The following is a 57,671-nucleotide window of genomic DNA, read 5'->3' on the forward strand; positions in this document are numbered from 1 at the left end:
GAAAACACTTCTCCGGCATCGGTGAGACGTTCCAACTGATCAATGTTTTCCGCTTCTACCACACGGGCACCGGGAAAGGCCTGCGTCACCGCCTGTTTCAAGGCCATACGAAACAGAGGATGATCGTCGGCGATCAGTACGTTTCCATGTAAGGTCATTGTTATTATGTAACCGTTGGCCGTTTGAGCTAATTGTGGTTGTTGTGCGCGGCAACGTCAAATCATGCCCGGGGCCTCAGGAGCAAGCCGGGGCCTCAGGAGCAAGCCGGGGCCTCAAGAGCAAGAGAGGCACCAGGCAGCAATAAAAAAACCGCCGGCCATGAGGGTTGGCCGACGGCAAGATCATTAACGATTTACTCTGGAATCCACCAACTGCGGTACTACGGCAGGATCGGCAAGAGTCGACACATCGCCTAACTGATCAAACTCGTTGGCCGCAATCTTTCTGAGAATGCGGCGCATGATTTTTCCGGAGCGGGTTTTGGGCAGCCCCGGAGCAAACTGAATCCAGTCCGGTGACGCCACCGGGCCGATTTCCCGGCGCACCCAATTGCGCAATTCCTGTAACAGCTCCTCCGAAGGGTCAATGCCCTCATTCACTGTCACATACACGTAGATACCCTGGCCCTTGATGTCATGGGGGCAACCCACCACCGCCGCTTCCGCCACCTTATGGTGAGCCACCAGAGCACTTTCAATCTCTGCGGTGCCCAGGCGGTGGCCGGACACGTTGATCACATCGTCGACCCGGCCGGTAATCCAGTAATCGCCATCCTCATCGCGGCGGGCACCATCCCCGGTGCAATACTTGCCGGGGAAGGTGGTGAAATAGGTCTGCACAAAGCGTTCATGATCCCCCCACAGGGTACGCATCTGGCCCGGCCAACTGTCGGTAATCACCAGATTGCCTTCGGCGGCCCCGGTCAGCACATGGCCTTCGTTATCCACCAGTTGCGGGCAAATTCCGTAGAAAGGCTGGGTGGCAGCGCCCGGCTTATGCACCGTGCTGCCGGGCAGGGTGGTAATCATCACCCCCCCGGTTTCCGTCTGCCACCAGGTGTCAATCACTTGCGCCTGTCCGGCTCCGATCACGTCGTGATACCACTGCCACGCTGCCGGATTAATGGGTTCGCCGGCGGTGGCCACAATGCGCAGGCTACGTCGACTGGAATGGGCAAAGGGCGCCTCCCCTTTTGCCATGAAGGAACGAATGGCCGTTGGCGCCGTGTATAAGACCGCAACCCCGTGCGCATCGATCACCTGGCCCAAACGGGTTTCATCGGGAAAGTTGGGTAAGCCTTCGCACATCACCACCGTCGCACCGTTCGCCAGGGGCCCGTATACCAGATAGGTATGGCCGGTGATCCAGCCGATGTCGGCGGTACACCAGTACACCTCACCCGGCCGATAATCAAACACCTGCTGATGGGTGAAGGAGGCATACACCATATAGCCGCCGGTGGTGTGCAATACGCCTTTGGGTTTGCCCGTGGAACCGGAGGTGTACAGAATAAACAACGGATCTTCGGCGTTTACTTCCTGCGCCAGGCAAGTATTGGCAGCGGCCCGGGTGGCAGCGGCATAGTCCACATCCCGCTCATCGTTCCACTGCACTTCACCGCCGGTATGACGCACCACCAGCACATGCTCCACCGTGTTAACACTGGGGTGGGCCAATGCCGCATCCACATTGTGCTTCAGGGCAATGGGGCGGCCGCCACGCAGGCCCTCATCGGCGGTCACCACCAGTTTGGCACCGCAATCCTCGATCCGGCCGGCCAGCGCTTCCGGAGAGAAGCCACCGAACACCACGGAGTGTATGGCCCCGAGCCGGGCACAGGCCAGCATGGAAAACACCGCCTCGGGAATCATGGGCATGTAGATCATGACCCGATCCCCCTTACCCACTCCCAAAGCCTTCATGGCATTGGCACTGCGGCACACTTCATCATGCAACTGCTGATAGGTGATGATTCGGGTTGCCCCGGGGGTATCCGGCTCCCAGATGATGGCGGGCTGATCGGCCCGTGAGGCCAGGTGACGGTCAACACAATTGGCACTGGCATTAAGGGTGCCGTCTTCATACCAGCGAATGTGCACATCACCGGGTTGAAACGATACGTCTTTCACCCGGGTAAACGGCTTGATCCAGTCAATGCGCTGCCCTACCGCCTGCCAAAACCCTTCTGCATTCTGCACGCTGCCTGTGTACTGATCCAGATACTGTTGATGAATGGTGCCTTTCGCCTGCTCTGCCGTATTCATACCACACCTCGCTGATTCCATAGGGGCTAGTCTGCGGCGGACCCGCGCCGGCTGGAATTAGACTTTGGTCGAGACTTCGACCTTTGGCTAATACTCCCTGTTACCAAATTGTTACAGTCTTGACCGGGTAGAAGACCAAATAACAAACGGGACAACAGGTGAGACAATGAAATTACTACCCATTAGTGCTGCGCTGGTAGCCGCCGGAATGATCTCTACCCAGGTTATAGCCGACGACGTCAATCAACGAATCGAAAAACTGGAGCGGGAAATCAGTGCCCTGAAATCACAGACCGCTTCCGCCAACAGCAACGTCAGCTCCGGCAGCAGCAGTGTGTCGGTTGGCGGCTACATCAAACTGGATGCTCAGGTATCCGAATACAGCGATGGTCGTGGGCCCACCGGTGCCGGGGAGGATTTTTTGATTGTCTCCACCATTCCCACCGGCGGTGACAGCAGCGACCCCAAAACCCATTTCTCCGCCAAGGAATCCCGCCTCTGGATAAAAGGCCAGACCCAGACCGACGCCGGTTTGGTCAAGGGCCACCTGGAAATGGATTTTCAACTGAGCGGCCAAGGCAACGAGCGGGTCAGCAACTCCTACTCGCCCCGCGTGCGTCACGCCTATTTCAGTTGGAATGAGTGGTTGTTCGGACAAACCTGGTCCACTTTCTTTAACGTCAGCGCACTGCCCGACCTGTTGGATTTTGTCGGTCCGGTGGGCACCATCTTCATTCGCCAGCCACAGATTCGATACAGCAGCGGCCCCTGGCAGTTTGCGGTGGAAAATCCCGAGAGCACATTGTACGCCGGTGGTGCCGCCACCACGTTTGACGACAACGCCATTCCGGACATGATCGCGCGCTATAACTTTGGCAGCGGCAAGGCCAACTACAGCCTGTCGGTCATGGGCCGCGAACTGGCCTATGACGACGGCGACGATGTGGAAAGTGAATACGGCTACGCAGTGAGCCTGGCAGGCAAGATTGCCGTGGGGGATCAGGGTGACGACCTGCGGGTGATGCTGAATGCGGGTAATGCGCTGGGTCGCTATATGGGGCTTAACGCCTTTCGCGCCGGCGCCATTGAGGCGGATGGCGATATTGAGTTAATTGATCAGTGGGGTGTGTTCGTCGCCTATCGCCACCTGTGGGACAAGCAATGGCGATCCAGTTTTTCACTGTCCGCAGCCCAAGCGGACAATCCGGACGCCGCCGGCGGCAATGCAGCGGAAAAATATGAAACCTTCCATGCCAACCTGATCTACAAACCCACGGCGGCACTGGATCTGGGGGGTGAAATCATTATCGGCCAAAAAGAAGTGGAAAGTGGTGACGACGGCTCCATCAACCGTCTGCAGTTTTCCGCCAAATACGGTTTCTAAACGCAACCCATATAGCCATCGACTGCAACCAAAAAACGCGGCTTCGAGCCGCGTTTTTTTGTATCATTTCAACCCCTAGACCGCGTGGGCATGCATAGGCCGGTCATCACACAGCCCGTGCAGCTCATCCATGCATTCCGTACAGGCGCTGGTGGAGGCAATATGCTTCTGCTCCGCCAATACATCCTGCAGAATTTCAAGGCTGGTCAGTGGATTGGCCAATACCACGCGGAACACGATGGTACGGCGACGATCCCAGGCTTCCGGTGTCAGCGTGGTTCTGGATACAAAGGATTTGCCCCGCGCCCGCTGGTTTTTCTGGATGCGCTTGGTGAGGCGGTTCAACACCTCGTGGATTTCATCCACTTGCGCCGGGGTTGCGGTGGCCAGTTTCTGTTTAACAAAGGCCGGTACATAGCGGTAAGTAAGAATATTCAGCTCCGGCTCCGACACCAGCTCGAAATCCGTTTCGACATTGATCATGCTGGCAAACGCGTGGGCTTTCTCAATACCCTGTTCAATCAGAATTTCATAACCGCTGCGGCCGATAATCTTCAAACCGGAATGCAGCAGCATGGCAATCCCGGGGCGGGAACCTTCCAGAGTGTAGGCACCCAGATCCCGTGAGCCTTTACGAATAATATAATCCGCGTGGTGTTCAATGGAGGACACCAGCGAAGGATCCTTGAACACCACCATGCCCGCGCCCATGGGCACGTACATTTGTTTGTGGGCATCAATGGTAACGGAATCCGCCCGTTCGATGCCTTTTAAAATATGAGCGTACTTTTTGGAGAACAGGGTGGGGCCACCCCAGGCAGCATCCACGTGGAAATGACAACCGATCTCTTCGGCGATGTCCGCCATTTCATCCAGCGGGTCCACACTGCCGGTTTCCGAGGTTCCCGCCACCCCTACCATGCCAATGATGGCGACGTTGTCGGCTTTCAATTCATCAATACGGGTACGCAGTTCCTGCAAATCAATTTTGTTGCGGGCATCGGCTTTGATGCTGATCAGAGAGTCACGGCCGATTCCCAACACATCGGCGGCTTTGCCCAATGAATAGTGGCCCCGCTCAGACACCAGAATGGCCGCTCCCTTGTAGCCGTAGTGCTGTAACGCCCCATACAGGCCGGCACGCTGAATACCACGGAAACCGTTCTTCAGATCTTTATCAAAACGGCAATTGCGGGCCACCCACAGGGCGGTGATATTGGCGATGGTGCCACCGGAACAGAACGACCCCAAGGAATAACCCGGCTCGTGCATCCACTTATCATAGAAGCCGTCGTTCTTGTCATAGATAAGACGGTGAATCATGCCCAGCACCTGACGCTCCATGGGGGTAAACGCCTTGGAGGTTTCGATCTTCACCAGATTCTGATTCAGGGCCATCATGATGCGCGACAACGGCAACATGAAATAGGGTAAGGCAGAGGTCATATGGCCGATAAAACTGGGGGACGCGGTGTGCACCGACTGGGCCACCAGTTTGTCCATCAGAAAATCGGCCTGGTCGGATACGAAAATGGGCTTTTCGGGGATTTCCGAATCGGAGAAGTCTTTTTGCAACTCCTCCAGATCTTTTTCAACCGCAACGATGTGTTCCTGCAGGAAGCCTGCAAGATTCTGGGAGAGCTTCTGATCGATGTTACCCAGCGTTGACCCTGGCGCCTCGGGTACCGTAAAAATACGATACATGGCTTCCATACTGGCTTCGGCATATCGCGGTTTATTCGTCATACGGCTGACCTATGTTAAAGGCGAAAAAACCGCCCTCTGTCTCGCTAAATTGAGGGCGATAATTTAACCATAAAGTCACACTTCACGATACCACTTCTACCAAACGCTCGATTGAGCCATCTAAGCCTTTGATTTAGTGGAATATATCCCTTTATATGCCCACTCAACCACGGTGTTTTTGTGGTCATTGGAGCAACCAAAAGAAACATCAATAAAGCAACTTGTTTACCATGTGTCTTTTCTAGCGTAGCAAGAATGACACAGAATATCTGCATCGCCTGGGATTGGTCCAGCCTTGTATCAGTACTCTGATGCCTTTGTGTGGTTGCGCAATGCACTATAAACTACTGTGATACAAACCGTTTTTCGCGCCTAAACCGCGCTTTTGAAGAGTGTCGCTATGAAAAAGTTGCTGGCCCTGTGCCTGATCCTGTTACCCCTGTCTCTGCAGGCCCGCGTTGAGCCCCGCGAGGGCGAAGAAGCCATCACTGCCGAACCCCAGATCACCATTGTCGACGATGTGGACAAGACCCTGAAAATTCACCAGATCAACGGCAAAGTCTATGGTATCAAGGTGATCCCCAAAAACGGCGCCCCCTACAATCTGGTGGACCCCAATGGCGAAGGCCAGTTTATTCGGGATTCTGCCGACCGTATCCTGGTACCGGAGTGGGTGTTGATTTCCTGGTAGATTCCGATGGCCGTGTATACCCCGCTGAGTGAATCCCAGGTGGCGGCGTTTATTGCGCCGTTTGGATTCACTCAGGTGCTGAGTTTAAAAGCCACCGACGCGGGCATTGAAAACACCAACTATTTCGTGACCGCCCTCGACCGGCACCAGCAAACCTGTCGCCTGGTGCTGACGTTATTTGAAATGATGCCGGAATCCGAGTTGCCTTACTTTGTGGCGCTCACCAGCTTCCTGGCCCAGGAAGGCTTACCGGTGCCGGCCCCCTATCGCAACGCTCAGGGCCAGGCCATTTTGCCTCTGCAAAACAAACCGGCCATACTGGTGCCCTGTTTCACCGGCAGCCACCCCGCCACCCCAACCATCGAACAGTGCGGCGCCATTGCCGGGGCCATGGCACGCATGCACCTGGCGTCGCCGCGGTTCAGTGCGCGGCGTGCCAACGATCGCGGTGCCCAATGGCGGGAACAGGCCATCCATACACTGCAACCCTTTTTACATCAGGATCAAAAAACGCTACTGCTGGATCAGGTTGCAGACTGGCGCCTGCATCAGGGCATCATCGACACCTTACCCTGCGGGATCAACCACCACGACCTGTTCCACGACAATGCGTTATTTGAGGGCGACCAGCTCACCGGCATCATCGACTTTTACAACGCCTGCGACGATGTCTTTATTTATGACCTGGCCGTATTGGTGAACGACTGGTGCAGTGACGAACAGGGGCAGCTGATCGCCGAGCGCTATCACGCCGTCATGACAAGCTACACCCAACTCCGGCCACTTTCGGCAGACGAGCAAACGTTGTGGCCACGCATGCTGGCCTACGCGGCCCTGCGGTTTTGGATTTCACGCCTGTTGTCGTGGCATGACACCGACCAGCCCCACAACGTTGCCCAGAAAGATCCGCGCATCATGCAGCGGATGCTGCTGGCACGGCTGCACGCCCTAACGTAAACGGGACAGAGTGGCCGGCGCGAAATAGGATGATTTCGGGCTCACTGAAAAGTCGTACATTTTTTCCTGATTATCCAGCCCTGATGCGTAATAGATTCCCTTTTCCAGATCATAAATCACTTCCACGGTGTACCAGAAGAGTGGCTTCTCGTAATAGTTGATCGGATGACCTTCCGCCAGGCTCATCAGATTGCCTTTGCCATCGTATTGTTCCAGCAACGCAACCTGCCAGCTGTCTTCATCTATGTAAAACACCCGCTTGCCGTAACGGTGCCGAAACCCTTTTTTCAAAGTGGCCTCCACCACCCACACTCGATGCAATTCATAACGCAGCACCTCGGGATTCAAATGGGTAGCGGTCAGCAGCTCATCATATTGCCGTTGATCACTGTGCAAGGCATAGGCGTTATAGGGAACAAACAGCTCCCGCTTACCCTTTAATGTCCAATCAAAACGATCCATGGCGCCACTGAACATATCCGTGTTGTCCACCAGGGCAATGCTGTCACTGATCAGCACCGGTGCATCGTAGGCAATATCGGGTGCTCTGCGCGTTCGACGCTGCCCCGACAAATGAATCCAGGATTTACGCGGCTCCTTCATGGCATTGATAAATTCGTGCACCAACAGTTTGTTTCCGGCCAGCTTGGGGGGTGCGGTGGTGGAACCCAGCAACATTATGGCCAACTCATCCTGGGAACGCTGATCCCGCTGCGGATCGGAGTACATGAATTTGATCAGCGTATCGGTCTTGCGCAGGGTGTATCGACCTTTGCTGTCCACCACTGCCGAGCCGCTGTGGGTTTGTACCGCCTCACCACGGTAACGAAGCTTGTGATTCCACATCACCTCATGGGCGTTGGCGGGAATGGGAAAGGGGGAGCTGGTGGTGGCCTGAATCACCCCTTCGCCCCCTTCCACCAGCTCGGCATGCAACGCATTCTGATACACCGCGTCATACACCCGCTGAGGGTACGTTGCGGTCCGCCGGGTGGGATACACCTTTAATTGAAAATCAGGATAACGTTGCAACATGAGCTGGTGCGCGGCACTCAACTTGCTTTGATGGGCACTCATATTTGCAGCGTTGATCACCAGCCGTGGCTGATCGTCAGCAAACGGATTGGGATGGTGCATACCCGGCTTGATCGGCGGGTACTCGATCTGCCCCGCCTGCCAGGTGGGAATGGTGCCCTCGGCATTGCCCGCCCGCTCAGCGCCCACGGGGGTCAGTGCCTGCTGCAACTGTTGCGCCTGCTCCGCGTTGACTTTAGCCTGGGCATTGCTGACGCTCATCAATATAAGCAGGGTACAGACCATACAACGAATAAAACGGATCATATTATTTCCCTCTTGTTTTAAAGTATTTTTTTAGAATGTGTAACTCAATGACAGTGTGACAAAGTCGCGATCGTGCAATTGGTTGGCACGCTCGTTACCCATAAAGCGGGTGTAATCCAGAGCTACATCAATCGCCGAGGCATGGCTGGCCTTCACCCCCATGCGCAACACCTGAGTGTCCTCCACGAACCCCGCAGAACCGGACGGTGAAGTACCCGCCACATCGTGCTTCCACAACACCGACGGCGTCACACTGAAGCCACCCGGCAAACCGGGGTAATCCGCGCTGGCGCGCAAAACGTAGCCCCAGGCAAATCCATCCGACCAGCGCTTTCGATCACAACAGGGCAAGCCTCGTAACGACGGTATCGGGTCCAGAGCACCCCGGCCTTCTGTGCCCGGTGTCAACAGGCGCAGCTCATCGTATTGCGGATGATCCACAATATAGAGTGCGCCCAGCTCACCGATGACCAACACCTGCGACGCACCCAACCAGTGGCCACCCAGCGTATGAATGGCCAGCAAGGACGCCTTTACCGCGTCCCGCTCAATATAGGTGGGCACATCCGCTCCGGAAAAAGGCGGCATCAATTCAATCTGATAAGGGGGAAAACACAGATCAGTGTTCTGGCAGGCATTGCCCTCATCCGCGTGATCCCGAAAATCACTGGTGGGTTGCTGCGCCAGCCAGCGGTCCAATGCCTCCGGGCCATTCACCACATTGGGAACCAGCCCACTTAATACGGTCAGCAACTGCCCCGCATCCACGTCGCCACCGGCCAGCAAAGACGCCAACGCACCACCATTGGCTTCGTCGTAAAGTAAAATGTTGACCAGATTGCCCACTGCCGAGCCCAAAATTTCATAGATATCCACCGACAACGGCACGTCACGCCGATAGGTGATCTCCCCCGCCAGGGATGTGCCTGTGGGAGCCACCGTGTTGAACGTAAAACCAAACAGCGACAGATTCTCGGGATACTGAAAGTAATAGTTGGCTTGCAGCGATTGCGCCAAGGTGCGATCCGGAATCCCCTCCCGTGCACCAAACACCGGTGACGGATTGTGATAACGCAGATAATAAAATCCCAGCTCAGAATCATTCAGCTCTGGCACATACCAGGATAGCTTGACGCCAAATTCACCGTCATCGGAAGCCGGTTTGTCTGCCGTGCGCGATACACATACCCGCCGTGGATCATCGTCCGCCAGCATGCCGCCGTTGATGCACAGCAGATCACCCCCCGCCCCGATAATGTCCGCGCTGCTGAAGTAACTGCCGGCCGGCGGCAACCGGTTGGGTTCCCACTTGGTTTTGAGATAGGCCTCAACGTTCACGTTCTCCGTTACCCCAAACGACAACCACAAACTCTCGACCGGAATCGACGCCTGTTTTAAATCACCGCCGGACATGGCGAACTGGTTAAAATCCCTCGGGTTTTGCAATATGTTCATGCCGCTGATAAAGCCGCTTTCACCCCAGGATATTACCTGCCGCCCCACCCGCAACGAAACCGGAACATCACCGTAATATAAATTGGCGTAGAAATAGCGATCCAGAAAACGGATGTCCTGCCCCACCAATTCACGCCCCTCGCTGTTAAGGAGCCGGTGAGGCAAGTCATTCTGTTCGATGTAGTGATCGTAGAACAACAGCACCCGTGCAAAAAAACCCGCATCGTCAAAATCCAAGGCAATATCGTGCAACGAGCGCAACTGTTGCGAGAACACACCGGTAGAGAAATTCAAATTCCCATCATCCGTGTTTTCGTTATAAACGCCGGGCCCGGAGGGAAAATACGGCAGCCAGCACGCGTTCAATCCATCCACCGGCAGGCCCTGCTGTTCACACACCTGCGGCTCGGTAATGGCATAGGCTCCAGGGGGATATACCCCCGGTGCAGGTAAACCATCATTGCCCAAATTGCTTTGCAAAGTGGGCTGCAGGAATCGCAACGCAGTAATGGGATTGCCCACCTGCACCAGATTGCCGCTATTGCCGAAGGCAATATTTGCCTCATCAGGTTCCTGTACACGCCAACTGCTGGACAGCGTTACGGTGGAATTAATACCAAAGGTGAAGCCTTCACCCTCCCAGCTCAACGCACAAACCGGAAGTGCCAGTGGCACAATCCACAGCGCCAGGATTATTCTTATTATTGTCATGTTTCCTCTCACCAGTACAACCAACCGCTCCCTGGTTGAAAGATTCCCTGCGCATTGATAGCTAATTTACTTTTAAAGAACGGTGCAGATAGCGGTACGTGGCACTGCTGGCTTCGCGCTCCGTTTGCCGCCAGCCATACACCTTGGGCCGCTGCTTCTCTATGGTGAGCTTCTTCCAAAACAGCCAGTCAAACAGCGCCAGAAAATTATTCATATTGCGTGCCGAGTTTTTACTGCGACTGTGGTGCTGATGATGCTGATTTGGAAAAGTAAATACGTGACACAATGCATACATGGTTTTGGCAATCCATGGATTTTTGTGATTCAACAGATACAAATCGTATTTCCAGTTGGTGTGCACATGAATGCCCCAGATACTCTTGATAGCGGTACCAATGGCCCAGGTTTCCACCAAGCCAAGATAAAGGCAGATAAAACCAAACCAATAATTGGGTAACGCAAACATCCAGCCCCAACCTGCCACCACCACTTGGGTTACGCTCAGTTCGCCCTTCCCGTCTATGCCGCCGTTCATGTGATGCGGCCGGTGGGCGCTCTTATAGTAGGCTTGCAACATAGCCAGCCATTTATTGGCCGGTTTACGCTCATGAGAAAAGTTATGGGCCCATCCGTGTAGAAACTCATCGATCAGAATAAATCCCACTACGGCCAATACCGGGTAGCGATCCTCAATCCAGCCCAACTGACTGCGCTGATCCGGCAACAGCAAACTCATCAGGCCAAAACAACAAAACAACAACAGCGGCCGCTCGATGACCGCCAATACCCCGGAGGACAACGCAAACATCTGCCAATCCTGCTTGGTTTTACGCCCCTCACGATATTTACCGGTTACCCATTCATACAACACCAGCAACATAATGATGGCGACGCTGAGCAAGGTGTAATCCTGTGCCGCAACATTCATAACTCATCCCCGTTTTTGATTTACGGCAAGGTTACGATGCTGAATAATATTAGTGAAATTCAAAAATTGTATGAGCTACATGCATGAAACTTAATTTACGCGCTATTGACCTGAATTTATTGACTATTTTTGATGCCATCATGCAGCACAAACGTATGTCCCAGGCGGCAGAGGCCCTGCACATGACCCAGCCGGCGGTGAGTCATGCCCTGGCCCGGCTGCGCACCACCTTCAATGACGCGTTATTTATCCGCACCCGGGCCGGAATGAAACCAACCCCTAAAGCCCTGCAGTTGGCGGGCCCCATTCGCGATGCCTTACGGCAAATCCAGGAGGCGCTGGAATCCGATGAGCCCTTCGACCCCCTGCAGGCGCAACGTACCTTTACCATCGCTTTTGCCCAATACGGTGAGATGAGCGTGTTCCCGGCGTTGTTGGATCGAATACATCAGGCATCCAGCGCTCTTCGCATCAATTCCATCGGTGAAGCAAATGCTGAAGCATTGGAATTATTGAAAGAGGGCAACATCGACTTTTGCTTTGATATGCAGGCCCCCGACGATGACCGGCTGGAATCCTGCCTGTTCAGTGAGGAAGACTGGGTGATCATCGCGCGCAAGGAAAACCCACGCTACAAGAAACGCATCACCGCCAAGCAGTACTTTGCCGAGAAGCACATTGTGCTGGCGCTGAAAGGCGGTAAAAAGCAGCTGATTCAGCGAACCATGGCCAACCTGGGGGGCGAACGCCGGATATTGGCCGAGGCTCAGCAGTTGATTGCCATTCCCTCGCTGGTAATGCAAACCAATGCCATTGCCACCATACCTGCCAGGCTGGCGGAATACCCCATTTACCAGCACCAACTGCGCGTGCTGAAACTGCCCTTCGACCTGCCTAAAACACCCTTCCACCTGATCTGGCATCGTGCCATGAACCAGGATCAGGGACACCTTTGGCTGCGGGAACAAATTCTGCAATGCCGCTGAGGCTGACTGAATGAGGCCACGACAAGACATCACGAAAGCGCGCATTCACCACAGCTTCATAACGGTCGGCTAACCATGCATAATGAGCACCCCTCTGCCATGAGAAAACATATGACCCATCAAGACACCAACGCCAAAGAACAATGGCTCATCTGTGGCCTGGACGTGCTGGAAGCACAAGGGCATGCCGCGGTGAAAGTGGAACCCATGGCGGCACAACTGAATGTCACCAAAGGCAGCTTTTATTGGCACTTCGAAAACCGACAAACTTTTTTAGATGAACTGTGTGGCTATTGGCTTGAAAAGCAAAAGGCGATTGTGCAAGAGTTTCAGGAATGGCGAACGCTCACACCGCAGGAAGAGCTGAGAAATTTGTTGCAGTTTATTCTAAACAAAGACACAAAACACGATTTATCCATGCGATTGTGGGCACAAGACTTTGCGGCAGCACTCAGTGCGGTCAAAGAAGTAGACAACCTGCGCCTGAACTTTTGTACCCGACTGTTCAAACGCATGGGCTTCAACTCACTGCAAGCAAAAGTCCGCGCACGCATGGTTGTCTACTATCAAATTGGGGATTACACACGCCCCCACAACGATTCTAAACAGGAACGTTCGCGATACCTCGACGAACTTTTTAACCTGCTCACTGCATCATTCGAAAACCCAGTCTAAGAACTGAACGGTTTTCGTCACGCCTTCGTTGTAATACTCCACATAGGGCCCTGATTTTACGAACCCGTGGGGTGCATCCTCAATGACATGTAACCGATGTTGTCCGCCTGCATGCAAAAAGGCATCATGAAACAATCTGTTTTCCGCCACCGGAACGGTTTCATCCTCGGCACCATGAATGGTTAACATGGGTGGATCGTTTGCATCCACATGGTTGATGGGCGACGCCTGATTGTAGCGGCCTGGAACTGTGTTCGGATCACCACCCAACAAAGCCTCGATCGATACTTGTGATGCGGCCACTGCTGCGTGGTTGTAGGCCAAATCCGTCGGGCCGTACCAATTCACAATGGCCTGTGGCTCACTGGATATACCAGCGTACTGCCCGTTCATATCTTCCCATGCTGTGCGGCTCACGCCTATTTGCGTAGCCAAATGTCCGCCAGCCGAACTGCCCAGCACGGCAATACTGTCCGGATCGATGTTCCAATTACCGGCCTGGCCTTGGGCTCTGAAATACCGCACCGCGCATTTAACGTCTTTGATGATATCGGTGTAGTCCGCGCCTACCTGCATCGGATTGTTCGGGTTATCCCGCGTTAGCCGATAATCAATGGTGGCGGCGACGTAACCCGCGCTACGCAGATCCCCCGCCAGATTGGCTAAGCCCCCACGTTGGCCACCACTCCAACTTCCCCCATGAATCATTATCACCAGTGGGCGCTGCTCACCGGCGGGTAATCCATCAGGCCGGGTCAACGTGTACTCTAAGGGAACCTGAACCCCATCCTGCAAAAAATAGCAGTATTCCCCATCCACAACTTCAGCAATCCCCCCCATGGAACAGAAAGCCAAAGCACCTGCAACACTCCACTGAATACTCATCTTGTTCACATTAACACTCCTTTATGGTTGTTAGGTACGCACCATACGGTTGCGTATGGTTGAAAAGTATAATGTAAAAACCAAGAGCGCGTAAGTGCGCAGCAGCACATTGCTACTACGTGAACTGGATTTATAGAGTTGATAGTGGCGGGAGGAAACTCGCCAGGAACCTGCGAAGGCTATCAGTGGGATAATAATGCAGCGTTCTGAGATGGGGTTGCCGTTGGATGCACGTAAGATCTAAAGGTTGGCATTGCTGAAGTCGAGCTCATCTAAACCTTAGCATCCACTTTGAAGTGCAACAACGATGCTACATCGGCTCATCCGCGATGTAGTCCCAGAACTGATCTTCGGTGATGGTGCGAACACCTGTTTTTAGAATCTTGCTCATCTCAGCTGGCGCTATATTCTGTCCCAGTACCACCAGGCTGATCTGTTCATGCCATTCATCGTGGACGACGCCCATCTCTTGCGCCAGTTCTTTCATCTCGTCAATATCCTCTTCCATGTCACCCAGGAACAGGATATCGGCACCATCCAGATCGATATCATCGTCTTCATTATCAGGGTATCGCCAAACCTGCACACCACCGGAGGATGAATCAAACAGGCGCGCGTACAACGCGGTGGCCCCGGCGGACTCCAACGCGCTAACCAGCTCACCGAAGAACGAAAGTGCTACTTCGGAACCAGCTGACGTGGACAGGACCATTTGATCGCCAGCGGCTTCCAGATCCATTCTGCTGGGAAGGTCGTCAGACTTGATACTAAGCATTCGTGGTAATATACAATTCAAACTATCATCAACTATCATTGTTATCTCTTATGAAGATTTTCACTTCAGCCTTGCGTATTTTGCTTTGTAGTGTTTTCCCCGGGGGAACATTGCTATCCACTCGATATTCCGTTTGGGCTTTCTCGATTCCCTTATTCGGGCTTTTGATAGTGATTCTTTTTAGCTTAACACGCTGGGTAACCACACCCTTAGGTTTTATTTCCATGCTGGGGTTTCTGATTGCTTTGCACTTACTCACCTACGGATTAGGATTAGGCATAAAATCAAAATCTAGACCGGCTCGGATTATCGTGTTATTAGTGATTGGTCTTATCGCGCTGAACGGCTCTATCGTGACTACAAGCCATATTTATAAGGAAACGTGGTTTGGTTTTGGTTTTTATCACATACCATCTGTTTCCATGTCCCCCACTTTGATGCCAGGAGATGTGGTGCTGGTTGATAGCTGGGCTTTCAACGCACACCCCGCCAAAAAGGGTGATGTAGTGGTTACACGCAAGGAGCCACAAGGAGTGATTCTAGTGAAGCGGGTTACTCGTGTAAAAGAAGATGGGCAAACTCGATGGATTTATATAGAGGGAGATAATCCTGCACGCAGTCAGGATAGCCGTCAGTTCGGATGGATCGATTCTGCACTAATCATTGGTCAAGTTGATTTCGTCTGGTTTTCATTTAGAAATGGTGAGCGAGCCCTTCAGTCGCTTTGAGTCAGCCCTGCATGCTTGCGAATTAACGAGTAGATTTCTTCAGCTGCATTATGAGGCATAGCCAATATCACAAAGGGATCATCACCAAAAAACGTAACCAGCGTTTTGTCACAATTCTCTTTAGAGAACGCACGCATTTTTGCGGGCAATTGAGCAGGAACCCAGTCACTATCAAATATATCTTCCAATACGAACTGGTAGGTTTCCCCATCTGAACTGACGAGCTCCACCTTGGCAGTCATCCAACCATCATCTGAATCGCAATCGTAAACCTTCCATGAGTTACCTGGAATTTGCTGTAGGTATACGTCGATAAGCTCCCAAAGGTAATTAGCGGGGCCACAACCTTGCTCTGAATATTCCACATGTCCCAACAGTTCGAACGCGTCAAACAGGTGCGCGTGAACAAGGCTTGTGTTACTGGGTTCAGAGTGGTCACTATCTGATATCTGATAACCGTAACGCAAGGCAAATTTATACAAATCTTTATCAAAATCACTCACGCAGACACCCTAAATATATTAGCAATTATTCAGATGCGCTAAGACAGTCATAGCCCTTGCTGATCACGAACTTTTCAAGCTCGTAATACTCAGGGGGCATTGTTGGTTGTTTTAGTCCTTTAAGGAGCTTGTCTAACAAATCGGGGTCAGAGGGAACTAATTCCGTTCTACCATCTTCCTCATCGTACGGAGTCAGTATGTTATTTATGGCCGCAAGAAACGATCTCTGTTGAATATATGCCCCTTTTCGATAGGTTACACCTTCTATTTTAACCTTTGAGCTGGATGGTAATTGCTTCGAAAAGAACACAGGATTACAGTGCGGATACAGGCTTAAAAAATAATCAACCAGGTGTTTGAACCGCTCTCCAGTCTCCCGTTCATTCTCATAAAACAAATAACCTTTTATACCTCTTGATAATACGTTGCATGTTTTAGCTATATTAAATTTTACATGTATTCTGGAGTGCGGTTCTCCAGCCACCAACTCGACAACACGGGTTGGATCGTATTTGGTGCCGTATATCCATTTGAACATATCTAACCAAAGACGATAGTCGCTAGAGAATTGCGAATTGGCGATATAGCAGTTTTCAACAACGCTCATAAGAAAAGCATCCCAGTCACCATTATAGCCGTGGTTACGCATTCGCCATTCCGGATTCTCTGCATTAGCCAGGCTCCAGCGAAGCGATGATTCAATTACTAGTTTAAGATCATCCAGAGATTGAACCGGCGATAAGTATATGAGCGAGGCCATGTGGGGAATAGTTTTGTCTGTGAACGCCTTAATGTCGCCATTCAGAAAATACTCACTATACGCCATCACCTCCTTCTTTGGCGTATTTCCGGTAAAAAACGTGTTTTCTTCATAAACTGCCCACTCGTTTTCTCTTTTTTCTAACCACTCACTTTCTGTTGGAATACTGCTGTATATCGAGCTCATTCTATTATCAGCCACTCTAAAAACTTACTACGCCGCCAGGAATTTCATAATCGTCTAATTCTTCCTGTATAGCCTCTTCCAGCTCATCCTGCAAACTGTTCTTTAAGCTTTGAAGCAACACACTTAAAGCACCCTCCTTAATATGCGAGCCAGGAAACGAATCACCATCCGCCAAATGTGATTTAAATATAGTCGGAACTCTCGACGGAATTCCCTCTGGATCTTTTACCAGCTGTTCTTCAATTAAATCAAGGTCAGCACTTCTTGCAATCAAAGTTTTCGTTCCTTTTTTTCCTTTAGCACGGCTATAGGTTTTGAACTTATGAAATTGCCATAAGTACTCAGACACTTCAATATTCGTAGTCTGCAAACCACCTTGTGGTGCGTCTTCAGTTACGCCAACGCCTTTTGCGATTCGATCCAACACAAACTGGTGATGGGCCGTTTTCCCGCGTTTTTCTGTGCTGTTCTCACCTTTATTACCATCTTTCCTGGGGTTAGTGGCCCAGCGCCATTCCTTAATACTGTACGGCTTATTCGTAGGCGAATCGCCATTTTTCCGTGATTGCCAAGACTTCACTTCATGCCACTCTTCAGCCGAATCAGTTCCTTCAGTTACAATATCCACTCTTCGCCCGTATTTCAGAGCTCTTGTTATATTCAATGGATCGTCTTCTAGATCTTCTTTTCTCTTAAATATATAGACAATTCTCGGCACCTCAATCCCTATAATGGTACTGCCAGTTGCGTGCAGTAGTGCCAAATGCATAAGCTGAAACGCCGCACCTTGCACCTGATTTGCTCTTGGCTTGGTGTCTTCAGAATCTACCGCTGAACTGTACCCTGCCATCAAAATGAGAGTAGTGAGTCGAGCAAGCGCCGTATTTCGATCTGTACCAAGCGCATAGGTACCATTTTCAGGAAACAGCTGTCCATCCAGTATCTGTTGTTCAATGTAGCCAATAATAGCCAACATAGTAATGGGTGGTATTCTTTGTCCGCCAAAGCCAAGCAGAAAATTCTTAACTGTTTCAGGTTTCCCACCTCTTTTCACTACTGTGAAGATGGCTCTAATCATCCCGATATTAAATGCATGTCTAATGAATCGGGCTCTATCGCCAGGAGGCATATTCTTAACTGTCTTGGCGAATACGCCTAATGTTTTCGCTGCAGTCCCTCCGGGCAAGTCATCTAACATTGGTTTTAACTTCTTGAGTGCTGATGCCCACTTTTTACCTATACCCAAAGGCAACTTGGCTCTAGCCTGCATAACTGCATTATTGCTGACAAGAAACTCCTCAAGCCAAGTGCTATTCATCGCATCAATACTGGCGGTATCCGGTAGCTCGGTCTCATCATCCGCCAAAGAGACAAATTCCAGAATATCTAAAAAATCGTCTGTGGAATTAATCATATTGGAAATTTGTCCGATAGCTTCCCGAGACTCCTCATCTGTCGCCATATCGGCCACAATAATCATGAAGGCTACGCCTTGGTAAACCAATCTGAAATCACGCCCCTTGGCTTTCTGGAACATTTTCTTAAAAACACCACCCAGATATTTAACTGCTTTATTATTTCCCAGCTTCAATAATTTAATTGCAAGTTTTGCGGGTGTAGTAACTGCTTTCAGAGGAGCAGCCGGCGGAAACAACGTCAACACGTCCAACAAAGCTACAGAAAACGCGACAATATCCACATCGCGCCCTGAGAGCATATTGCCCACCTGATCCCAGATCACTTGCAAGCTGTCCAAGGCCAAGAAACTGGCAACGATCTCTAGTATATCCATAAAGCCGATGTCGTATGCATAGGCTTCAGGGAACAAAATGGCAACATGGCGAGAGTAATACTGACCACTATTGTAACCATCAAGGCTTTGAGCAGTCGTATCATTCAGGTAACCTTCATCGAATCCTGGGTCGCCCGGCACGATGCCCGCATCAAGCATCGCTGCTGCAATGCGCTCGAAAGCTGCGGTCGACATTAAAGTCAGAACTTGACTTTCCTGCCCTATTGATATTGCAATATTTTGCTTTGATAACTCACTACCAAAGCTCAATAACTCTCCCTTACCTTCAACTACTACTTGAGCTGTGCCCGACTCTGGTAACAACACTGTTCTAGATTCAGAACCATCAGCAAAGGTTATCAATGGAGAGGATGAAAGATTAAACCAACGTAAGGTATTTATCTTCCCATCATAGGCCTGCCCTACTACCAAGCCATAGTTGGACGAAAGGGGATTACCGCCCGCGTCCACAGCATCCTGCAAAGCAATATCACCATACTGGACAACCCCAGTGACAGACGTTGAGTATTCATCTTCTCCAACCTGAAGACGAAGGCTACCTGCGTCCAATGTTACGGCTATCTTTTGCCATTGATTTAGTAAGAAACCAGGATGATTTAATGTGTAGCTGCTGGCATCGTCCATATTTGCCGTCAGGCTTAAGCTACCATCAGTTTGCAGAGCCAAGATTATTCCATTGCCCAGGTTCACCAATTGGCCACCTGGCTGATTAGCTTTCACCTCCAGAGAAAATGATAATCCATCAGCCAATTGCAACCTGGACGCACTCACTACTTTAGCGCGGCTGTGAACGATGATTTCATCTAACTCATTGCGCTGCTGAGAAAATTGAAAACTGAAGCCCGTCCCTCCCAAAGTGTCCTCAACCAAGGTTACGTTCTCTACAACACCTGACGAGAGACCTACCTCGTCGGTTAGAACCCCCTCGTCAACGTTATTCATCCAATAAGCAGCTTGTGTCAAACGGTTAGGCAAAAATGCGTTACCTAATTCAAGGCTGAGCTGCTGATTGGGAGCTCCCATTACCTCAACTTCCCCGGCTACGGCCTTCTCAATATTGAATATGGAGCCGTCCCAGCGGGTATGCGTGAACACCGATGGTGCTGTTGTGTCACCCACCATTTTACCGCGATAGTTATTTATTCTGGGGGTATTATCATTCGGGTATTGAACTTGAACGAGCTGTTCAGTAGGAGCTTGTAACGCCGCCATCGCTTTGACAACGACTTCCGTCTCGTGTGTTGGTGTGAACAAGGTTAATGTCGCAGTACCATCTTCTCCTGTAATGATGCTGGATGCGCTCAATCGCCCTTTTTCAGCCCAAACATCCAGAGGATAATTCGGCTGCGCTGCGCCATCTGCAGTTACCGATATTTGAAACTGTTGTTTACTATCAGTTTCCATCGCTGGCGATAAGCCCGTGATGCTGATATTTACAGGTCTTACATCTATTGCTACAGGAAGCGATGTGGCCCCAATCCTAACTGTAAATTCGCAGGCCTCTGCATAATCCGATCCTTTAAGTGAAAACTGGAATGCACCGTTGGTTGTAACATCCGGACGGCTCGAAACCTCTAAAGAGCCGTCTGTCGTTATGCCTACAGCCGTGCCGTCCGCAACGGTGTTACCCCAAGCGTCTTTTGCAACACCGGACAAAGAGACTTCACCCACGCCACCCACAAATAGCTGATTATCGTCATCTGGTGATACGGTTATAGACGTTGGCACCCCAGGAACAACACGAAAAATCAAAGGCAATCGCTGCGTATCACCTGATGAGTTGTTTGTAAGGACAGCCGTAACTTTGGCTATATCACCTGCCTTGTTGGTTAAAGTCAGTTTATTGTTAAATATGGCGAACTCATCATCTACCTCAACGGACGTCTCGAGTTCACCCTCACCCTCCAGCTCCCATCTGATTGATACCGGGTATTTTGATTCTGGGTCTCGATTAGCGAAGCCCAGAATATGGGCTACTAGATCTACTTCGGGTGTATCAGCTGATATTTCTACGGCTCCGTCTTCTGCCGGTAAGATGTCATTGTCCAGTACGGCATAGAAATCAAGATATTCAAAGGCCCATTCCCACAGAACATTTGCAGCATCGTTGTTACTGTACAATCGCATGCTCAGATAATCTTCTGGATCTAAACCTGCCAACGCCCCCAAGTTTTCAAACGTTATTGTCTGATCACTACCTATTGTAGCCAGCATTTCTTCTTCGCCTAATGCGATGATAAGTTCTCTTTCACCGTCATAGCTAAACGCCGTTAAGGTATCGTTATCGAGGCCATCACTGTTAATATCGCGACTCAGCAGGCTGTATGCAAAGGCCACTAATTCGTCAGTGGACGCTATAACCGGGTTCTCGCTGGTATAGATATCTTCAACATCATCAGCTGTTATTTGCCTTCGAATTTGCTGTTGGGTCAGATCGTAGATACTGAACTGAAATTCAGGGCGATAAAGCCACTCATATATTGGCTCTGGCTTGGGAGTGGTGATGTCTGCATCTTCGCCCTGAGCTTTAACAAATTCACGATATACTTGTTGGGATTCCAGGCTATCGTCCTCGTTATAGACTGGGACCTTGAAGGGGACATATCGATCGGGTCGATATTCCTGCATGCCAGAGTTGGCACCAGTCACATAAAAAGCCTCAAGCTGATCGAACTCAGACTGCCTGGTGAAAGGCTGGCCTGACACATGAATATAAAGATGCTCTCGGTTACTGTTCGGATTTGAAAAACGTATTACGTTGGTATGTTTGCCTGGCTTCACCGGGAACTGTGCAACTGCACTGTCCCCAACCGCTGCATCGTCCAGAATATTCGGTGCAACGATCTTTGCGAAGCGTGCTGTATAGCCGTAATCGCCCAGGGCTTCCGGCAATGCTCTGCCATCGTGATCCAACCATTCTGTATAAACAACGATCGCAGTATCTGTACCCAGCGCAGCACCTTCGAAGCCAACTGTTCGGGCTGATTTCTGACTAGGATCACTATCATCGCGCATATCGTCTGGAAGGTACTGAGTGCCTCTTGTCAGACCTTGCTCAACGGTATAACTGCGCTCCGCCCATATCTTAAGATTGGGAGGGCGCATAATGATATCATCAACATTGTAGTCAATTACCATCGCGTTACGAAGGTAACCATCTTCATCTTCAGTACTGTGAGCTTTCAGTTCTGTAGTGATAGTACCCATATACCCAGTGACACGGTTAATCGCGATAATACGAATACGCTCACCGGGGCGCAGATGATCAGCTTCTCGGTCCCAAAACTTTTCAACGACTCCCGACTGTTGTTGCCAGAAGCGGTAGGCGTTCTGTGGACCAACAGGGTTACCTGTTACTGGATCTACTGGATTTCTACGAAGATAGCTTGCGCTATAGATACCCTCTCGAGGACCGCGCATTTCTAAAGTGTAGAAAAACTCGCCATCGGCCGCGCCTAGGTCATTCTTGATGACACTAGTGGCTTCGGCAGTATTAAGACCTCTGCGCTCTGCGATTAACTCTCCGTTGGATTCACGAAAGACATATAGATCGGTATTACTGAGATCTATTTCTCCCAAAGTTGTGACCAATCCCTTATCATCAAACTCGCTTCCATCTGACAACCGCCAATCCGCTATTCTTAGGAGGTCGGGCTGATCTTCACCAGGTACTCCTTCTTTAGAAGAAAGAAAAACACCTTGATGTGTACAGAGAATTCCATTTTCATCACGTGATACTACGCAAGGATAGTTTTCATCATTCTGCAAAAAGAACTTTTTCTCTGTTTCACCCTCTTCACCATCCTCTACTGGAACTTCTACTACCCTACCCAACAACGTGTTTTCAAACTCTCCATCGCGGTCAAAGTCATAATTACTTTGCACCTGTCTGACGAACCCAGGCACTGTAAGGTCATAACTAGGTGGCGTTGCTGATTTAGAGAAGTTATCCAAAGCCCAAACGCTTTGTATATCTGTTAGTTCAGGAGTAATGTCCACGCCACTGCCATCGGGATTTTCCAGACGCGCACGACCGTTTATAACCATGATGTCGATGGGGAAATCGCGGGGGCGTTTAACTGGCGTAGCGGCGCTCGCTAAAATTCCGATTACTGCCGGGCGAATTAATGGCGGGGCAGTCGCAGCCAATCCATTGCAGAAATCATAATCGATTCGTTGCTGCCAGTAGATTCGGTAACCGGGTAGGCGCGGATTGAAGCGATTGTACTGTAATTCCAGATACGCAGGTGTGGTGTAGCTGAAGGTGAACCCCGGACAAGGCGGCAGGGTGTAATGCATGCTGTACTTGCCGTCTTCACCGGTTTCGGCGCCATCAGTAATTCTCGCAGCCGGTGTGGTGGTAATACGAGCACCTTCTATTGGCCCGTAAATAACATCTGTGGCTTTACGGTAATTGATGGTGGTGGTATCCACGCCATCCAGCGCTTCCTCCCCTGTATCATCCCCTTCCGGACCAAAGAACTTAACCCGAAAGCCTATATTGTTGTCAGTATTGGAAGGAGTAACTATATTAGATACTTCTCCGGTTGCAGGATCTGAACGTATTAAAAGTGACGCATAATCACCGATGGTTGTCCTACGTACGTCAATAGGAAATCGAGCCAGTAGGTGATACTCCCCGTCTGGGATCTGTGTGAGTTCTTTTGAGCGAACCAATACAAACTGTACGTTTTCATAGTCCGGATTGATTGCAACGGGTGAAAATGTTTCTCCATTATAAGTTTCAAAATTTTGCTGTGTGATATAGTCGTAAACCGACATCCAGATGGCATCCGGCATGTCCTCCATGATCTGGGTGTATTGATCATGATAGGCGCGGTATTCCGTCCCACTGAAGGTGAAATCCCCATCCTGCATGCCGCCGATGACGCCGGCTTCGCGGCCGGTTTCATCGTACTCCACCCAGATGGGCATGTTGGTGGAGGGATCCACCACGATGCTGCGGGTATAGACGGCACCGAATTTGTAATAGGGTTCGAAGCCGAACATGGCGTGGGCCTGCACGGCAAACAGCGTGGTGATCACCATCGCAAAGAGGGTGTTCAATCGTGTTAACTTGTTAGAAAGAATCTGTGTACTCATGTTCCCTATTTCCTACTGCCCGCTCGTGCTGTTAACGACGCTGCTCAATTCTGCCCGCATCAGTTCCAGACTGATGTCGCCATTGGCGTATTTGGCCAGGGTTTCCTGCCATTCGTACGGCACCATGCCGTAGCCGATGGCATCCAGGCGCTGGTATTGCAGCTCGCCAACGCTGCGCACCCGGTAATTTTCAATTTGCCCCACACCCACCGGCACGATGAGCTGGCTGCGATCATCCAGCCCCAGCATCACCACGTAGTATCCGTTATCGGGTACGTAGTCGTAGCTGCCCATGATGGCAGGCATGGCAATATCCAGCCCGGTAATGCTACCTTCCACCGCGATGCCGCCGGGCTGAACAAAGTAGAGCCAGTGACCGTAGCCCAGCGGCCCCAATGGATAGGGGAACTGGGAGAAATCGGTAAACTGGACGTGTATGGGGCCGCTGGTGTTCTGATCTGGGAACACCAGGCGGGTGTCGGTAAGATCCATCACCAAATCGCCGCCCAACAGGGTCACTTCACCACCGCCTTGCACCGGAACAAAGTTAATGGTGGGATCCAGTGCCGGCACGGTACGCAGATCCATGGGGTTCATGCGGCCTTCCACCACACTTTCGCGGAAGCTGATGCTGCCGTAACGGGTGTCCTTGAACTCAGGGTTGAATTCCAGGGTGTATTCGCCACTGGGGATGTTGTTTTTGGCGGCATCACCGAAGCCGAAGTGGTAGGCGCCATCCCGGTCGGTTTTGGTGCTGCGATTGAGTTCTTTCAACTTGACGGTGATTCCGGCCAAGGGTTGCCCCAATTGATCCTGTACGCCCCCGGTGATGAAGGTGGGCAAGTCACGCACCTTGAACTGGGCTCGCTCCATTTCGTTGCCGTCATAGGTCACGGTGATAAACACGTTGGCACCATAACCCAATTCACGTTCGGGGTAGAAAGCCATGACGGTGCTGCCCGGCAATGGCGCGATGCTGCCCGCTACCGCTTCGAACGAGCGGTTTACTTCCACCAGTCGGTGCCCTGCCCCGCGCATGCCACTGACGCCGCGCGGATCGCTGTCGATGTAGGTAAAGCCGTTCAGGGTTTCGTTGACGGTGATGGAAACCAAAGCTGGGTCCACCGGCTGATTGAAGTACACGGAAACAAAGCCGTTGGGCTCGATGTCCGTTGCATTGTTGGCGGGTTCTATTTTCTGGATCGCAACCGGTACCTGTTGCGGATCCCGCACCGATACCGACAAACCGGCCGTGCCCACCACTTTATCGGTCAGGTCGCGCACTTCGATGGCGATGTCGTAATCCCCGGCCTGGGCGGGAATGGTGACGGTGCCCGCCAACAGGGTGGAGGAGCCGGACAGGGTTTGCTGATCCAGTATCTCATCGGCGGCGTTGGTGAGTACCGCATAGGTGGTGAGATCGGCAGACAGGCCGGCAATGGCCGCGGCCACCTGCAGGGCAATGGGTTGGCCCTGGTTGATGAATTCACTGCCATCGGCCGGTAACAACGGATCAACGGTGACCGAGCCATCTCTAAGTAGGGTGTATTCCAGGCTGGTACTGTTGCCGGCAGCATCCCGTGCGTTCAACTCCACCGTCAGCGGTGTGCTGACACTGAGGGCCAACGGCAGGGAGAACAGATACTCCCCGGCGGCGGCGCCAGGTTCTACACTCACCGGTTGACCGTTCACGGTAAAGCCTGCGAGGTTGGTTTCGCTGATCACACCGAACAGCTCATAGCGTGAGGCCACCACCCTATTTTCCGTAGGTACCGGTTGCAGGCCGCCGCCCACACTGATCACCGGCGGGGTAATATCCCGATAGTAGATCGCCTGGGCCGCCACGGTTCGGTTTTCGCCGTCGGTGATCGATGCCGTCACCTGGAAGCTTTCCGCGCCGGCCGGGAAGTTGAGAATCTCCTGGAAGCTGCCCGCCTGGGTCTGGCCACCCTGCAGGGACACCAATTCGCCGTTGACCCGGATCTGGGCGGCACCGCTGAAGCTGATGGCTTCCCCAGCCAGGGTAAAGCTGTCACTGTTGAGCATGCTGCCCGGTGCCGGTGACAACAGGCTGATCAACGGGGCATCGGTTTCTGCCACTTCCGGCTCGTAGATCACCACCACGCTGCGTTGCAGGGTCTGTGTGTCCAGTACTGCCTGAACCAGAATGGTGTTGTTGCCTTCCTGCAGTTGTACCGGCGCGGAACGGTAGGTGTACTCCGTGTTGAGGGCCGTGCTCTGCAGTGCGGTAGGCTCATTGTCCACCGTCAGCACGATGTTTTCAGAACGCACTTCCGACTGCAGTTTACCGGTTACCACCACATAAGGTTCGGTAACCTTGCTGTAGCCAACGGGCGAATCAATGGTGAGGCGCACCACGGTATCGGTGCTGAGCCGTTCCACCGCAACAATCACCGTGGCTTCATTGCCTTTGGTATCCACGGCTTTCAGTTGCAGGTTGTTTACACCCAGCTCAACCGGCACATCCGCACCCCAGTTATCGCCGCTGAACTGTGCGGTGATGGTACCGGCGCTTTGATCGTTGGTGATGGTGAGCGATGCCACACCACTGAGATCGGTGGCTATACCGTTGAGGGTGAAGTAATCCTCGTCGGTTTCGAACGGCTGGCTACCCAATACTGTGATTTCCGGTGGCGTGGTATCCGGGATGCTGTTGGGATCGTTTGGATCGGACCCTGCCGCCACTTCTTCTTCGTTGCTGTATCCATCGTTGTCGCGATCGGGATCGCTGTTATCACCTTGACCATCGCCATCCAGGTCCGACCATTCCGCCGGATCGGTGGGGAACTGGTCCGCAGCGTCGTCCACACCATCATCATCGGTGTCGGCCTTGGCCGGATTGGTGCCATTGACCACTTCCACGTTATCAGCAATGCCGTCGGAATCGCTGTCGGTGAGCAACGGATTGCTGCCGTAGGTATTGATTTCGTCGCCATCGGACAGGGTGTCCCCATCGCTGTCCGCCAATAATGGATTGGTACCGTGCGTGTTGATCTCGGCGCCGTCGCTTAAGCCGTCTTCGTCACTGTCGGGTTTCAATGGATCAGTGCCGTGGGTGTTGACTTCCGCGCCATCGGTCAGGCCATCACTGTCACTGTCCGGTAGATTGGGATTGGTGTTATAGGTGAGCACTTCCTGGGCATCGGTCAGGCCATCGCTGTCGCTGTCCGCCAGGTTGGGGTTGGTGCCATGGGTGTTGATTTCATCCCCATCGTTTAAGGTGTCATCATCACTGTCGGCATCCAGGGGGTCGGTATTGTGAACATTCACTTCATCACCGTCACTCAGCCCGTCGCTGTCGGTATCTGCCAGGTTGGGGTCGGTGTTGGTGGTGTTCACTTCTTCCCCGTCACTGAGGCCATCCCCATCCGTGTCCGCTTGCAGTGGATCGGTGCTGTGTTCGTTAAGCTCGGCTCCGTCGCTCAGGCCATCGCCATCGCTATCGGCCTGCAGTGGGTTGGTGCCGTGGGTGTTCACCTCATCACCATCGCTGACACCATCACTATCACTGTCTGCCAGCAGCGGATTGGTACCGTGAGTGTTGACCTCCGCGCCATCGGCCAGGCCATCACCATCGGTATCCGCCAATAATGGATTGGTGCCGTGGGTATTGATCTCCGCACCATCGCTTAAGCCATCGCTATCAGTGTCCGACTGCAATGGGTTGGTGCCGTGGGTGTTGACCTCTGCGCCATCGGCAAGGCCGTCACCATCGGTGTCTGCCAATAATGGATTAGTGCCGTGGGTTGTCAGCTCGGCGCTGTCAGTGAGGCCATCCCCATCGGAATCATCTGACAACGGGTTGGTACCATGGGTATTAACTTCCTCACCATCGCTGAGGCCATCGCCATCGGTATCCGCCAATAACGGATTGGTACTGTGGGTGTTGATCTCCGCACCATCGCTTAAGCCGTCGCTGTCGGTGTCCGCCAGCAGCACATTGGTACCGTAGGTATTCACTTCCGCTCCGTCGGTGATGCCATCGCCGTCGGTGTCATCCATTAGCGGGTTACTGCCATGGGTATTGATTTCCGCGCCATCGGTGAGGCCATCGCCATCGGTATCCGGGTTCAGCGGATCGGTTTGGGTGGTATTGATTTCCTGGGGATCGGTCAAGCCATCTGCGTCACTGTCGGCTGCCAACGGATTGGTTTGGTGCTCATTGATTTCCGCACCGTCGCTCAGGCTGTCATCGTCGCTGTCGGCATCCAATGGATCGGTACCATGGGTAAGAATTTCCGGGCCATCCAGCAATCCGTCTTCATCGGTGTCGGGCAACAGGGGATCGGTGCCGGAGGTCAGTACCTCATAGCCGTCGCTAAGCTGATCCTCATCGGTGTCCGGCACTAGCGGGTCGGTTTCGTACGTTTGCAATTCGTCGGTATCGCTCAGGCCGTCATCATCGGTGTCCGCCTTGATGGGGCTGGTGCCGAACTCCCACACTTCCAGGCTGTCCGATAGGCCATCGCTGTCGCTGTCCACTAACTGGGGATTGGATTGATAGGTCAGCACCTCTTCCCCATCCAACAGGCCATCCCCATCGCTGTCGGGGTTCATGGGATCGGCGTTATTGGCCGCTTCCAGATCGTTGGTCAGGCCATCCCCATCCAGATCGTCATCCAACCCGTCAAACACGCCATCGTTGTCCACATCGCACAGCAATCCAAAATCCGCCTGATACAGATTCTGGTTGCGGAAATACATCTTATCGCTGTACGACAAATCAATGTTGGCGCCAGCCATGGCACCGTAAAATTTAGTGGACCCTTCCGTATTAATATCACCACGGGCATACAGGTAGGCGCTGGTATCCGAGTAGGCACCCAATTCAAAAGCCTGCCAGGCGTAGATCACCAGTTTGGCCGGATCCCCTTCGTTACCGCCGGGCATGTTGAGCTCGGAGCTGTTACCCGTGACACTGGAAGAGTAGACAAACAGGCGCACCGTGCCTTCACCCTGGACTTTGATCTTGGTGTAGGATGCCATCGACAGTTGTTCAATCCAGTAATCGCCCGGTGCCAGCACCACGGTGCTGCTGGACCACAGATTCAGTTTGCGAATCCGGTATTCGCCGGGCTGCGCAAAGGTGATGGTGGAGAACAACAGCGGCGTCACCTCATCGAACTCCCGCTGGCCGTCATTACCCAGAGTGGCACTGCCGGAGATGTCGGTGGATGAGGTACTGAATTTGAAATCCGGCGCCAGTATGAAAGGTGACGGCACGCCGGAAGCGGAACAATCCGTATTACCGCAGGAATCAGCGCTGAACAACGCATTGCTGTTTACCACCTGACTGGAGCGCAATTGACTGGTGGGCGCATTCTCCATCAGGGAATAGGAACCAAAATCCACCAACCCGTTCTGGGTATGGGTTTGCAAGCCGGTTTCAAACGCTGCGGAACAATAGGTTCCGGCATACCCTTCCAGGGAATCCGGCACGTCGTCGCCGTCCGCATCCACGGGCACGTCGCTGGCCAGATACGGATCGGTGCCCACCATGCGTTCGTAATCGTTGCCGATGCCGTCGTTATCAATATCCAGATCATTGATGTCCGGGATACCATCACCATCCAGATCGGGGTAAGAGAAAGACTGTTGGCAACTGTCACCATAATTCACCAGGGCGGCGTTATCATGACGGGAATACACTGCCGTGCCCGAATGCAACTCCACAATGCTGGCATTGAAGGCGCCTTTAAGTACCGAGAAAGAACCAACGTCCATTGGGCCCTGGCTGTAGACAAATCCATCCAGTCTGGCGTTGGGCCCCAGATTGAGGCTGCCGTTAACGTACATAAACAACTGGTGTGCGGACGCGGTCTGGTTGATATCCACTTCATCCGCCAGAGCGGTATCGTTGTTCACCATCAAGCGCACGGTGCCTTCACCCAGAACTTTGATGTTGGCACCATAATCCATGATCAGGTTATTGACCCAGTAATCACCGGCCGGCAGTTTGACGGTGGCGCTGAGCTTAAGGTGCAGGGTATCGATCAGGTATTCAGATTGGGCACTGTTGAAGGTCAGATTGCCGGTGCTGTTGACCACCACATTGCGGAACTGGGTCTGCACGCCATCGGTGGTGGCAGATTGCAGGATGCCTACGTCGATATCGGTGGTTGCAGCGCTCAGCTTGAAGTCATTAATGTAGATCGGCGGCGCCGTGGTACCGGAGGCAGAACAGTCTGACCAACCGCAGCTGAGCGTTAACGGTTCCTCAATGATCAAGGGTGTAATCAGTTCATCATTGGGTGCATCGTACACCCGCGAACTCAGACGGAACCGTACAGCACCATTCAGGTCATGCACCTGCAGCGGGCTTTCAAACAAAAGCTCACAGTTCTGTGCATAGGCATGGGATGCCGTTAACCCCCACATCAGGGAGGCCACCACAATTAAAAATTTACATCCAGAATGCTTGATCATAACGCCCGATCTTCCGTGCCAAATACATCTTGCGCATACGCGCCGCTTAGCAGACTTCTTATTGGTCTACGTTTCGAAATTCCTGCAGCTGCACCAGGAGTTGCTCGTTCAGTGCTTTCATGGTTTCGAGCATCTGTTGGTATGCCTCATCACGCTGCGACTTGGATTCCGCGCTTTCGGTTTCAGCCGCCAGGCTCAACGCTTCATCCTGTTCCAGGCACTGAAGATAAGCCCGCGCTTCGCTAAGAAACCCTGCAACGGTCTCCTGGGCCTGAATCATTTCAGATTCGCTGGCCGCAGCGCCATCCGGCAAAATCGGTGTTGCCGGTGGTAGACATTCAGCTGCCGTCACGGCAGACATCAGGCACCCCAATGTGCATAGTAAAATTCGACAATATACCAACATGCTTCCCCCAAATTACTGTTGGTCGGTGGTCGCGTAATCAACCTGCGCCTGCGACATCACCTGGCTGGCCAACGATTTGACCGCTTCTTTCATTTGTTTGTGAGCCAGCGTCTTGCGAATCTCTGCACTCACCGTCTGTAAGGGTTTGGTCGTGGTGACCTGCTCCTTCAGTACACGCAACATAATCACATCCGGACGGGTGTGAATTTCTACCCCTTCTGCCACCTTGGCATTGGTTACCATCTCCTTGATATTGGGGGGCAGTAGTTTAATGTTCATTTCTGCTTGTTTGTGTTTTACCGGAAACCCTTCTTTCACCAGCGTGGCACTGAGCTGCTTCCAATCCTGGCTGGCGGACGCCTTCTGGTACGCGGCTTTCAACTGTTCGCGGTCCAGATCGGCCAGCGGCCCCACGGAGGTAATGTATTCAAAGGTGCGAATCACTTCACCGCCAAATAATTCAGGATTGCTGTTGTAATATTCCGTTACCTGCTGGTTGCTTACCGGCTGCGGATCAGCGTGGTTCTGCAGGTAGCGCTTGACCAGCAATTCCTCACGGTAGGCTCGTACCTGCTCCTCCAGGAACGCGGCTTCCTCTGCACTCAGCTCCTGTTGTGCCTGCTGCGCGATGGCGCGGCTTTGCACCAGACTCTGCAGTACCTTGTCACGGACTTCAGGCCCCACCAGCAAACCCGCACTTTCACCCAGGGTACGGGTCATGGCGTAATCCAGCTGGGTTTCCGTGATGGCCGCACCGTTGACGGTCACCAAAGCCGGTTCAGCGGCCGGTTTTGATTCGGCTGTTGCAGCCGGCTCTGCTGCGGGTTCCTTGTCACCGCAGCCAACCAGCAGCAGGCTCATCCCCATACACAGGGCCTGGATTGCTTTCATGGAACCACTCATTTCGTTTCCACTTTCACCAGAGCCTGCAAACGCTCGTATTCCGCCTCTTTGGCGGCCTGGCGCAGAATGTGCCGGATCTTGCCTTTCACATTTTCATAGGGCTCATTGATCTTTTTGGGCGCTTCCAACTGTTTCACAATGTGATAACCGAAGGTGGTGGCCATGGGCTCGCTGTATTCCCCGGCGTCCAGTTTGAATGCCTGCGCCGTGAAGTTGGCATCGATGGCGCCTTGCTTGACCCAGCCCAGATCGCCACCGCGCTTGGCGGAAACGGTATCTTCGGAATATTGCTCAGCCACTTCCGCAAAATCGGCACCCGATTGCAGTTTGCTGTAGGCCTCATGGGCTTTGTTGAGCTGGGCTTTTTTCTCGTTATCACTCATTTTCGGATTGGTGCGCAGCAGGATATGGGCCAAATGCGCTTTTTCTTCAGTAAACTCGTCAATGTGGCTGTTGTAATAGTTCTTGATGGCTTGCTCGGTTACCTGCTCAGCGAGGTATGTGTCGAAATAGCGACTGAGTAAAGCCTGTTTACGGAATTCCCGCACTTCAGCTTCAATCAGGGCTTCGTCCATCTGCTCCTGTTGGGCAATGGCCGCCGCCAGCGCTTCCCGCTGCAGGTAGTTTTCCAGCTCTTTGTCACGGCGGGCGCTGTTATCGGCTGGCACGTTCTTGAACTTCAGATACGCATCAAACTGTGTATCTGTTATTGCTTCGTCACCGACTGTTGCTATCACGTCACCCTGCGATTGGTCGTTACTGCATCCCGCAACCATGGCAACGGAGATGAAGGCACAAGCCAAGTAGTGTTTTCCTATCATGTGTTAATCCTTACCTAAGTATTTCTTTTGTCTGCCAGCCCCATTAGCACCAAGGGCAACCCATCAGGTTGGCGCCGGTGGCGGAGGTGGTTGCTGATTATCCACATTTTGTGGGGCTGATTTAATTGTAAAGGTGTAAGTCGCTGTCTGCGATTGGTTACCTGCTGTATCCTCGGCGTGCACTTCTATATCCACCGATGCCGCATCCGGCACCACATAACGCACGCTGTCAAGCTCCGTGCTCTCCAGTATCTGTGGGGTGCCATCCGGCGTATCCACCACGTACCAGAGACGCTCGATACGGCCATCGTCCTGGGCATCGGCCCGCAGCGTAATGGTCTGTCCGGCATAGAGCGTAAGATCCTGAAGCGGGCTCAACAGATAGACATTCGGTACCGTAGTATCGGCTGTCACCGGATCGGTCTGCTTCATCAACTCCTCACCATCCAGCAGGCCATCGGAATCGCCGTCGGCCGTTTGCCAGTCAGTCTGATAAATCAGTATCTCATCCAGATCGGATACCCCATCAAAATCCGTGTCGGTCATACCCCATTGGTGGCCATAACCGCCCAAGCCACCGGAATAAAGGGTATAACTGCCGTTGGCCTGGGGTACAAACCCGACATAGCGATTATACAGGCCATCGGCCAGCGACAGTCGAATATCCGTTGCGCTACCGAAGTTCACCGGTGCCTGCAGAGCCTCTATGGCTTGCCGCGCGCTGGTAAGGGAAGCCGTGGACTTCAGGCCAATATAAGGTTGCTTATACTGGGCAGTGCGGTAATCCACATCATAGTAGTGCATATAGATGCGGCCATCGGCATACAGTACCAGTTGGGCATAATCATAGGTGCTGTAGCCCGGTATACGCGTCTCACGCCAATGAATCACCGTTCGCTCAGTATTGGTGTCGTATTCGAGCCGGTATCCATAGACGAAATCGGTTCCAAGTACGCTGATCATGTCCACATCCAGGGAGCCGGGATTCGGTGTCTGCCGCAACTCGCTGCCGAAGGTGATGTATCCGTTATCGGAGATGTAGATTGTGGTGTATTCCACGCCATAGTAGTTGAACGTGTGACCCAAGGTGAGCGTGGTGCCTCTTTCGTTCTGGAAGCTGTCACTGTTGGCAAAGGACCAGTTATAACCGGGCGCAAAGGTCTGCGGCTCAATAATAATATCCTGCATGGTGGTCAGATCGCTGATGACACTGATCTGATCCAGGGGCCACACCTCATTGATGGCCTGGTTACCCACCTGACCGGTAATGGTCAACTCCTGGCTGCCCTCCAGCATGACGTTATCGAACCGGAAGCCGCCATCCACATCCGTGACCACGGTGCCATAGCCGTCAAAGGCGATGGTGACACCCCCCAAATCGGCTTCACCGGCATCCGAGCGATACAGCACCCGGCCTTCCAGTGAGGTCAGGCCATTGTCAATGATGGTAACCGTGCGCACTGCACTCTGGGCGGTGTTACCGGTAACGTCCGTTGCCTCCACCTGCACCGTGAAGGCACCGGTGGTGGGCGTGGTGATACTGACGCCATATTGGTCACCGATAGGCGAAGCAACAGTGGCAACGCCATCCACCAGGAAGCGAACCTCGGCAACCTGCTCGTTGTCAGTGACTTCAGCGCTCAGGTAGACGGTACGGTCCGGCATGAGGGCATCGCCGTCGTTGGGCCAGATGGCACCCAATACCGGCAGTTCCGTGTCGGCCACCGCTGGTTCGTTATCGACGTTATCCCGCAGTTGATCACCGTCGCTGTCCACATTGTCCGCTTCCAGGCCCAGTGCGTACTCGTCACCGTCATAGACCCCGTCGCCATCGGTATCCCGCAACTGGTAATCACTGTAGCCAGAGACGAATTCGTACAGATCCGGCAGGTCATCATAGTCGGTATCGCGGTAATTGGAATCGTAGTTCTGCAGCAAGACGAAATAGGTACCATTGCCTTGTGGTGTCATGGTCACGAAGGTATCTCGCAACAGGTACGTCGATATATTGATAGCCGCGCTGAGCGACTCACCCTGAGCCAGGGTCAGGCCGTTATAAAGATCAGTGAGCGTTACGGATCGAACGGTATCACCGGCATTGCCCCAGCCGATGTCCAGAGTATTGGGTTCTTCGGCGGCATCCCCGCTGGCGTATCCGGACCACATAACTTGAATAACACCCTCATCCGTGACCGTCATCATGCCATCCAGATACGAGTATCCTTCACCCCAATACTCAAAATACAGTTCGCTGACAAACAAATGCCGATCCGCCAGGCGTTTATACGCCACGTAGCTGCCAGCCCGGCTGGAATTGAACAATGACACCATGGGATAGCTGTCTGTTTGTGGATCGTCTCCATCTACTGGTGCCAAGGCACCAAATACGACGTCACCGTAGTTGCTGATATAAGCCTGTGTATAGGCCTGCTCACCCCAGGTCACTGCGCCATCGAGGGCAATCAACTGGAAAGCAGGAGAGAATCGATCCATCGAAACATTATCTTCATAGTCCAATTGATTCTCATAATACGGTTTGATGTTGCGAACATAGATCACATCAGCCAGCAGCGTTTTACCGCCGACGATCATCTGACTGCTGTCCACCATGGTGGTGAAATCGAGGGTTTCACCGGCCAGCTCACCGCTAATGCGCAACAGCGCATTGTCACGGGCCGAGACATTGGCCAATGAGAATTCACCCAGTTCATCCGTAATGGCGGTGCTGCCCGTATTGGGATCGGTTACTGTGAGACCGGCCATGGGGAAGGTTTCACCGTTGTAGTCCAACAGCACTCGGGACGACACCGTGGTGCTGCTATCGGCCTGCAGATCAAAACGCACCACGCCGCTGCTGCCGGTGCGGCCGGTGGCATCGGTGGCAATGGCCTCTACATCCATAAAGGTGCCGTAGGGCAGATAGAACTGCAATTCATAGGGGCTTTCACTGACGCTACCCACCAGCTCGCCATCCACCCAGAAATTGACTTCAGCCACTTTGCTGTCGTCTTCAGCCTGGGCAGACAGGGTTACCGCCTCATAGGGATACAACGCCTCACCCTGAGACGGGGTCAGCAATACCACAGTGGGATCGGCGTTATCCGCCACCGCCGGATCACCACCGGCCGCGTACTCCTCCCAATCGCTGACACCATCGCCATCGGAATCCTGGCTGTCATTCAGTGTACCCAGGCTGGCTTCCAGCACATCACTTAAACCATCGCCGTCGGAGTCCACATAGGCACTGAGGTTGGCGATTGTCGCAGCCTGGTTGACATCAATGCCATTCAGCGCCTGGCCATCCAGCTTGCGCAGGGCATCCAGTTGTGCCTGAACATCTTCAACACTGTCCCCCATTACCACGTAATGCAGGAAGGTCACACGCTCACCGGGAGCCACTGAGGATTCCAGGCACAGATACCAGTAGTTGGTTCCTGCAGCGGAACTGTCGCAGGGTTTAACCGCTGAGTATTGTGTCCCAAACAGGTGCCCCAGTACCGGCCGCTCCGGTGAGCCCGGGCTGTAGGCAATCAGGTAGTAATCCTCTTCATTCAGCACACTGTCACCGCTGCTGGTGAGCAAAGTCACTTCAGACGAGCTGGAGTAGTAATGGTAGTAGCTTGACAGCCTCACGCCGACGTCCATGGCCGCATCACTTTGATTGTCAAAGGTCTCCTGGTAACGAACAAAGCTGTCACCGGTGGTTGGCACATACACTCGGCGGTGATACAGGGCATCACCGTAACGGCGCAGGGAAGTAGCAAACTCGCCATCATCACCCAGCGCCACCAGATCAGAACTACTGGTGTAATAGCCTGATGAGTAGTTGCCATAGTAAATACTGGAGGGCCGCATGCTGGCCGACCGTATGGCATTGTAGGTGCTGTCGGCCAGGGTCAGGTTACCACTGGTATCAAATGCCCATTCACCACCGGCCCCATCAACAAACAGGCCGGGCAGCGACAATGTGGTGAGGTCATCACTGCTCTCCAATGGATCGGTGCCGTCGACAAACCGCTCTTCTGCATCACCACGCAACAATGTGTCCGAGGCAAACAGCAATGGATCAGTACCCAGCGTCAGCTCTTCACCATCCAGCAGCAGATCATTATCGGTATCCGCATCATTGGGCAGCAGATTGTTCTGGTACTCATACAGATTGCTGAGCCCATCATTGTCGTAATCGGCATCCGGCGCCACATCACCATTGAAGTAGGCTCGCTCATATTCATCCGGAATGCCGTCACCGTCACCATCCGTTGCATTGGGATCAAAGCCGATAGCGGTTTCCAGATAATCATTCAAACCGTCATCATCGCTATCCACATCATCCAGCTTGGTGTTGTAAGTGACTTCATCGCCATCCTGCAGTCCGTCACCATCGGTATCCGTGAGGAACGGATTGCCGTTGTAGACGTTCACTTCATCCCCGTCGGAGACACCATCCCCATCGGTATCCGGATTGGTCACTGAGGTGCCCAATGTCATTTCTTCGATGTTGGTCAGGCCATCGCCATCTTTATCAGACGCCGAATCGTCCGTTGCCACCGGTTCCAGCTCGTTGGCGTATTCGAACGCGTCCGACATGCCGTCACCATCGGTATCCGCCAGATTGATATTGGTGCCCAGAATTTGCTCCAGCGCATCGCTTAAGCCATCGCTGTCGCTATCCAGTTCAATATCGAAGTTGGCAACATCATCGATCAACGCAGCATCCATATTGTAGAGGCTGGCACTGTCGAAGCGCAGGATCGCATCAATACGGGCCTGAACCTCTGCCACCGTACGACCCACTACGTAATAGTGCAGCAGAGCCACCTGATCCCCCGCCGCGACGGTGAGACTGTAGCACTGATCCCAGTAGTTGCTTTGTGCCTGGGCTGTACTGCCACAGTTACCTGCCACTGACTCCAGCCCCAGCATAATATGCCCCAGAACCGGCTGATTGGCATCCACGCTGTCGTACAGGATGATATAGCGATCACTTTCCGTGGGCTGCGCCTGTCCGGATTCGGTGATCAATTCAATGGCACCGCTACCACCGGCACCCGCCAGATAGTTGGTGTTATAGGTGGCGTTGATGCTAACGGCAGCGTCTCCGACATTGGCAAACAGGTCTAGGTAGCGCACATAATCATGGTTGGCACTATCACGGTAAACGCGACGGCTCACCATCAGATCCTGCATACGGTCGGGCCCGACAAAGTGCTCGTAACCGCTGGCATCCGTGGCCGCATCACCACCGTTACTACCATCGTTGTAATACATCTGGCTGACATCACCGGTGACGTTCAAGCGCCCGGCCAACGTGGTGATTGAGATGGTATCCACCCGGATATCACTGATGTAACCGTCCCGATGAATCGTCCACTGAATGCCCTGCTGCAGCGAACTGTAGTAAGGTAAATAGGAATCGGTCAGTACGCTGGATGCCAGATTCGGATCGGTGTTATCCACAAAGAGTTCGTCTTGATCCCAGCGGCCGTCCACATCGCTGTCGGCTTCAGCCGGATTGGTGTTATAGCGGTTCACCTCTTCACCGTCCGTCAACTCATCGTAGTCCGTATCCGTTCTTGTTGGATCGGTACCGTACAACTCTTCTTCATAATTCAGCAGACCATCACCATCGTAGTCGGCATCGGCCACTGCATTGAAGAGGTTCCAGTCCGCTTCAAAGCGGTCGGACATCTGATCACCATCGGTATCCACCAAGGTGGGTGACGTACCGTAGATGTAAACTTCTGCATAGTCATCGAGGCCGTCACCGTCGGTGTCAGCGTCCACCAGGCTGCTGCCGTAGATAAACTCTTCCCAATCGGCAAGACTATCGCTGTCACTGTTGGTTGAGGTAGGGTCACTTCCCAATTCATTCACTTCAAGGCCATCGGACAGCATGTCACCATCCGTATCCATCAGTGTTGGGTCGGTGCCCAGTTGCTGCTCTTCGAAGTTGGTCAGGCCGTCGTTATCGAAATCCTCATCACGCTCACCGGGCAATACCGGTGAATTGGGATCGAAACCGTAGGTGACTTCGAAGCCGTCCAATAGATCGTCACCATCGGAATCTGAATTAATCGGATCGGTTCCAATTGAATATTCATCCCCATCCAGCAAGCCGTCGTCATCATAGTCTGGATTATCAACTGCTGTAACACCGAGCAGCGTTTCCTCCAAATCCGTTAGCCCATCCCCATCCGAATCGAGCATTCCAATGGATATGTTCTGGCCAATTGCGCCGAACACGACGTTGTATTGGCCATCGGATTGGGGAATAAAGACAATTGTCTTACCGATGGCATCAAATTCAGAGCTGGGTATAGAGGACCTGACTTCCGTATTGTCGGGCGTGGTGTAAGAGTCAATCAGTGTATCAAACGAAATTGATTCATATGTATCTGCGGCAGAGCCTGGTGATAAACCTATATATATGCTACTGGCATTCAAAATCACCTGATCAGCCGATTGATAGAGATATGCGAACACCCCACCCCCCAGCAACTGCAGCTGGAAGGTAGCAGCGCCGCCTCTATTCCAGTGCCCATAGTTGTACCAGGTAACATAAGCACCATTGTCATCTTCTGCCACAGTTAACGGATTGCCTCGGCCATCCATATCCATGCCAAAAGGCACTACGAGCGGTGAGTTCAACCAGGGAACACTGTATAAGGTACGGCCATAATTTGCGAAACGCACGTACCCATTTGAATCAACATATATGTTGGAATAGGTTTGGCCAAAGAAGCTGAAATCCTTTGCTAGCGCATACTGGCCGGTGCCTTCGTCATTGAAGTAATAGTTTTCACCAGCGTCAGTATTGAATTCGACACTAATACTATTGGCACCAAGATCCAGCGTTCCTATATCCGTTACGCCCCCGTAGTTAAAGCCACTGGACTCTAAGACGAATTCCTCTTCCAAATTAACCGCACCAACCACACCACTCACGCTTACCACGAGTTCACCAGACATTGCGCTGATGTTGGTCAATGTAAACTGGCCATTCTCATCCGTAGTCGTGACCGAGCCTGATGACTCAATGTCAACGGTTAAGCCTGCCAAATAATAATCTCCGGCCACACCCTGGAAGCGGACAGCACCAGTCAAATCGGTTGACGGCACATCCTGGGGCGCTATAACGATCTCGCTTTGGCCCTGATTAGCATTGGAGTCGTAAGCGATCACCTTAAGCGTGACGGAATCTGCATCGGGAACCTGCCAGGCTACAGAGTAGTTCTCATCCACAATCGTTGTGTACAGAACATCATCCACATACAGTTCGACATACTCGATTGAACCGTCATCCACCACGTCGAACGCTAGTTGCAAATCAGCGCCGCGGTATACATCATCGCCCTCTACCGGGTTGACCCAGGTCACCACGGGAACCGTATTATCCGGCACTTGTGGATCGGTTCCCAGATTGTATTCCTGCAGATCGCTTAGACCGTCGCCATCGGTATCGGAAAGCTGCGGATCCGAGCCGAATGTGGCTTCCAGCTCATCACTCAAACCATCCTCATCGGAATCAATGAACGCATTGAAATTGACGATATCGGCGGCCAGTTCCGCATCAATCCCGGCCAATGTTGTCGCTGACATCTTCTGCAGATTCTGCAGATTGGGTTCACCCGTTTCAAAATCACTTTCCATGGTGGCAAAGTGCATCAGCGCACGTCGGCTGTTGGCGGGAATGGTTACTTCAAACTCGATATCCCAGTTGTAATTCCCACTGGCACCGTACGAATTATCCGTAATCGACGTGGCAACATTGTCATCTTTGAACAGATGCCCGATCACAGGGCGGCTGGAATAATTAGTGTCACGCCACAGCGCATAGCTATCCGTCACATCAATGCTGTTGTCACCGCTGGAAGTCTGAAGCTCAGCGTAATTGCTATAGCGACCATAGCGTGAATACAAGCTCACGGTAATGGTACGCGCAACATCCGTCGGATTTTCGAGTATCTCTATGTATCGAACAAACGCCTCTCCACTGGCAGGCACGAAGACTCTGCGGGCATACAAAAGATCATTCAGTTCCTGAGCAGCAAAATGCCATTCACGACCTTCCTGGGAGGTTCCTACCGTCGAGTTTCCTCCATAGTAGGAAGTGGATCCTGATTCGGAGATGATCGAGGCGTCAAAACCATCATACCAAATCGCCGAGCTAGTGCTGCCACTGGACCCTGCCCAACTGTTGGTTACGGCACCTTCGCTACAGAACTGCCAACTTCGGCCGTTAGCATCATTGAGCGTTCGACACATAGAGGTAACCGGCAGAACCGAGGCAGGATCATTTGGATCAGTTCCATCAACGATTGCCTCATTACCGTCCCAGCGCCCGTCATTATCGCTGTCTGGCAGCGTTGGATCAGTCTGGTAAACTCCAAGCTCCCAACCGTCCCAAAGCTGATCATCGTCACTGTCCTGATCCTGTGGATTGGTGCCTTGCTGGAACTCTTCCAGGTTGGTCAACCCGTCGTTATCGAGATCACCGTCTGCAGGCTCATTCAACAGGCCGTTTTCCACTTCATACAGATCCGGAATTTCATCACCGTCACTGTCCGTCGCCAGCGGATTGGTATCGTAGACATAGATCTCGTCGTAATCGTTGAGTGTGTCGCCATCACTGTCAACGTTGTCCGGCAACAAGCCTTGCGCCAATTCATACTCGTCGGAGAGTTCGTCACCGTCGGTGTCGGACTTGGCCGGATCTGTACCATGAATATTGACTTCATCGCCATCAATCAGGGTATCGCCGTCGCTGTCGGGATTGTTGGGGTCCGTCAGCCAGGTTTGTTCTTCCAGGTTGTTCAAGCCATCGGTATCGGGATCGTCAAAGGTTTCACCCGCACCGGCCTCTGAAAGAGGATTGAACCCATGCTCAATCTCCCAGCCATCAATCAGGCTGTCGCCATCTGAATCCTCATTAAATGGATCAAGGCCCAGTGGTACTTCATCTGCATCGGCAACACCATCCCCGTCACTGTCGATCTTGGTCAGGTTTCTGGAAACATAGGACAACAGATTAGCGGGATATATATCACTGATTCCGCTGCGGTAATTAACCAGGAAATAATCCAGTGGCGTGGAGGAATACACGACCTTACCTCTGCCATAGGGGTAAACATAAGTGACCCACTGGCCGTTATCCGCTTGTACGATCAATGGATAAGAACCAGGTTCTACAGTGTTACCCAACACATAGCCGTGCGATGCACTTGATCCATCCAATGTGCTGTTGGTGATCGTACCTCCCGGACCGCTTACGAAATCCGCAGGGGCATCCGGTGCCAAAGATACATTTGAATCAACGTCTCTATAGGCTGTACCAGGATTACCAGGCAGTACTCTATTGGAATTGCCTGTAGATCGGTCATGGACAATCAAAACACCACCATCGTCAACAAATTGGGCGATCTTCGCCGAATTGTTGATATAGGTACTTGAATAGCTATTGGAGCTGTTACTGGGCAACTCAACAAACAGAATTGTGTACTCAGTTAAGTTGTCATTATTGAGATCCGTGATGCTGGCACCCTGCAACCCGGCAGCCGTAATAGGTGGCAGTTGACTGGAGACGCCACTATTACTGGACATATTATAATAACCCACCAGCGTTCCCTGATTGGTGCCTCCGCTAGTGGACAGCACCAGATCACCAACCGAGACATTTCCATTTCGTACCGGCTCGAACCAGACGGATTCAGCCGTCATCTCTGCTGCACCGAATTGTGTGGAAGCAGAAACACGAATCAGGGTATCTATCGTCGGTACTCCAGTGACAGTAAAGGTGCCTTCAGAATCCGTCGTCACCGTGATTCCCCCAACTTCTACGCTGACCGCTTCTACCGGTTGACCCAACGCATCCAGTACTCTGCCAGTCACCGTCATGGGCAGGTCTGCTATCAGAGAATAGGTTTCTGATACCACAGTTGAAGTATTGCCACTCACATCAGTGGCGTACACTTCCAACGTAAAGCTATCGCCACTGACCGGTGCTGTGTAGTTCACCGAGAACGGTGCGTCAGTAGATACCAGCGTATTGGTGCCATCAATGGTATAGGTCACGGATTCGTTCACGCCGTTTTCAGTGAGGTCAACCGACAGGCTGAGTTCTTCACCGTAAACCACTTCGTATCCTGCAGCGGGGCTGCTGATGACCACCTGCGGCGCCACGGTATCGAATTCGAGCGGATCGTTATCGACACCGTCTTCCATGCCATCACCATCGCTGTCCGGGTTATAGGGATCAGCGCCGGCCAGAATTTCCGCACCGTCCAGCAGGCCATCACTGTCCGTATCCGCCACTTCAGGATCGGTTTCATAGACAAGTAGTTCCAGCTTGTTATTCAAGCCGTCGTTATCGTAATCCGCGTTTGCATCCTGATCGTTATTCGGATTCAGAATCGGGCTGTTGTATTCGATGCCATCGGACAGGCCATCAAAATCGGAGTCCGGATTGGTCAATGAGGTATAGCTGTTATAACGCTCCACATAATCCGACAAGCCATCCGCATCCGTGTCACTGAGGTTGGGATCACCACCGAAGGTTCGCTCATCATCATCCCAGATGCCATCAAAATCGGTATCTTCACTGAGGGGGCTGGACGCAGGGTACGCGCCGCTTGGATTCACCTCTTCACCGTCGTAGAGGCCATCACCATCCGTATCCCAACGCTTCGGATGCGTGCCAATAGCCTGCTCTTCCAGTGTGGTGAGGCCATCGTTGTCGTCATCGAGGTTGGCAACGCCTTCATCGACCGTTGGATCATAACCAAAGCGGACTTCGAACCCATCCAACAAACCATCACCGTCCTTATCATTGGAGTAAGGGTCGGTGCCGTTGCTGTATTCCTGGATATCCGGTAAGCCATCCTCGTCCTGATCGGCCAGTGATCGGTTATACAGGCTCTGCAACAGGTTGGGCATGTACACCGTGTTGTACGGGGACGATGCCACCAGATAGGCCATGCGGACGGTACTGTAGTAAATCAAACCACTGCCGTACTCATATTCCACGGCCGCCACCTGCTTGTAACGACGATCACTGCGCAGCATCACCGGCGTCATGCCTTCCGGCAGTTGGTCCATGGGCAGGTAGCCATAGCTGCCATTGGTATTGCCCAGCGAATTCCGGTTCAGATCTCCGGCCGCACCCACCATGATGTCAGACATCAGATTGATGTCATAGACCGGATATCGATTGGAGTAATCGGTGTTGTAAATTGGCCAGAAATCCAACCCTGGCAACCTGTAATAAGTGGTGTTGGAATCATAGGGTCTGTCTTCATGCCAGACGAGAATACCACCGTTTTCGGCATAGGCTTCAAATGCGGCCTTTCTGGCTGCCGAGGCACCACCACTCCAGGAACGATAGTACTGGTCGCTTTCCACAACCACCATCACCAACTCGGAAAGATCTTCCGTTACCGGGTCGACTATCTGGACCGCGTCAAAACCGGCATTGGTAATGATGTTGGCCTGATTGTTGGTGCCCTGATAACTTCCGTGGCTGTAATAACCCACCTTGCGGGCAACAGGTTGCAACAGGATATCGCCCACATCCGTGGTGCCTGCCCAAACGGGCTCATAGGTATCACTGAGGGCGGTCACCGCGTCTCCACTGACTACACCGTTGGCCACCACCTGGATGGCGCCACCGGCAACCGGTACCTGCGTTACCACAAAGGCACCGTCAGACTGGGTAATGGTTTCCAGACCCAACACAGTCACGGTGACATCCGGCAATCCCGCTCCGGAACCATCAACAACCCGGCCGATCACCGTTGTTAACGGATCATCAATCACCGTAAAGGTGGCGTTGATCTCACCGGCGTTGTCATTGGTATCGTAGGCAATCGCCCGTACCTGCAGCTCTCCGGACAGTGCCGGCAACTGATAGCTGACACTGAACGGTGCTGCTTCAGAAGCCAGCAGCGTCGCGTTATTGATGTAGTAATCCACTTTTACCACACGCCCGTTGTCGCTCAGCGCCGGGGTGAGGGTAATCGTTTGCCCCTTCAGTAGCTGCTCGCCCGCGGCAGGCGAGGACAGCGTGATCTGCGGACTTTGTGTATCCGGCACGCGGGGCTCACTGTCTTCGTCATCGCGCAGCCCGTCGTCATCGGTGTCCTGCAGGAGCGGATCGGAATCCACCGTATTCACCTCATCACCATCCGACAAGGTATCGCCATCGGTATCGGTTACGCGAACCAGGGTACCCAGCTGGATTTCCTGCAGGTTGGACAGGCCGTCGCCGTCCTCATCAGCCGCGGCATCGTCGGCATCGCGCGGATTGAGGTTGTTCTGGCGCTCCTGGGCATCGTTCATGCCATCGCCGTCGGTATCCCTCAAGGTGGGATCAGAAGACGGAATAGACGACACTTCCACGTAATCCGTCAGGCCATCGCCATCGGAATCCTGCAGCAATGGATTACTGCCGTGGTTGAGAACTTCGCTGCCATCACTGAGGCCATCATTGTCGGTGTCACTGTCATTAATCAACGTACCTGCGGCCAACTCGGCACCGTTACTCAGGCCATCACCGTCGCTGTCCTCGTTGATGTCCAGGGTGCCATTGCCATCACTGTCAATTGATCCGGGCAGCAGATTGCCGGTTTCAATTTCAATCCGGTTGGGTATGCCATCACCATCAGCATCCCCATCCGGCAGATACACTTGTAATGTCAGACTGTTACCCACTGTTAATGTAGCTCCGCCGTAGGTACCGCTCAACGTCAATGGTTTCGCAACGCCATCGCTGAAGCCCGGATCCAATGCCGCGAAATCAGGCACCGTGAAGCGGCGGTAGGATGGATTCCAACTGAATCCAAGTGTGGAATCCCCAAGGGTCACCTGGCCACTACTGATGGAGCTATAGCTCACACCCAGCTGCACCGGCAACGTCACACTCTGGCCAATGTATACCGCCAGCTTGTTGGGAACACCCACCAGAGCTTGTGGTGTACACACGTCACCTTGTTCGACCCGAACCGACTCAGCCCGGGTCGCACTGGTCAATACAGAACCGGTGGTGTCGTACTGATAACAGGTGTTCAATGCCAAGGCAGAATCCGGTGTAAAGAATACGGTGTCACCCTGAATGGATGAGGTTCCATTGATCTCCACGCCGGCGCTCAGGATGCTCACCAGGGTACCAGCTTGCAGGGCCTCGACGGTTTCGTCATAGACAAAGTACGCGGTCAGGCGGGTGCTATTCACCTCTCCCAGGAATCCGGATTCGTTAATTTCCGGAGGCTGCTGATTAAACAGCAGGTCAAACGTGGTGGTGTAATCCAGCACTTGATATTGAGCGGGAACACTGGCCACGGTCAGCGTCACGGTTTCATATTCGGTATTGCTGACATCCAGGGTCGCAACACCATCCACCAGGGCAACATCAACCAGGTTGCCCTGATCGTTGATGACTGCACTACCGGATACCGCAACACCCAGGGTGAAGTTCGCATCCTCGCCCAGGAAGCGCTGGCTTCGGTTACCGTAGGTATCTTCCATCACCAGATAGATGCGGGCCGCACGTTTGGTGCCGTATTCCGCTACATCACCTTCCGCCTGCTCTGCCAGTGTCTCATCAACAAACAGCAGAGTTACGGCATCGGCGGCGGCAACCACCAACGGCAGTTCGCTTACAGACTGTGGTGCCGTGGCCGCGCTGCCGTCATGGTCGTAGCGGGTTTGTTTGCCACTGCTGCCGGTGATGGCCAGTTGATAATCACCCGCCACCGTAGTGGCGCGCACCTGCAGGGATGCTGCACCATTCTGCAATGTGACTACAGCACGCTGAACGCTGCCTTGTGCGGTGGTGATGGTCTGAATGTTGACGTTATCCCCCGCCGTTACTTCGAAATCCGGGCTGGGCATGGTCAGCGTAAAGCTGGTAGCCGAATCCGATTCATTGCGATTACCTTGTGCATCATAGGCATCGACATTGATCGAGAACAACTCTCCGGCGGTGGCTTCCGGCATCTGATTAAAGCGCAGCTCCTGGGTTTGACCTGGTTTCACGGTCACCGAGAATTGCGCTCTTTCGATAACCGGATAATCCACCAATTCCGCCCTTAGCTCATAGCTGGTCGCCCGCAGCGAGGTGGACATATTCAGAGTTGCCGTACCATTTTCCGCACTGGTGGAATCACCCATCGAGATCACATTGCTGGAAGCAACATCTTTCAAGGTCCAGCGCACCTGCTGACCGGCAACCGGCCGCGCCGCCGCATCCAGCACTTCCACCCGGTAGACAGGGCTTTCACCCACCTGCACCTCAAGCGGATTTTCATTGGCCGCAACAGCTGCGAAGCGGATCAGGTTCGGCGCCTGGGTCAGCGGCACTTCATAGAGTGCGGTTTCCACTTCCTGGCCGATCTTGTCTTTCAGTACCACTTTGAAGCGGTACATATCCCCATCCAGGGCGCTAGTGGGATAACGGAAGTAATGATTCAGGGTATTGGTATAGCCGCTGAGATTAGTACGCTCGAACACAGTGGTTTCGACGCCGGCGTTGACCTGCACGATTTCAACGTTAAGCCCGGAGGCATCGTCTACGTTCTGTAGGTTACTGAGTGTGATGCCCGCGGAACCACCATAGAAACCCCGTGCATCCGGCGTCACGTTCAGATTGGCAACCACCGGTGCCCGATCGCGAAGCACGGAGACATCGTAGTTGACCTGGGTCAGGATGCCGCTGTTATCGGTCACGCGCACGGTTAACGCTTCCGTTGCATCCGCTGCCAGGCGTTCCACCCGCTGATCCACGATGGTAAAGGCCTCGGCGGTGGCACTGGCTTGGTTAATGTCTCTGCCATATACCGTTCCACCCCAGACCACTTCCAAGCGGTCTATACGCACATCATCCGATGCAGAGACCGACACGGTGAAGCTATCCAGTTCACGTACCTGTGCCGGATAGTTCAGATTATCAATCACCGGCCCCTGGTTACTGCCGATGGTGACATTGAACGCTTGTGAAATACTGTTCAGTGCGTTATCCACCACCTCAATCTGGTACTGGATCACTCCGGTATCCGCTGCCTGATCCGAGAATGTCAGTACGCCATTCTCAAAGGCCGCGGCCACCAACACGCCATTGCGACGCAACAGCGCTTTATCAATCCCGCTCTCACTGTCATTAATGGCAACGCTCAATTGATAGGGGAAGCCCTGAACAACGGTCTGGCCATCTGCATCAACACTGTCACCGGACAGGGTGAAGGCAGCGGACGGATTGGTGGTGTCTTCGTAGCGGTAGAAGCGCTGTGGCTGGGATTCAGCTACGTTGCCGTAGATATCCACCGCACGGGCTTTAACAAAGTGCCCTGATCGCTCCACGCCCCAGTTCATGGCCAGTTTGTACTCGGGCCCATAAAGTTTACCCACCAACTCCCAGGGTCCATCCACACTACTGGCGACAAACAATTCCACTTGGGCGATGGCCTGGCTGGAGCCTGAAATTACGGCCTTAACATCAAACGGTTTGGGCCCCCAGCTGTGTTCAATCACATCCATGCTGACCTGGAAGTCGTTCACCAGTTGGCTCTCGGACTGCAGGAACAGCGCACGGGGTTCACTCTGCAGTACCCGGCCGTTGGTTAATTCAACCCTGTTGTATAAGGTAAATGACTGACCATTGGGCAGGCTGGCCGGTACCGGCAGCTGACTTGCAAAGGGTTTCTGGGCAGCGCGCACCACCAACTGATTGTTGATGTACCATTCAACGCTATTCAGTGATTCAACATCAGCGAACTGATTCTGCAGTGTTTCGCCATAGGCAACCGCAGTGGCGGGTGTGGGCAATACTGCGCTGATATCACCACTCTCAAGCGCCAGGGGAATTTCCAGTATTTGTACGCCACGGCTACCTTGTGCCAGGATCAAGCGGTTCCATTCCCCGCTCATAGCGGTGGCTGCAGCATCCAGGCGCAAGGCGGCCGCCGGCAACAGATCGTTGGTATAGAGATCATAGGCCGCCAGCGCTGCACCGTCGTTATCCTGATAGGCAACCCATATCTGTCCATTGTGAACCGTCAGCGCGGTGATGAACTGGGCGTTGGCCACATCGATCTGGGTCTCGGTCTGAGTATAGAAGCCGCGCTTGATAACACGGGCATCCAGCCCATAGATCAGGTAGTCCTGGGTCACTGCCAGGCGACGCACGGATTCCGGCAGGGCACTCACCTCTTCCTCCAGCGCCCACTGGGTCACGTCGACATTGGGACGTGCCACCAGCGTGTAAATCGTACCGCTATCCGTACTCACGGCAAGACGATGGCCTTGTCCAGCCAGGGCAACAATGCTCTCGCCGTTGCTGACACTGAAGTTGGTCAATAAGGATAACGTATCACGATCAAACAACTGCACACTGGAACCATCGGCCAGCGCCAACCAGCGGTCGAATACGCTGAGGTCGGACAATGCATTGCCACTGTAGAAGAAGTTTGAACCGCTGCCGGCATGGGTGATGCGCTCCACTTTCTGTTGCCCACTGTGCAGCAGATAATGGTAATTGGCGTCGCTGGCAACACGGGTTACCGTGCTGCTGTAGGCGGGTTGCGGATGAACATCCGACGTCCAGCCACCGCCCTGACGCTGATGAATAACCGCACCATAATTATCCTGGGCTGCGATGACCGATCCCCTGGCCACACTGACATCCCGCGCCAATCCGGAGACGGAACCGGATTCCGCCGCCACAAATACGGGCAGATAGCCGTCCGAGCCAGGCGTAAATTCAAGTACCTGAGCTGAGTCAAGGTACACTTTGCCGGCAAACTGTTCGGCATGGGTTATGCCCGCAGACAGAGCCAGTGGCCAGTTGGCAATGACACCCGGACTCTGATAGTCATGGAGATCAATCACCGCAGCCTTTTGCACCGAGCCATTGAGCGCGATCAACTGCCCGCGTCGCGCCAGCAGTAATTCCGCAGACACATCGAGAGCGAATACTTCTGCGTTCCAGTCATCATCAAGTCGAATCAGGTTGCCATCAACATCGGTGGCGTAGAGATCGCTTCCCTGCTGCGTTATTGTGGCCAGACCGGTACGTTGATAGCGATCGGATACCGCACCATTCTCGGCTCTGGCTATCTCGGTGGTGGTCAGCACCGCAACACCATCACCGTAACCCACCATATCCAGCAAAGTACCACTGAAATTAAGATCGGTTTCATTCTGGAAAGCCAAGCCGGCAATGTCATAGGCAAGCAAACGGGTTTGGGTACGAACATACAATTGATTACCCACTACCGCGATCTGGTGGAGGTTGCCCGCCAGCGGATGATTACTCATGATTTTGAAGTTGGCGGCCGGATCCACAACATACAAGCCGAATCCGCGCACGCCCAACAGCAGGTATTTGCCAAGATATTCCATTGAGCTGATATCACCGGCCATTTCCAGCTGCAGGCCCTGGCTGTTATAGAGCCCACTGCCCAGGCTGTACCAGTAATCACCCACTGCCGGTAACAATGCATCAAACTCAAAACCAGCCGTCAGGGACAATCGATAGGGATCCATCACCTGCGCCACAAACTCCGCCCGGCGCTCCGTTCCATAACCATCGGTCAGGATCACAGAAACCACAATCTCGGAGGCATCATCCGGCACCGTAAAGGGAACCGGGCCCGCGCCCGAGGCCAGCAGCACGCCATCCACGGTAATGTTCAGACTGGCATTGTAGCCAACGATGGCGTCCGCCAATTCAACCCACAGCGTGGAACCGGCGTATACCAGCGGCGGCAAGCCGGAAATCTCGGGTTGCGGTACGGTGTTTTTCGGCACTACCCGCAAGCCGACTTCGGTTTCGTTGTAATCGTAGCCGGTATTGAAGTACGCCCGCACCCGGAGCCGATAACTTTCCTGCACCGCAACCGCTGGCAACTGCATTGCAAAGCCGCCATTGGGGTCGCTGCTGAAGATCTGCTCCACCACATTCTGATTGAAATCGGTGAGAGTGACCTCAACGTGGTTGATCTGTGATTCAGGGTTAGCCTGGTTGACGTCATAGCTGAGATTCAGCCATTCACCTTCTGAGAACATCTGATTATTCTCAATACCACTGAGCAGGACAGCGGCATTGGTGTCATTGTTTGCGCTCACCACCAGGCTAATGTCATTGGTGACAGACTCATTCACTACGACGCTGTAAGCGGCGCTGGTATCGTTAGCGGTCAACCACTGATAGAAATGTCCGTTCACGTCAGAAGCAAAGGCCTTGTCCGCAAAACCAAGTTCTTTGACACGACTAATAGGATCCAACAGCACACTGACCGGTCGTTGCGCCCATTCGGCAATCAGATCCCCTTGCTGCGGAGCCATATCTTCTATGACCACGTTTTCCACGTAATCCGGAATGATGGTCTGGCTGTTAGCGGTGCCGTGCTCCAGCACATTGAACAGAATGTCGGTGCCATCCAGTTCGCTGTAAGCAACAAACCAGGTACGGCCTTGAGGGATCACATAACCAAAGCGACCATCCAGTTCACCTGTATACCAATGGGGTACGGCGGCAAGGCGTTCACCCGCGGCATTGGACAGGTAAACATGCTGGGCACCCAGATTTGAATCTTCAATGGTACCGGCCAGCAGCAGGCCATGGGCAAGCGCGTAAGCCGATACGTTCACTGCAGGTGCCGTATCCTGGGTCTGATAAGGCTGCGCGGTAACCCGATCGCCGGTACTGGCCCGTTGCAACCAATACAGGTCCGTTGCACCGACTGTCAGCTCGTTATCGTTGATCAGGTAACCTGCGCGCTGGCCATTTTTCCATACTTGCCAGTGGGCGGCGTTACCCTCTTCCAGTGCTTTTATCCACAGCAGTTCGCCATCCGTCACCAGCGACTGAACGCGGGCACCTGCGTCAAAGCTCACAGCCGAGCCTGCATCCAGCGTACCGGCAAATGGATAGGCCGTAACGTTGCTGTCGGACCACCAATAAACCGTTGCCTCCGCAGTGGCAACACCCTCTGCGTCGACATCATCCAGCTGATCCACCAGTGTGATGCGCAGTTCGTTCTCTGCTGTCACCGTGTAGACCTTCAGTGCACCATCGGCCAGGGCCACCAGGTATTGGTCAAGCACGGCCACGGATTCAATTGTACCGGCGTCCAGTCCAATAACCGGCACCCAGCCATCACCGGTGTAGCGCAGCGCCGTCACCTGCGTACCGTAACCCACAAACACATCATTGCCTGCCGCCGACAGCATCCTTCCGGAAATCGGGCGATCAATACCCGCGCCCCAGTCACCGCTGACAACCGGCAGGGCACGTATCAGACGCCGGCCCTGATTTTCGATCTCGAGTACCATCAGCGAACCGGTAAAGACCGCACCGGTCACCGCGCCCGCGCCCTCATCAATCACTGTATTGACGCCACGCAGCCGATAACCATCCAGGCCCTGGTTTTCCACCATGACCAGACCTTCTGCCACTGCAGCCGTTGGAATAACACTGTGGATTTTCCAATCACTGTCAGCCTGGTACAGGTTGACGGAATCACCGGCGAGATACTCCACTTTGGAGAGGGTGGTTGTCTGTTGTTTCAGATTATCCGAACGGTCCCGCAGATTGGCCACAACCGTCACTTCTCCCGCTGAATAATCGGTGGCAACTGTCTCCTGCTGCAATAACATCGGCAAGCTGGTCTGGTTCACGCCATCGGTTATTTCGATACTGGAGCTGTCATCAAAATCATCCATACCCTCGGGGATGGCGCCGCTCACACGAATGGTGGTTCCCGCCAACACTTCCGCGGCAGGTAGAACGTCCACTGCAATCGATTCTTCAATACCGTTATCAACCACCACATTGAGGTAACGCTGGGACTTGAGTTCGACACCGTCTACCACCGCCTCTACACGCACTACCAACACAGCGGATTGGGTCACATCCGGAATTTCAACACCCGCTTCCACCCGCTCACTGTCACTTTCACCGCGAACAAGGGCAATCGCCGCCGGATTCTGCGCATTGGTTTCATCTGCGTTGAGATCAAAATTCAGTTGCGCTGAGGTGATGTCACGCATCAGGACTTGCACACTGAGCGCTTCACCGGAGTGCACCACCAGGCCGTTCTCGATATTCAGAATATCCAGCTTCGGAGCCACCTGTTCCGGGTCGATAGGCTGGTAGGTCGCGGTAACAGTGTCACTCACCAGACCGTTCAGGTCGACCGCACGCGCATTCACCACGATGGGGTCCACCGCATCCTCGGCAACCAGCATCGGATAAACACTGGGATCGGCAAGCTGCTGGCAATTAACCGCATCAGCGAAGGGATCAGCGGTCAGGCTATCCCGACACACATCAACGTGGCTAATACCGTAACTGTCGAATGCGCGCAGTATGACTTCTGTCTCTTGGCCACGCGGCACATATTCTCCATCCTGCGGCGCAACGATGACCAAGGACGGCGGGGTGCTGTCCGGGTTCAGCACGTAGGATTCCACATAGTTGCGGTAACTGAGTTGACCACTGAAGCCATATCCAACGCGCAGACTGACCGGAACGGTGGTCGCAACCACATCACTGCCACTGCCGAGCACATCGATCAGCTTGGGATTCAGATAAGACAAAGCAGCCAACCCTGTGTCCTTATCCAGGCTAACAGTTTGCCATGATCCATCATCGAACACTTTAATCTGCGCCGTATCCACCAGGGAAAGGTCGCCGCTTAGCTGGAACTGCAGCATAACCCGCGTCTGTTCTTCAACTGTGGACGGATTGGTGCTAAACGCTTGCACCGAAAGCTCAGGATCGGTCACAGCAAAGTCAAAGCGCTTCTCTACTTTTTGCTTGCCATCGGAGGCTTCCAGCAATATGGACAGGCTGCTGAAATCCGCGTCCAGTTGTACCGGTACATAGGGCAGGTTGCTGACCTTGGTATCTTTACCCGGGCTTAGCCAACCAGTGCGGTAACTGAGACCACCGTCATCGGATATCCGATAGCGGTAGCTGATCTGCTCTGCCGCTTTGTAGTTATCAACACCCACAATATTGAAATATAACTGGGTGCCGCGCTTCAGTACGTCACTGGCGTTTGCCTCGCTACCGTCCAGATAACGCAGTTTGAGTTGTGCCGCATCCGGCGCCAACAGGTCTTCGGCAACAAACCGGGTACTGAGCACTCCGCCGCTGATTCCGGCCTTGGAATTATCGTACGCCTGATTACCGCTCAGATCCTGCAAACCACTGATTGTCACCAGATATTCTGCATTGTGTTCCAGCGAGCTGCTGTCTTTCAGCGACAGTGTAATGGTGCCACCGGTTTCACGCAGTGGTTCAAAGCGGTCACTGATGTCGATCTGTGGCGCCGGATGGCTATCGTAATCCTTGAATACCTTGACGACGCTGAATGCGTTGGTGCCAGCCGCTTTGATTGGTTCATTTGCTTGCAGAACCAGATCCAGGGAATAACCCAACTGCTGGGCAATGTTCACCGTGGGCCGTGTATCATCGATCACCAACATGCGTTGATCAGCGCCGGTGACCGTCACCTCACCGGTGTTCCTGCGCCACAGGGCAATGTCGTACTGAGCACCAACCAAAGATGCCGGTGCCACAAATGTCAATTGATCCCCTGCCAAGGAGTAACGAATTTCATTACTCGCATTGGGCTGAATACCCTGACCAGTCTGGTACCAATGCAAGGTCACGTCACTGCTGATGCCGCTGGTGGTCAGGGTGATCTGATCGCCCCCGGCATCACTTACCCGCGTCGCGCCTGCGGAATTGTCACTGGCAACATTACTGATCCCCATGGCAGACCGTACAGCAACGGCCGCAGGCAGTACGGCTTGCTGGCCAACCTGTTGCACGATGATACTTTGCAGCCCGCTCTCCGTCAGAGTCGCCGTGAAGTTTAATCTTGTGCCTTCGGCATTAACGGTGAGCTGATCCCTTGCCAACTCCACGCTGCCCACGGACAACGTCTCCACCAACTGCAGCTGCTGCCCGTAAACCGTAAATTCAACTGCGGTTCCCGCCACCACCGTGATCGGCGAGACACTTTGCAGGGTCATGGGCGTAATACCAAAGATCGGAGCTGCGATAGAGGTGATCGGCAAATCAAGGTTGAGATCGCCGCCGGTCACCACACTGGTGGGTTGAGTCACAAAATCAATGGAATAACTTTCGCCAGGCGCATAGGAATCCAATCCGATTTCGAATCGCAGCTGCGCGCCTTCCTGAATCGTAACACCGGATACGGTGGCGGCATCACTGTTGCTGGTGGCCGCCAACTCCACGCCAGACCATGCCAATGCATCGCCGGTGATATCCAAGCGTAACTCATCTTTTTCGGCAGCCAGTTGGGCCGGAAGCAATTCCGTTCCCTGCGCCAAATCAATGGCTACATTGAGGTAGCCTTTCTGACTCACCCATTCCAACAATCCATTGTTCAGGCTGATGGAACCGATGCCATTCAAGCCGCCAGAGGGCACCGCGATGCGGGCAACCGGCCTGACCGACAAGGCCTGGTAACCGTCGATATCCAAATCATAAATTTGCCAGGTTGCGCCATTTACGGCGATCAGCAGGTCACCGCTTATGCTCAGTGTTGCGGAGGACAGCTCCTGCCATGGAATGGAACCCACCAGCGCATCGCCGGCGTTGCCGGTGAGACGACGCTTGTCCAGCAAATGCAATCCATTGTTGGTGCTCACCGTTAGCCAGCGATCAGACGCCGCAACAGAGGTGATGCTTTCGTCTGCCACCTGCCAACTGTTCAACAGTCGACTGGGTTCTGCGGCATCCCGTACTTCAATGCCCTGCTCAAAATAGATCACCAGAGAATCGGCTACTGCGACCAACCCTTTTACCTGGCCCAATGCCGAGCCATCCAGTGCAAGCTCGCTCAGATCCGCGCTGGAAGGATTGCCATACAGCACGCTATTGCCTGCCAACAACACCATACTGGCATCAGTCAACACCAGATCGGAGAAATCATATCCCTGCACGTTATTGATACGATTAAGTGGAGCAGGGTTATAGATATTGGTGATATCAAACACTTCAATATCACCGCTGCCCTGGCTTACCACGCCAATCCTGGAGGCATTCATTGCCATAAGAGCAACATCGTCAGACGCGGCAACTTTCGACAACAACAGCGGAATCACACCGTCACGGGTGCTATAAAGCCGAACTTCGTTCGCGTCCGCCGTGGCCAGCAGTTGATTAACCCGAACGGCACGTTCTGCTGCGCTAATCCGGATGTTGGCATCGTAACGGATTTCCAGACTGGTATCGGTAACGGTATCTTCACCAAAATCCGTGTTACTGACTTCAACGATCAGCTGGCCTATGGTGTTATCCGGCACCGGCAGGCTGATCAGGCTGGCCGACTCGACCAGCAAATTGGATACTTCCTTACCGTTTATACGCACCCGGGTACCAATGCCCAGGCCCGTACCCTGAATACCAATGTACTCACCGGCGTTGTAGTTGAAAACTTTATCACTGGCGGTGAAACGATCGTTACTGCGATCGAAACTACCAATCGCAGAAACATTCGGATTGGTGACATAGGTAAACGCGGCGGCAACGAAATCTTCGAAACTGCCGTTAGCAACAGTCAACCCCACTAATCGATTCTGCGCCGGGGCATCCAGCAACGCCGGCAACAGGAAGCTGATGCTGGTATCACTGATGGCAATAATATCTTCACCCTGAACGGCAACCCCTGCGACATAGATCACGGTTTCGGCGTCAAAGCCCTGACCGGTTAAGGTGATGACTTCGCCACCACGCCAGCTGCCGAACTGCGGCTCAACCCGATCCACTGCCGGTATCACACCGGTTTCGCTGATGAAGCGGAATTGATAGTCAGCACCCAGTGTATTGCCATTGAGCTCACTCAGTTCGCCGGCCACGGTTACCACATAAAGCTTATCTGCCTGCAGCGGTTGCGCTGGGCGCAGAATCAACAGCGAACCACTGTTATTGACGCGCTGCGATACAAACGCCTCCACCGGTACACCATCAAGCGTCAGGGTAACCAGGGTATCACCCAGCTGCTCCAGCTGGCTGTAATCCAGCACCCGGTTGAACTGAATTTCGACCGCGGCGTCCACCGGCAAACTGGTCATGGGTTCAGGAATCTGGGACACAATGGTCATACCCGGACGGGCGATGGTATTTAACGCACCGCTTAACGACAGACCATCCAGATCGTTCGGAATAGGACTCTCCAATGCTTCCCCGGCACTGACAACATAGGCCGTGCCTGCATACAAGGCATCAGGATGGAATGCATGGGCTTTGACTGACCCCGTCAGGGCGAAATAATCCACGAGGGGTACGGACGACAGATAGTTGCCATCCAGCCAGGAGGCGATATTGTACAACTGCAAATCACCCGCACCGGCTGTTACATACAGAGTCTGCCCATGCAGCGACATGGAACCGGCATGCAGCACACCACCCTGCACCACATTATTCAGTGACACGCTGGCCACCGGCGTTGCGGAATCTTCACTGTCGAGGGCATAGGCTTGAATGGTCGCCGTTTCACCGGTACTGACCAAAAGCAGATTTTCGACCACCAGAATATCATCCGGTGTCAGCGCGTTGCCTGCCATATCAACGGTTGCGAAGCTGCGCACCACAGCATACTGTCCCGTACTGAGTTCCACCTCAACAATGCGCTTGGTATTGGGCAAGGCCACCCACAAACTGTCTTTGCGCAGGGCGATGCGACCGGGCAGACCACCCAGCCGGCTGGTGGGAATAACCATTACCTGCTGGAGCAATTCATCGGCGCCAACCCGATAGATCTCAATGCCTTTGCTGGTGCTGATGTAAGATAATCCCTGATCAAACACCAGGCCGCTGCTGTCAGCCGCCAGTGTCACGGTCTGCAACAACAGAGGATCGGTACTCAGTGTTCGATCAAAGTGGTAAAGCTTGCGGCCACCAATGATCTGCAGGTAGCGCTCATCGCTTGCCACATCCACAAACCCTGCCGGGTTGATACCACCACTGACATCAAAGTGATAGGGCTTGGGTTCCTGGTTGTTGGCAAACTGTTTCTCCAGTACCTGCGGGCGTACCGGATCAGACAGGTCGATCAACATCAAACGCGCCGTCTTGGTGGTCAATCGTTGCCGTGTACCATCTTCCTTGACGACGTCGTAGTAACCGCCGGTCACCGCATACATCAACTGCTCGGTCAATGCCATTGCGGATAC

22 protein-coding genes (2 of these 22 cut by a window edge) are annotated in these 57,671 nt (G+C 53.2%); 6 read left to right on the plus strand and 16 right to left on the minus strand.

What is annotated here, in order from left to right:
- Positions 1-158, minus strand: the 5' end (the start) of a protein-coding gene (locus D9N13_RS23035) for a response regulator (protein WP_290594337.1). Its footprint begins 505 nt before the window's first position; the window shows 158 of its 663 coding nt (coding positions 1-158); the start codon lies at positions 156-158; its stop codon lies beyond the left edge, outside the window.
- Between the two features lie 186 nt (positions 159-344).
- Positions 345-2,264, minus strand: a complete 1,920-nt coding sequence (acs, locus tag D9N13_RS23040) for an acetate--CoA ligase (RefSeq protein ID WP_290594338.1) — start codon at positions 2,262-2,264, stop codon at positions 345-347.
- Positions 2,265-2,430: 166 nt separating this feature from the next.
- Between acs and D9N13_RS23045 the strand changes: the two genes are divergently transcribed.
- Positions 2,431-3,648: a DcaP family trimeric outer membrane transporter gene (locus tag D9N13_RS23045; protein ID WP_290594339.1), complete on the plus strand. Its 1,218-nt coding sequence runs from the start codon at positions 2,431-2,433 to the stop codon at positions 3,646-3,648.
- Positions 3,649-3,723: 75 nt separating this feature from the next.
- Here the strand turns inward: D9N13_RS23045 and panP are convergent, their stop codons facing one another.
- Positions 3,724-5,394: a pyridoxal-dependent aspartate 1-decarboxylase PanP gene (gene panP / locus D9N13_RS23050; RefSeq protein ID WP_290594340.1), complete on the minus strand. Its 1,671-nt coding sequence runs from the start codon at positions 5,392-5,394 to the stop codon at positions 3,724-3,726.
- 400 nt (positions 5,395-5,794) lie between these two features.
- Between panP and D9N13_RS23055 the strand changes: the two genes are divergently transcribed.
- Together D9N13_RS23055 and D9N13_RS23060 are read left to right on the plus strand one after the other, a co-directional pair.
- A complete protein-coding gene (locus D9N13_RS23055; RefSeq protein ID WP_290594341.1) occupies positions 5,795-6,085 on the plus strand; it encodes a DUF2782 domain-containing protein in 291 nt (96 codons plus the stop codon).
- Positions 6,086-6,091: 6 nt separating this feature from the next.
- Positions 6,092-7,042, plus strand: a complete 951-nt coding sequence (locus D9N13_RS23060; protein WP_290594342.1) for a homoserine kinase — start codon at positions 6,092-6,094, stop codon at positions 7,040-7,042.
- Here D9N13_RS23060 and D9N13_RS23065 read toward each other — a convergent pair.
- From D9N13_RS23065 to D9N13_RS23075, 3 genes are all read right to left on the minus strand, one after another.
- Positions 7,034-8,383 carry a DUF1329 domain-containing protein gene (locus tag D9N13_RS23065; protein WP_290594343.1) on the minus strand — a complete coding sequence of 450 codons (1,350 nt, stop codon included), beginning with the start codon at positions 8,381-8,383 and terminating at the stop codon, positions 7,034-7,036. The genes D9N13_RS23060 and D9N13_RS23065 overlap by 9 nt on opposite strands.
- A gap of 30 nt (positions 8,384-8,413) precedes the next feature.
- Positions 8,414-10,549 carry a DUF1302 domain-containing protein gene (locus D9N13_RS23070; RefSeq protein ID WP_290594344.1) on the minus strand — a complete coding sequence of 712 codons (2,136 nt, stop codon included), beginning with the start codon at positions 10,547-10,549 and terminating at the stop codon, positions 8,414-8,416.
- A gap of 61 nt (positions 10,550-10,610) precedes the next feature.
- Positions 10,611-11,477, minus strand: a complete 867-nt coding sequence (locus tag D9N13_RS23075) for a sterol desaturase family protein (protein ID WP_290594345.1) — start codon at positions 11,475-11,477, stop codon at positions 10,611-10,613.
- A gap of 83 nt (positions 11,478-11,560) precedes the next feature.
- Here D9N13_RS23075 and D9N13_RS23080 point away from each other — a divergent pair, with 83 nt between their 5' ends.
- Both D9N13_RS23080 and D9N13_RS23085 read left to right on the plus strand, forming a co-directional pair.
- Positions 11,561-12,463 (plus strand): LysR substrate-binding domain-containing protein, encoded by a 903-nt coding sequence (locus D9N13_RS23080; protein ID WP_290594346.1) that lies wholly within the window; start codon positions 11,561-11,563, stop codon positions 12,461-12,463.
- A gap of 111 nt (positions 12,464-12,574) precedes the next feature.
- Entirely contained in the window at positions 12,575-13,138 is a 564-nt protein-coding gene (locus tag D9N13_RS23085) for a TetR/AcrR family transcriptional regulator (protein WP_290594347.1), read from the plus strand.
- Here the strand turns inward: D9N13_RS23085 and D9N13_RS23090 are convergent.
- Complete coding sequence (locus tag D9N13_RS23090; protein ID WP_290594704.1) at positions 13,118-14,023, minus strand: prolyl oligopeptidase family serine peptidase; 906 nt, start codon at positions 14,021-14,023, stop codon at positions 13,118-13,120. The two genes, D9N13_RS23085 and D9N13_RS23090, sit on opposite strands and share 21 nt — an antisense overlap.
- A gap of 310 nt (positions 14,024-14,333) precedes the next feature.
- On the minus strand, positions 14,334-14,798 hold the full coding sequence (locus D9N13_RS23095; RefSeq protein WP_290594348.1) for a BRCT domain-containing protein: 465 nt from the start codon (positions 14,796-14,798) through the stop codon (positions 14,334-14,336).
- A gap of 50 nt (positions 14,799-14,848) precedes the next feature.
- Between D9N13_RS23095 and D9N13_RS23100 the strand changes: the two genes are divergently transcribed.
- Complete coding sequence (locus tag D9N13_RS23100) at positions 14,849-15,526, plus strand: S26 family signal peptidase (RefSeq protein ID WP_290594349.1); 678 nt, start codon at positions 14,849-14,851, stop codon at positions 15,524-15,526.
- Here D9N13_RS23100 and D9N13_RS23105 read toward each other — a convergent pair.
- The 8 genes from D9N13_RS23105 to D9N13_RS23140 form a co-directional block, all read right to left on the minus strand.
- The gene (locus D9N13_RS23105) at positions 15,514-16,029 is read right to left on the minus strand and encodes a hypothetical protein (protein WP_290594350.1); all 516 of its coding nucleotides are present in this window, start codon (positions 16,027-16,029) and stop codon (positions 15,514-15,516) included. The genes D9N13_RS23100 and D9N13_RS23105 overlap by 13 nt on opposite strands.
- A 25-nt stretch (positions 16,030-16,054) precedes the next feature.
- Positions 16,055-16,990, minus strand: a complete 936-nt coding sequence (locus tag D9N13_RS23110; protein WP_290594351.1) for a hypothetical protein — start codon at positions 16,988-16,990, stop codon at positions 16,055-16,057.
- Position 16,991: 1 nt separating this feature from the next.
- The gene (locus D9N13_RS23115) at positions 16,992-23,891 is read right to left on the minus strand and encodes a hypothetical protein (protein ID WP_290594352.1); all 6,900 of its coding nucleotides are present in this window, start codon (positions 23,889-23,891) and stop codon (positions 16,992-16,994) included.
- 12 nt (positions 23,892-23,903) lie between these two features.
- The gene (locus D9N13_RS23120; RefSeq protein ID WP_290594353.1) at positions 23,904-30,338 is read right to left on the minus strand and encodes a hypothetical protein; all 6,435 of its coding nucleotides are present in this window, start codon (positions 30,336-30,338) and stop codon (positions 23,904-23,906) included.
- Between the two features lie 58 nt (positions 30,339-30,396).
- A complete protein-coding gene (locus D9N13_RS23125; RefSeq protein WP_290594354.1) occupies positions 30,397-30,699 on the minus strand; it encodes a hypothetical protein in 303 nt (100 codons plus the stop codon).
- 57 nt (positions 30,700-30,756) lie between these two features.
- The gene (locus D9N13_RS23130; RefSeq protein WP_290594355.1) at positions 30,757-31,647 is read right to left on the minus strand and encodes a hypothetical protein; all 891 of its coding nucleotides are present in this window, start codon (positions 31,645-31,647) and stop codon (positions 30,757-30,759) included.
- Entirely contained in the window at positions 31,644-32,468 is an 825-nt protein-coding gene (locus D9N13_RS23135) for a peptidylprolyl isomerase (RefSeq protein ID WP_290594356.1), read from the minus strand. Before D9N13_RS23135 ends, D9N13_RS23130 begins: the two co-directional genes overlap by 4 nt.
- A gap of 63 nt (positions 32,469-32,531) precedes the next feature.
- A protein-coding gene (locus tag D9N13_RS23140) for an Ig-like domain-containing protein (protein WP_290594357.1) crosses the window boundary here: on the minus strand, positions 32,532-57,671 show its 3' portion. It continues 19,800 nt past the right edge of the window; the window shows 25,140 of its 44,940 coding nt (coding positions 19,801-44,940); its start codon lies beyond the right edge, outside the window; the stop codon is at positions 32,532-32,534.

It is taken from the genome of Ketobacter sp. GenoA1, assembly GCF_003671475.1.
Taxonomy (GTDB): Bacteria; Pseudomonadota; Gammaproteobacteria; order Pseudomonadales; family Ketobacteraceae; genus Ketobacter.

What these genes read in the sequence shown, in the direction of transcription:
- acs (WP_290594338.1), bottom strand. Translation starts at nt 2,264, where the DNA reads ATGAATACGGCAGAGCAGGCGAAAGGCACCATTCATCAACAGTATCTG.
- D9N13_RS23045 (WP_290594339.1), top strand. Translation starts at nt 2,431, where the DNA reads ATGAAATTACTACCCATTAGTGCTGCGCTGGTAGCCGCCGGAATGATC.
- panP (WP_290594340.1), bottom strand. Translation starts at nt 5,394, where the DNA reads ATGACGAATAAACCGCGATATGCCGAAGCCAGTATGGAAGCCATGTAT.
- D9N13_RS23055 (WP_290594341.1), top strand. Translation starts at nt 5,795, where the DNA reads ATGAAAAAGTTGCTGGCCCTGTGCCTGATCCTGTTACCCCTGTCTCTG.
- D9N13_RS23060 (WP_290594342.1), top strand. Translation starts at nt 6,092, where the DNA reads ATGGCCGTGTATACCCCGCTGAGTGAATCCCAGGTGGCGGCGTTTATT.
- D9N13_RS23065 (WP_290594343.1), bottom strand. Translation starts at nt 8,383, where the DNA reads ATGATCCGTTTTATTCGTTGTATGGTCTGTACCCTGCTTATATTGATG.
- D9N13_RS23070 (WP_290594344.1), bottom strand. Translation starts at nt 10,549, where the DNA reads ATGACAATAATAAGAATAATCCTGGCGCTGTGGATTGTGCCACTGGCA.
- D9N13_RS23075 (WP_290594345.1), bottom strand. Translation starts at nt 11,477, where the DNA reads ATGAATGTTGCGGCACAGGATTACACCTTGCTCAGCGTCGCCATCATT.
- D9N13_RS23080 (WP_290594346.1), top strand. Translation starts at nt 11,561, where the DNA reads ATGAAACTTAATTTACGCGCTATTGACCTGAATTTATTGACTATTTTT.
- D9N13_RS23085 (WP_290594347.1), top strand. Translation starts at nt 12,575, where the DNA reads ATGACCCATCAAGACACCAACGCCAAAGAACAATGGCTCATCTGTGGC.
- D9N13_RS23090 (WP_290594704.1), bottom strand. Translation starts at nt 14,023, where the DNA reads ATGAGTATTCAGTGGAGTGTTGCAGGTGCTTTGGCTTTCTGTTCCATG.
- D9N13_RS23095 (WP_290594348.1), bottom strand. Translation starts at nt 14,798, where the DNA reads ATGCTTAGTATCAAGTCTGACGACCTTCCCAGCAGAATGGATCTGGAA.
- D9N13_RS23100 (WP_290594349.1), top strand. Translation starts at nt 14,849, where the DNA reads ATGAAGATTTTCACTTCAGCCTTGCGTATTTTGCTTTGTAGTGTTTTC.
- D9N13_RS23115 (WP_290594352.1), bottom strand. Translation starts at nt 23,891, where the DNA reads ATGAGTACACAGATTCTTTCTAACAAGTTAACACGATTGAACACCCTC.
- D9N13_RS23120 (WP_290594353.1), bottom strand. Translation starts at nt 30,338, where the DNA reads ATGATCAAGCATTCTGGATGTAAATTTTTAATTGTGGTGGCCTCCCTG.
- D9N13_RS23125 (WP_290594354.1), bottom strand. Translation starts at nt 30,699, where the DNA reads ATGTCTGCCGTGACGGCAGCTGAATGTCTACCACCGGCAACACCGATT.
- D9N13_RS23130 (WP_290594355.1), bottom strand. Translation starts at nt 31,647, where the DNA reads ATGAGTGGTTCCATGAAAGCAATCCAGGCCCTGTGTATGGGGATGAGC.
- D9N13_RS23135 (WP_290594356.1), bottom strand. Translation starts at nt 32,468, where the DNA reads ATGATAGGAAAACACTACTTGGCTTGTGCCTTCATCTCCGTTGCCATG.